A 57,671-nucleotide genomic window follows, 5' to 3' on the forward strand; every position below is an offset into this window, starting at 1 on the left:
CGCCGGAGCGGGGATCTTCTGTAGCCGGAGGTTCTCAGTCTCACCCGAAGATCCCCGCTCCGGCGGCCCGGTCGTTCCTCGGGATGACAAAAGCGTCTACTATTTTTTCAAAATTCTGAACAGCTATTATGATTGGCTGAAACTATAAACCACTCTTACTTCCATTCTTTGGCGCGCTTCTGCGTGCGCAGGGGTTCGAACTGAACGGCAGGGTCTTTCCGCTCGGGGGCGTTGATGAAGTGGGTGAACCGCTTGCGGAGGTGCGGATTCTCCACCACTTCTTTCCATTCGCAGGCGTAATTATCAATCAACGACTGCATTTCGCGCTCCAGGTCGTGAGCAATGCCCAGCACGTCGTCGACTACAACGGCTTTCAGGTACGTCATGCCACCTTCCATTTTGTTAAGCCAGGTAGCCGTGCGGGTGAGCGGGTCGGCGGTTTTGATATAGAACATCAGGAACCGGTCAATGAGCCGGATGCACGTTTCCTTGTCGACATCGCTGGCCAGTAGTTGCGCGTGCTGGGGTTTGGAGCCGCCATTGCCGCACACGTACAGGTTCCAGCCTTTCTCGGTCGCGATGATACCGAAGTCTTTGCTCTGCGCTTCGGCGCATTCGCGAATACAACCCGATACGCCCGACTTGAGCTTGTGCGGTGCCCGGATCCCTTTGTAGCGTTCCTCCACTTCAACGGCGAACGTAACGGAGTCCTGCACCCCAAACCGGCACCAGGTTGAGCCAACGCAGCTTTTAACGGTACGCAACGCTTTTCCGTAGGCGTGACCGCTCTCAAAACCGGCGGCAATGAGTTCCTCCCAGATTTTGGGCAGGTCGTTGAGGTGAGCGCCGAACAGGTCAATGCGCTGCCCACCGGTAATTTTGGTGTAGAGGTCGTATTTTTTGGCAACCTGACCAATCACAATCAATTTATCGGGGGTGATTTCGCCCCCCGGAATGCGCGGCACCACTGAGTAGGTTCCGCCTTTCTGGATGTTGGCCAGATACCGGTCGTTCGAATCCTGGATCATGGCCCGGTCTTTTTCCAGTATGTTCTCGTTCCAGAGACTGGCCAGGATAGATGCTACCGCCGGTTTGCAGACCTCACAGCCGTCGCCTTTGCCAAACTGGTCGAGAACGCTGGTGTAGGTTTTCAGGTCGTTGATTTTGACGAGGTCGAGCAGTTCCTGGCGCGAGTAGTCGAAATGCTCGCAGAGCACGTTTCGGACGTACAAACCCTGCTGCTTCAATACGCCCTGAATCAGGTCTTTCACCAGGGGTGTACAGCCCCCGCAGCCGGTGCAGGCTTTGGTTAACTTCTTGAGCTGGTCGATGGTGGTACAGCCGTTGTTCGTAATCTCGTTGCAGATAGCGGCTTTGGTGATGGCCTCGCAGGAGCAAATCAGCGCGTCGTCGGGCAGGCTCATGACGCCGGCAGCACCGGCCGTTTCTTCGCCACCGCGCAAACCAAGAATCAGGTCTTCGGGATCGGGCGGGAGGATGGTTTTGTTCTTGCAGGTTTGCAGCAGCATGTTGTACTGCTCCGCATCGCCTACCAGAATACCGCCCAGCAATTCCTTGCCGTCGGCGCTTACGTTGATTCGCTTATAAACGCCCTTTGCTTTGTTTTCATAGCAGATGGTCCGGCAGTCGGCACCTTCCGCAAACGGGTTGCCGAAACTGGCTACGTCCACGCCGATTAACTTCAATTTCGTGGACATATCGTACGGATTGAACGACCGTTCTTCGCCAAACAGTCGCGAAACAACTACCGTGGCCATCTCGTAACCCGGTGCGACCAGCCCGTAAATCATCTGGTGAGCCAGCGCGCATTCGCCAATGGCAAAGATGTTCGGGTCGGATGTTTGCAGGAAATCATTGACGACAATGCCCCCGCGTGGGTGCGTGTCCAGACCAGCCCGTTTAGCCAGTTCATCGCGTGGACGAATACCCGCCGAGATAATCAGCATGTCCACGTCCAGCAATGACCCATCGGCAAAGCGCATGCCTTCAATGGTGTCAGCCCCGACGATTTCCTGCGTATTCTTTGCCAGATGAATAGCAAGACCGAGTTTTTCGAGCTGATGTTGCAGAATGCCCGAACCGGCGTCGTCAATCTGGCGGGGCATGAGCCGCGGGGCGAACTCAACCACGTGCGCTTCGTCCAGGCCGAGATCGAGCAGGGCTTTGGCCGCTTCCAGACCCAGCAGGCCACCACCTAACACGGCACCACGGCGGGCGTTGCGGGCGTATGACTGAATGAACTCAAGGTCTTCGATGGTTCGGTAAACAAATACCCCTTCTTTTTCGACGCCGGGAATGGTCGGCACAAACGCGCCGGAGCCAGTAGCCAGTATCAGATAATCGTACGGCACAATGAGCCCATGGTGCGAACAGACTTCTTTACGCTCCCGATCAATACTAACAACCGGATCGGACAGGTGAAGCTGAATTCCGTGTTCGGCGTACCAGGTGTCAGGCGCCAGTGCCAGTTCGTCGGCGGTTTTGCCACCAAAATACGCGCTCAGGTGAACGCGGTCGTAGGCCACACGCGGTTCTTCCCCAAAGACCGTGAGCGTGAATCGATGCTCCCCATTGTCTCGGGCCACCAGTTTTTCACAGAACTTGTAGCCTACCATGCCATTGCCAATGACAACGACTCGTTTGTTTGTGTTGACAACCATAGTTAATAGTGACTATGTTAGTAGTAAAACCCTGTTTTTTTATTGAACTAAACCAAGAAATAACCCCCGTCATTCTTGATTTTTAACGCATCAAATCTAAACTGTCATTTTTAAAATTCCTACAATTTAATTCTCTATAAGTTAATTTTTAAAGCATTTTTTATTGAAAACACTTGCTTTTCAAAAATTAGCCTCTACTTTTGAACCAACGATTACCAATAGTATCAATTCACTAATTATAGTACAATCACAATAATCACTTTATAGTAGCACTAAGTATGCAGCCAAAGCTAACACTCGTGGGGGCGGGTCCAGGCGACGGCGAACTGATCACCTTAAAAGGAATCAGAGCGCTCCAACAAGCTGACGTTGTCCTGTACGATGATCTTGTAAATACCGCCTTGCTGGATTTCGCACCAGTCAATGCAGAAAGGATGTACGTAGGTAAGCGGATTGGAAGAGCATCGCTTTCGCAGGAGCAGATTAATGAGCTGATTGTGCGGCTGGCGCAGGAGCATGGGCACGTTGTCCGGCTCAAGGGCGGAGATTCCTACGTCTTTGGTCGTGGCTATGAAGAGCTTCAGTACGCCCGTGACTACAACATTCCGGGCGAGGTGGTGCCGGGCGTGTCGAGCTGCCTTGCTGTTCCGGCTTCGCAGGGTATTCCGGTGACCTGCCGGGGTGTTAGTGAAAGCTTCTGGGTGATTACCGGTACAACCCGCCACGGCGACCTGTCCGACGACTTATTGCTGGCGGCTCAGTCGAACGCAACGGTGGTGGTGCTGATGGGGATGCATAAGTTAGATAAGATATGCACGATGTATAACCACTTTGGCCGGGGACACTTACCGATGGCGGTTGTACAAAACGGTACACGCGCCGACGAACGGTGCGTGGTTGGCCAGGTCTGGGAAATGCCGCGACTGGTTGCAGCACAAGGCGTGGGGGCGCCTGCTGTAATCATCATCGGTGAAGTGGTCGCTTTACATCCGTCGTTTGTGAGGGAGTATGCGCGCAATTTGGCCGTGGAGAGTTTGTAGTTTGTGGTTTGTGGTTCAGGCCAGCTAACTACAAACGGCACCGGCCGCCCGGCACAAACTTTAAACTAAAGAAAAAGCCGATCCGGTGTGGGGGCACCTTTGGATCGGCTCAACAGGGTTTTGTCTATGTTTTACACAAACGCTTCAAAGAAAATGAAAAAAAGCGACTAACGCAACTCTGCGTCTCCTACCGACCGGGTAGTGCGTTCGCACAGCCGTTCACTGGCTAATCCGGTTCTCCTCTCTTACTGGCCGTCGCCTTTCGTTTACCCAAATTGGGTATCCCTGCACGTCTATTGCCCTTGTGGCAAGCCATCTCCATTGACTCTCACTGTAATGCAATGAAACAACTTCTAACAAAAACGGCGCTGCTGTTGGGCGTAGCGGCGCTGGCCCGGCCGGATAGCAGCGCGCAAGTCTCGCTGGTCGGCCAGTTGCGCACCCGTACCGAACTGCGGCATGGGCTGGGTAACCTACCCGTAAAAAACAGTCCGGCGGCCGCCTTCACCTCGCAGCGAACCCGGCTGACTTTTGGCTACAAATGGCAGCGCGTTACCTTCCAGGCTGCCGTGCAGGACGTTCGGGTGTGGGGTCAGGATGCATCCACCATCAACAGCGCCGACGGTAATCGGCTGATGGTACACGAAGCCTGGGCCGACCTCTTGCTCATCAACCGGGCGGATAGTACGATGAAATTCAAACCCATTGACAAGTTATCGCTGAAAATTGGTCGTCAGGAACTCGTGTACGACGATGTGCGGCTGCTCGGGAATCTGGACTGGCTCCAGCAGGGACGGCGGTTCGATGCGGCTTTGCTCAAGGCGCAGCACCGCGGCTGGGCGGTTGACCTGGGGGTGGGTTTCAATCAGAACACCGACGCGTTTAGCGTAGCCGGAACGTACTACACCCCGGCCAACGTACCTGCGTCGGCCCTCTCGACCCGGAATGTTTCGCTGGCGATACCGGCCGGGTTTTTGCCTACGAATGGCAAAGGTGGTGCGCCGGTGGTGGCCAACGCAGTTGGTACAAACGGCCAGAATCAGCAGTTCAAGTCGTTTCAGATGCTCTATGCGACCCGGAAGTTTGGGTCCACTAAATTCTCGGGGCTATTCTTCAAAGACGATTTCCAGAAATACCGCATTGACTCGCTCGGTAATGCTACGCAGGGCTACGTATATGGCAGGCGTTACGACGTGGCGGGCACTAATTCCCGACTCACCTACGGGGCCATGCTGACCGGACTTTTCGGCCTGGGTACGTCAAAAGCGCAGTGGCAGGCCTTCAGCTACTGGCAGAGCGGCAAAGACCGGGATGGACTGCGGCTTCGGAATGCCTACCACTACGGCGCCAATGTCATGTTTCAGAAAGGGCTGCTGGGCTTCGGGCCGGGTTACGAGGTACTGTCCGGCAACAACGACCCTACGCTCAAAGCCGGGGAAACCAATCGCTTCGATCCGCTCTATGGTACCCCGCACCGGCACTGGGGCTACATGGACTACTTCTACGTCGGCACCGGAGCTCCGGCCGGTGGCCTGCGCGATGCCTTCCTGAAATTCCGCTACGCCAGTTCGCGTCTGTCGACCACGTTCGACGTGCATTACTTCGCGCTGGCCGGTACGACCTACAACCGGATGCCCGATGCGCCGACGGGAGCCGTATTGAACGCGAAGCTGGGCATCGAATACGACTTCGTGGCCACGTATCTGCTCAACAAGTTTACCACGCTGGAACTTGGCTACGCCGTCATGAACGGTACCAACACGCTTGAATATGCCAAACAGGGCACCATGAACCAGAAGGATAAACTTGGTACGTGGGGCTACCTGATGATTAACATCCGCCCCGACTTCTTCGATACCAAACCAACCGCCATCAAATAAACCAACCTGAAAACACGGTACAGTCATGAACTTAACTTCCAATAAACCGCTACAGTCGCTCAATATCTTCAGCACCAGGGGCATTCAGATGCGGACCTTCCACATTACCTGGCTGACGTTCTTTGTCTGCTTTTTTGGCTGGTTTGGCCTAGCCCCGCTGATGCCCGCCATCCGCGCCGACCTCGGCCTGACGAAGCCGCAGGTTGGCAATACCATCATCGCGGCTGTGTCGGCTACCATTTTCGCGCGGCTCGTCATCGGGCGGCTCTGCGATACGTGGGGGCCGCGCAAAACGTACACGGCTCTGCTGGTCATCGGATCACTGCCGGTGATGCTGGTTGGGCTGGCGCATGACTACACCACCTTCCTGCTTTTCCGTCTGGCCATCGGCATCATCGGCGCGTCGTTCGTTATCACCCAGTTCCACACGTCGGTCATGTTCGCGCCCAACATCAAGGGCACGGCCAACGCGGTAGCCGGTGGCTGGGGTAACCTCGGTGGGGGAATCACGCAACTGGTAATGCCGCTTATCATGACGGCGATCATTGGGTTTGGCTACGTGAAAGCCGATGCCTGGCGCCTGGCGATGATTGTTCCGGGTGTGCTGATGCTCATCATGGCGGTTGTGTACTACCGCTACACCAAAGACACGCCAGCTGGTAACTATGATGAAATTGAGCGGTCAGCCAGCAAGGCAGTTCCGGTCAGTTTCTGGAAAGCCTGTGCCGATCTGCGCGTATGGGCGCTGGCGTTAGCCTATGCCTGCTGCTTTGGTATGGAAATTACGTTCGACGGTGTCGCTGCCCTCTATTTCTTCGACAACTTTAAGATGGAGGAAACCGAAGCGGGCTTCTGGGCGATGCTTTTCGGCTTCATGAACATCTTCGCCAGAGCCCTTGGCGGAATCCTCGCCGACCGCGTCGGGCGTCGCTATGGTATGCGTGGCAAAGGATTATTGCTCGCTGGTATGCTGCTGCTCGAAGGCGTTGGCATCATCCTGTTCGCACAGGCCGGTAATCTGCCGCTGGCCATTATCTCAATGCTGACCTTCGCCATGTTTCTGAAGATGGCAAACGGCAGTACCTACGCCATCGTGCCGTTTGTCAACCCCAAAGCAGTCGGGGTTATTTCGGGGGTGGTTGGTGCCGGGGGCAACATTGGCGGCATGCTGATGGGCTTCCTGTTCAAGTCGCAGTCAATCACCTACAGTCAGGCGTTTCTCTACATCGGAAGTGCCGTAGGCGCAGTCGGGCTCTTACTGTTCCTGGTCAACTTCAACAAAGCCATCGTCGTCGAACCCGCCGAAGCTGAATTGCAAACGGTATAAAAAAGGAGGAAAGGAGAAAAGGGAGGAAGGAGGAAAGGAATTTATGCAACTCCAACCAACCCTTTCCTCCCCCTCCCCCCCAAACTTATGATTCATCAAACAACCTGTTGTTATTGTGGCGTTGGCTGCGGTATTGTGGTCAGACAGGAGCCGAATGGGCGGCTAACCGTTGAGGGCGATAAAGAACATCCGTCGAACCGGGGTATGCTTTGCTCGAAGGGCATGAATCTGCACTACACGGTGATGGACCAATCGGACCGGTTGCTGTACCCGCAGATGCGGCTCAACCGGTCGATGCCTCTGCAACGGGTTAGTTGGGACACCGCACTGGAACGAACCGCGGCTGTTTTCCGGACGTTGATTCAAAAATACGGGCCGGATTCGGTGGCGTTTTACGTATCGGGGCAGTGCCTGACGGAAGAGTATTACCTGGTTAATAAGCTCATTAAGGGCTTCATTGGGTCGAACAATATCGACACCAATTCGCGCCTTTGCATGAGTTCGGCGGTAGTTGGGTATAAGCTGTCACTGGGCGAGGATTCGGTGCCGGTTTGTTACGATGATATTGAAGAAGCCGACGTATTTTACGTACAGGGCGCGAACCCCGCCTGGTGTCATCCCATCATCTGGCGACGGATTGAAGCCCACAAAGCCGCCAATCCGCACGTCAAAATCATCTGCGTTGACCCCCGCCGAACGGATACGGCTCGGTCGTCGGACCTGCATCTGCCCATCCGGCCCGGCACCGACATTGTCCTCAACAACGCCATCGGCCGACTGCTGATTGAGAAAGGCTACATCGACGACGAGTTTATCGTTGACCATACCGACGGGTTCACGGCCTACCGCGAGCAGGTCATGCAGCGGACGATTGACGAAGCCGCTGACATCTGTGGTATCAACGCCGACGATATGCACGTAGCTGCCGACTGGATTGGTCGCTCGAAAGGGTTTCTGTCGCTCTGGACAATGGGCCTGAACCAGTCGGTAGTGGGTGTGAATAAAAACCTGTCCTTGATTAACCTGCACCTGATTACGGGCCGAATCGGCAAACCGGGTAATGGACCGTTCTCGCTGACTGGCCAGCCCAACGCCATGGGTGGTCGTGAGGTGGGCGGACTGGCGAACGTACTGCCAGCCCACCGCGACGTAACGAATGCCGCCCACCGCGCCGAAGTGGAAGCGTTCTGGAATAGCCCCGTGAAGATTGCCGACAAACCGGGGCTGACGGCTACGGAGATGTTTGACGCGTTAGCCGACGACCGGTTAAAGGCCATCTGGATTATCAACACCAATCCGCTGGTGAGCCTGCCGGACCTGAACGCGGCCGAAAACGCCCTGAAAAAAGCACGTTACGTCGTGGTACAGGACGTGTCGAGCCGGGCCGATACGGTGGCGTTTGCCGACGTGGTGCTGCCGGCTGCGGCCTGGCTCGAAAAAGAAGGCACCATGACCAATGCCGAGCGCCGGATTACGTACCTGCCCAAAGTTCTGAACGCGCCTGGCGAGGCACTGCCCGATGCAGAAATCATCTGGCGGTTTGCGCAGAAAATGGGCTTTGCCGACGCGTTTTCGTACAACACTGCCGCCGAGGTGTATCTGGAGTACACGCAGATTACGGCTGGAACGAACGTGGACGTAACCGGTGTCAGCTACGAACTGCTGAAAGCCAAACGTAGTGTACAGTGGCCGTACCCAGCGGGGGGCAGGGGGCAAGGGGCAGGGAGCGGGGAAACTGGCACGAAGCGGCTGTTTACCGACCAAACCTTTTATACGACTAATCAGCGGGCACAGCTTCATGCGGTACCTGACGGCAACAACTCAGAGCCGACCGACGAAAACTTTCCGCTTGTATTAACCACTGGTCGCATCCGCGACCAGTGGCACACCATGACCAAAACCGGTCGGGTAGCCAAGTTGAACCAGCACGCACCCCAGCCATTTCTGCAAATTCACCCGAAAGACGCCAGTGACCGGGGTATTCAGGATGGTCAGTTGGTGGAGGTGAAAGGCCGCCGGGGGGAGGTTCGGGTAAAGGCGCAGATTACCGAAGATGTGCGGCCGGGCCTGTGTTTCCTGCCGATGCACTGGGGCAAGTTTCTGAACAGCAACCTCGGCCGGGCCAACAACCTGACGAATGCGCTCATCGACCCCCGTTCCAAAGAACCCGATTTCAAGTTCTCCGCCGTGGAGGTAACACCTTACCGCAAACCCGTCGAGAAAATCATCATTATCGGTACGGGTTCAGCGGGGTTAGGTTTTATCAATGCGTATCGCAGACTCAATGAACTGGACCAGATTCACGTCTTCTCAAAAGAAATGTACCCGTTTTACAATCGGGTACTGTTGCCCGACTACATCAGTGGGGCACAGTCGTGGGAGCAACTCGTTCGGCTGCGTGAAGAACAGTTTGACGAAGCAAACATCACCGTTCACAAAGGCGTGAGCGTTGTTCATATCGATCGTAAAAACAAGATTGTTACCGACAGTAATGGCGTCGAACATGCCTATGACAAGTTGCTGCTCGGCATGGGCAGCAGCGCGTTCATGCCTAAGGGCGTCCCTCGCCTGCCAGGCATTTTCAACATGCGGTCGCGGCTGGATGCCGACTCGCTGTTGCCCTTCCTGAAGCCGTCCGGAGCAAAGGCCGAACGACCCACGGCTGTTGTTGTTGGAGGAGGTTTGCTGGGGTTGGAGTTAGCGGCTTCGCTACGGCAGATGGACATTAACGTAACGGTTGTTCAGCGAAGCAGCCGCCTGATGGAGCGACAACTCGACCCGCTGGCGAGTGAACTGCTGTATCAGGAACTGGTAGAACGAGGTCTAACGATTCACTTCAACGACGAGGTACAAACGTTCCGGGGCAATGAATGCGTCGAAGGCATCCAGTTGAAATCCGGGCGAAGTATTGCCTGTCAGGTGGTTGTAGTGGCCATCGGTACCGTCCCGACGATTGAGCTGGCCCGCGACGCCGGACTCGAATGCAACCGGGGCGTAGTGGTCAACGATTACCTGCAAACGTCGGACCCGTCCATTTTTGCCGCGGGCGAAATTGCCCAGTGGCGGGGACAGATGTGGGGCATCACCCTGGCCGCGGAGCAACAGGCCGAAGTAGCCGCCCGCTTCATCGCCGGGGATGTTACGCAGCCGTATCAGGGCAGCGTTTCCATGAATATCCTCAAAATGGAAGGGCTGCACCTGTGTAGCATTGGCCTGGCCGAAACGCCTGAAAATGATTCTCGCTACGAGGAGATTGTCTTCATCGATAAGGCGAAGCGTTACTACAAGAAGTGCATCGTTCATCAGGACAGGCTGGTGGGTGCTATACTGGTCGGCGACAAGAATGAGTTTCAGGAGTTTCGGGAGTTGATTGCCAACAGCATTGAGCTTTCCGAAAAACGTCTGCAACTGCTGAGAGCCAGCAAAAAAGTTGACCCGGTTGAGGGAAAGCTGGTATGTTCCTGCAACAATGTGGGACAGGGCAATCTGGAGCGGGCCATTCAGTCCGGATGCACCGATTTTCAGCAACTCTGTCAGAAAACCGGTGCGGGTACCGGCTGTGGTTCCTGCCGACCGGAAGTCAGGAGTATTCTTTTGTCAATGATTGAATGGGTGAATGATTGAGTGATTGACTTAATCAACAGCCGCGCCCGATTGTCAAATTCAATCATTCAATCATTCACCAATTCAATCATTCCCATGCGCGATTACTATACCCTCAAAATCAACCTTCCGGCGGGCATCGTGTCGCCCGGCGCGTTGCAGCAGGTGTTGACACTGGCTCGCGAGGCTAAAGTCAGGAACGTACGGTTCGGTGCCCGTCAGCAGTTACTGATGACGGTGCATTACGAGGACATGCGCTTTCTGGAAAAGGACTTGAAAACGCACCGAATCAATTACGAACTGAACACGGACCAGTTTCCAAACATCATCAGTTCGTATTGCGGGGAGGAAGTGTTTCGCACCGGCGACTGGTTGCAGGAAAGCGAATACCATACGGTGCTTGACTATTTCGATTACCAGCCGCGCTTGAAAATAAACCTGTCGGATTCAAACCAGAGCTTTACGCCGTTCTTCACCGGCAACCTCAACTTCATTGCCTCGCCGGAGCCGCACTTCTGGTACCTCTACGTCCGGCCGAAGCAGAGCAATACCGTGTTTCGGTGGCGCGATTTGATTTACACCAACGACATTGGTCGACTGGCGAAAGCCGTGGAAGACGCCATGCTGGAGGATGGACATAACGGTGAAGATGAGTTGTACAATGCTGTTACGCAGGGTCGAACGTACATTTCGCAACCGGCGACCGGCGAGGTTGAACTACCCGAGTTTTCGCTGCCGTATTACGAAGGGTTCAACCGGTACGGACACCGCTCGTGGCTGGGTCTGTACCGACGGGATGAACAGTTTTCGATTCCGTTCCTGCTGGATATCTGCGCCTTATGCCTGGCAACCCGCATCGGTGAAATTTGTGTAACGCCCTGGAAATCGCTTATCATTAAAGGTATTGAAGAAAAAGACCGGCCTAAATGGTCGTATGTACTGGGCAGGCACAACATCAACGTCCGGCATGCGGCCAACGAACTGGCCTGGCAAACCGAAGACGATACCGACGAGGGCACTCACCTTAAGAACTTCGTTATCCGGTTCTTCGAGAAGAATGATACGCGCACCTTTGGCCTTTGCTTCGGCGTGCAGACCCGCCCAAAATCGGAGGTGTTCGGCTCAATTCTCATCCGCAAACGGCCGCTCCTGCAAATTGGGCAGTTGGCCTTGTTCAGCGTGTACGACCTGTATTTCACCGAAAATTTCAATCCGAACAGCCGGACGTACCACCGCTTCGATAAGGGTTTGCTTAAAATTCACCTGCCCGCCCAAATCGACCGTTTATGCCGGAAGTTCAGTGCCCGCCGGTTGCAGGAGAGTCCCGAACCGGCGCGACCGGAAACCGACCAGTCCGACCCTACCGACCTAGCAACGGGCAGCGTGCATCAGTGCCCGCACTGCCTCACCGTCTATGATGAGCAATACGGCGACTTGTTGCAGCACATTCCGGTGGGCGTTCCGTTCAACGACCTGCCCGACAAGTACGCCTGCCCAACCTGCGATGCATCAAAGCAGGACTTTGTAGAGATTCAGTTATCAACCAGCCTGTCTCAATAAAAAGCCGATGATACCCGTAGCTGTAGATACCGTTTTTTTCGCGTTTGAAAGCGATTTTGTTGTGTCGCTCCGCTGCATTCCCATGATCGTCCGCTACAAGCTCGACACCTGCGGCATCAAGTTGAAATTACCCGAATGGGTAAAACTGAATCTGGCCGAAAAAGATGAACTGGCGACCCGACCGTGCTGCACCGCAGCCGACATTGTCGCTTATCGAACGTACCTGAGCCGGTTAGTGCAGGACCGTTGCGGTCACCCGGCCAGTGAACTCGGTGCGGTCGATGCGGTCTGGGATCATTTACGTGACGTTCCCGATGACATACAGCAGAAAGCGCGGGAATGGCACCGCCCTCCCCTCACGCTTCAGCAATGGATTGACCTCGATACGTTGCAGCGATTTGCCCTCGTCAAACTGAGCCGTTCAGGCCACGAAGGGCGTAACTTTCCGCGGGCGCTCGATGAGTTTGGTCTTTCCTGATCAGCCCGCCGACTCATTCACCTGTCGTAACTGCCGAACCAGCACTTCATTGATCCGGACGTAGCTCTCGTGCGTCCAGCCCGCTACGTGGGGCGTCAGAATGACGCGGTCCGACTGGCGGAGGTAGTCGAAAGCAGCCTGCTGAGCAGGAGTCAGTTTAGCCAGTTTCTCGTTTTCCAGTACATCCAGTCCCGCCCCCCGGATCTTGCCCGAATCCAGGCCGCGTACGACGGCTTCCAGCGACACAATTTCCCCCCGGGCGATGTTCAGCAGATAAAACGGCCGGGCTGCCTGCGCAATGAACGTATCGTTGACCAGATAGCGGGTATCGTCGGTAAGAGGAATATGCAGGCTGATTACATCCGCTTCGGTCATGATTTGTTCCAGGCCCACCTCCTCAGCAAATGCATCGCCGTAGCTGGTCAGGTACCTGTCGTAACACAGCACCCGGCACCCAAACCCACTCAGTCGGCGGGCAGTGGCCCGGCCGTTGTTGCCGTATCCAACGATCCCGACGGTGAGACTGCCCAGCTCGTAGCCCCGGTTGCCTTCGCGGTCCCAGATGCCCTGCCGTACTTCCCGATCGGCCCTGGCAATGTTGGCCAGCAGTCCCAGCAGCAGCCCCACGGTATGTTCAGCCACGGCGTCGCGATTCCCTTCGCCCGCATGGAATACATGTATGCCCCGCCGTTCAACGGCCTCCAGATCGATCAGGTCCAGACCTGCCCCGGCGCGGCCGATAAATCGCAGCTGGGGAGCATGGCTGAGCAGTTCCTCATCCACCGTGGTTTTACTGCGGATAATCAGCCCATCAAAGGGAACAATGGTTTCGATCAGTGCAGCCCGCGTGATTTTCGGTTGATAATCATAGGTAAAGCCCGCATCGTCGAGCATGGTAAACAGCGAAGGGTGCATCTCATCGGCGATGAGAATAGTAGAGCGATTCTTAGACATCCGTTGGTTTTCGTAACTTGCAGCAGTTTTAGACGCCGGGCTGCGGACGGTTGATCCCTGAATTCGGTTCAGCGTTGCGTTCTCAGCGTCTTTTCAAATCATTGGCGAAACTAACAAAAGTAGATGGAACAACGCCAACCGGATCACGGCAACGACAGCCCGAACGATCAGTCAGGTAACCCGCAGGCCAAAGGACAGCGTCAACCCGAGAATCGGGCGAACGGACAGCGTCAGCCCAACGGCCGCGACAAAGGCGCACAGCGCGATCGGGAACCGGGTGAACCAAACGGGCAATCCGGACAAAAGGAAGAGCGGCCGGGACAAGCCCCCGAAAAACCGGCGGCTGATCGGCTGGTGATTGGCATTACGCTCGGCGACTACAACGGCATTGGTCCGGAAGTTATTCTGAAAGCCCTGCAATACAACCGCCTGCAGAAACTCTGCACACCGGTGATCTACGGATCGATGCGGGTACTGAACCGGTACCGTAACCTGCTCAACTTCAAGGACTGGAATCTCAACGGGGCTCCGCACATCGGTCAGATCAGTCATAAGCTCACGAACGTCATTACCTGCTGGCCCGATCAGAATCAGGATATTCAGCCGGGGCACGTAACCCCCGAAGCCGGTCAGGCCGCCCTGGCGTGTCTGCGACGGGCCGTTGAGGACATGAAAGCCGGCAAACTGGATGCGCTCGTAACGGCTCCGATCAATAAGTACAACATTCAGTCGGAGGAGTTTAAGTTTCCGGGGCATACCGAGTATCTGGCGGAGGAGTTTGGTGTGGCCGATAACCTTATGTTCATGGTCAGCGAAACGCTGCGGGTGGGCGTTGTGACGGGCCATGTCCCCCTGGGCCGCGTTCGGCAGAACGTAACCCGCGAACGGATTCAGCAGAAACTGGACCTGATGATGCAGTCGCTGAAGCAGGACTTCGGTATTCAGAAACCCCGGATCGCCGTCCTTGGCCTGAACCCGCACGCGGGTGAAGCGGGACTGTTGGGCAACGAAGAACTGGAGATTATTACGCCCCTGCTTGATGAGCTGCGCAACAAAGGACAGTTGGTTCTTGGCCCCTTTGCGGCCGATGGCTTCTTCGGTACACGGGCCTACAAAAGCTTCGATGCGGTGTTGGCTATGTATCACGACCAGGGGCTGATTCCGTTCAAATCCATTGCGTTTGAGGAAGGCGTTAATTTCACGGCCGGTATGCCCGTGGTTCGCACCTCGCCCGACCACGGCACCGCCTACGACATTGCGGGTAAGGACCGGGCCGACGAAACGTCCATGCTTCAGGCTATTTACACAGCCATCGACGTGGCCCGTCGGCGGAAAGAATACGCAGAACTTGAAGCCAACGCGCTGGTGGTTAAACACCCCGCGGAAAATAGATAGATGGTTTCCGGTATTCAGTTTACGGTAGCTGGGGCTAACCTCGAGCGCGCTACCAAACACCGTAAACCACAAACCACAAACCGACTACCAAAAAACTACAAACGAATGCTCAAATCAATGACTGGCTTCGGCAACGCGACCGTAGAGGCCAATGGTCTGTCGGTAACGGCGGAAGTCAAGACGCTGAATTCAAAGTTTCTGGATATCTACTGCCGCATTCCCCGGCAGTTTTCCGATAAAGAAATTGAACTCCGCAGCCTGCTGACCCAGCAACTGGAGCGCGGGAAAGTGGAACTAGCCCTGAACCTGACCCGAACCCAAGCGGTCCGGCCGGGTGTCACCATCAATCGCCCGCTGGTTGCGGCCTACGTCAGTGATTTGAAAGAAACCGCCAACGGGCTGCTCATGAGCGTTTCCGACAGTGACGTACTGCAATTGGCGCTCCAGCAGCCCAACGCGTACCTGACCGAATCGGCTGACCCAACGGCCGACGCCGATGACTGGGCTACGGTGCTGGCGGCCGTGCAGGAGGCCGTTCGGCGGTGCGCCGAGTTTCGGCGGCAGGACGGCGCGGTGCTGGAAAATAAATTCCAGGAATACATCCAGACGATCAGCGACCGGCTCACCGACATTGAAGAGCAGGACGTTCGACGGATTCCGGCCGTTCGCGAACGGATGCGCAACGCCGTACTCGACCTGCTCGGCAACGAGAACTTCGACCAGAACCGCTTTGAGCAGGAACTGGTGTACTACATCGAAAAATTCGATATCTCTGAAGAGAAGGTGAGGCTGCGCAACCACCTGACGTATTTCCTGGAAGTACTCGCGACGGAAGAAGCCAACGGCAAAAAACTCAATTTCATCTCGCAGGAAATCGGCCGCGAAATCAACACCATCGGCTCCAAAGCCAACGACGCGACCATCCAGCGGTACGTTGTTCAGATGAAGGATGAACTGGAGAAGATTAAGGAACAAACGATGAATGTAATCTAGCCTTTCTCCTACCGTCGACGTACCCCGGTAAGCTGAAATCTGTACGCTTTATAGGCCGGCTCGGGCACGTCGGTGGGGCCGGCCGTGTTGACCTGCATCAGCTCGTTCGTCCGCGTTCCGCTGAAAACCACCGGCAACTGGTTATCGGCGTACGCGGACGGAATGGCGGCTACCTTTAACGAATCGGGCATATTGACCACAAACATCCGGGCGGCTTCACCCCCGGTTTCGGTTTGCAGTACGTACTGCACGCAGCCCCGCGAACACACCACCAGTTCTATAACGCCCGGCTCGTCCGTAAACGAAGTAGGCAACGCTGTGTCAGGCCGGCAGGCTGCCCATAGCGGGCTCAGCAGAAGTAATTGATAAGCAAGTCGTTTCATAACGCATCCATTGTTTCCCGGTTTCTTTTTATAACCCCACCCCTATCCGTTTGTTTATTGAATCAGTAGCCTGCCGTTTGGCGGGTGCCGGCACATTCAGTGCCTGACCTCGGCACAAAAAAGCCCTCCCCAAACGGAGAGGGCCAACGTACATAGGTTAGTCACTAAAAGTCCTGTTGTTTACGATTCTCCTACATTTTACATGCTCAGACCGCTTCAGACGAATTCATCCCGCATTCCAACGGCTTTCTATGAACAGCACGACACCCTGACGCTCGCCCGGCTGCTGCTCGGCTGTGAACTGGTGCATGACTCGCCGGAGGGCCTAACGGCGGGCGTCATCGTTGAGACGGAAGGCTACCTGACCGGCGATCCGGCCTGCCACGCGTACCGGCGACCAACCCCGCGAAACGCGGCCATGTTTGGTCCGGCCGGAACGCTCTACGTGTACCAGATTTATAATCACTACAACTGCGTCAACATCGTAACCGGCCCAGAAGGCGTTGGCGAAGCCGTTCTGATCCGGGCGCTCGAACCAACCGAAGGCATCGACCTGATGGGTGTCCGCCGAAACGAAGCATTCAGGACTGGCTTTGCGCGGTACCGGAACAATACCATTGACCCCACCACCCCGGCCGGTTTCCGAAACCTCTGCAACGGGCCGGGCAAACTGGTGATTGCCATGGGGATCAGCCGCCAGGAACACAATTTCGCGTCGCTCACGACCGGTCCTATTTTTGTGCGGGCCGCCGAGCCGCTGCCCGATTCCGATGTTGTAACGACCACCCGCATCGGCATTACGCAGGGCGTTGACCTGCCGTACCGGTTCTACCTGCGCGGCAATCGGTTTGTGAGCAAGTGGTGACGAAAACCTAGCGGATTCGTTTCAGAGCCGACAGCATCTGCTTGAACCGCGCTCCGTCCAGATTACGTTTCAGCAGATTAATGTATGCCGGACTGTTGGGAAAATACTCGACCCGGTAAGGCGTCCAATGACCGTTTCGAAACCGGCAACTGATCTCCACAAAATGATTCTGCCAGAAACACAGATTTATCTTCTTGCTGGGGAGATCCAGCGTACTGATAAACAGGCCGGCCAGGTGAACCATAAACACCTGTTCTTCAATTGTAAGCGACTGTAGTTGATGCGGATGCACGGATTGTACAGATTAGTGTTTATTGTAAAGTCGATTGTATACTGGCTACGATATGTAAATCGGCGTAGCAGTTGCATGGAGGTTAAACATTTTATTAAATGACTCATTTCATAGGTCCTGTCAGCCGGCAATTGGCTCGATGGCCACTGATCGGGTTGGACTTTCGTAGAAGCGGGCTTATCTTTCGAAACCATACGTCGGCTGCCGATTCCGCCGATCCGTATACAGACTTTAGTTAACTGTCAACGCTCATGAAAAACCGCGTTCTGACCAGCCTGCTGACCGTTCTATGCGTCGGCTTGCTGGGGTGCGAACCAACCACGCAGGAACCCTCCGTCCATAAAATTGCCTGCATCGGCAACAGCATCACGCAGGGATTCACCTTACCCGACGATCAGACGTACCCGGCTCAACTACAAAACCTGGTTTCACCACCCAATAAGGTGCTGAATTACGGCGTGGGCGGCAGTACGGTGGTCAAAAAAGGCGACAAACCCGTCTGGCAGGCCGAGAAGTACGGATTTGCCATTGACTGGAAACCGACCATTGTTGTCATCGAGTTGGGGACGAACGATTCCAAGGCGGTGAACTGGCAGTACAAGAACGAGTTCAAAGCCGACTATGCGGCCCTCATTCAGACTTTCCGGCAGTTACGCAGTTCGCCTAAGGTGTACGTCTGCATTCCTCCCCCCATGTTCCGGGAAGAGTTTGAACTGCGCGCCGATGTGGTGCATAACGAGGTGGTGCCATTGGTATACGAAGTAGCCAGAGAAAATAATACCCCCGTTATTGACCTGTATAAGCTGATGGCCAACCGCGATTCGCTGTTCATTGATGGCATCCATCCGAACCGCGAAGGAGCCGCCGTGATCGCTAAGGAAGTTCAGCGGGTGATTGGGGTTCAGTAAACGGTCGCCCAACCACTACGCCCCGGCAACCGATACGCTATGGTTGCCCTACCGCCCGCAGATCTTCTTGTAATCGCAGAACTTACAGGTTTCGAGGTTGTCGGTTTTCTGAAACGGTACGGCCTGGCTGATCATTTTCTGCACCATCGCACGCAGCAGGTTTTCCGATTCGGCGATATACTCGGCGGCCGTCTGGTCGGAACCAAACGTAACGGGATTGCTCCGGAACCCCCCTTTCAGGTCGCGGAACGAGTAAAATCCGGCTTCGACCGGCATCCCGACCGCGGGGTAGATCACCTGCCGGTCGTTGTCGCGGGGCAGCCCACCGTAGAGGCTGATATTCTTCAGGGCGAGGTACTTGTACAGCCAAACCTGCCGCATCTTGTCCGACTGTCCGTCGTTAAGCAGCTTTTCAGCCAGGTTATCCGGTGGGCGGGCGGGCAGGTCTACCCGGCCGGTTTTGTAATCGATGATCCGGATCTGATTGCCATACCGCTCAATGCGGTCGATTTTTCCGGCAATCCGTACGCTGAGGGTTTCGCCCGTATCGAGCGGTACGGCCAGGATGGTATCGAGTGTCTGCTCGCTGCCGATTACCTCCAGTCCGACCAGACTGTTCTGCTGCCGTTGAAAATCGAGCATCAGGCGTTTAGCCAGGTCATAGAGCAGCAGGTTCATCCCCGACTCCACCACGCGCCCTTTCATCGTGTTCGAAAACTCCTCGTCCAGCAGGTGTATGATGAGCGGTTCACTCACGGGTTTACCCTTCAGCCGGTACTCCTTATCCAGCCGCTCCAGCACCTTGTGCAGCCAGTTTCCGAAGTCGATAGCACCCATCTTTTCTTCGATCTCATCTTCCTCGCTGATGCCCACGATCCGGCTGAAATAGAACCGCATCGAACAGCTCACGAACTGGTTGACGTACGACGGATAAATGCCCCGTCGGGGGTCGGTCAGCAACTTCCGGAGGTCGGTCAGGATGCTGTCGGTTTTGGGTACGTTCAACTCCGTTACGTCGGCCACCTGCTCAGAACCGGCCGGTCCGAACCGAACGGTCGGGCGGCTCAGACGTATCAGTCCATTCGCCTTCGGTACCAGCTCGTACTCGATCTGGCGGATAAAACGGCTTGGTTCGCCTTTGCTGTTTCCGTACGCGTCGGGCGAGGTGGTATGCAGCAGCACAATCTCCTCAGCCCGCTGGAGCAGCCGGTAGAAGTGGTACGCCATCACGGCCTCCTGCTCGCGGTAGGTGGGCAGGCCCATTTCCAGGCTAATATCGAACGGAATCAGCGAGTTCAGCCGACGCGACTGCGGCAGAATCCCCTCGTTGACCGACAGAATGATGACCCGCTCAAAATCGAGCGCCCGGGTTTCGAGCATCCCCATAACCTGAAGCCGGCTGTTGCCCTCACTTGTAAAGGGAATGCTTGTCTGGCGAATGAGTTCGTATAAAAACTGCCGAAAGCTACGTACCGTCACCGGCGGACTACCCTCGGCCCCGTTTCGATTCGTTTGCCGAACGGTATCCAGCGTCGTTTCCAGTTGCTTCAGCAGGGAGAAAAACAGGTACAGGTACTCAATTTCGATGGCATCCTGGCTGGTACGGTACACATCGCGGAGGTGTTCGATCAGGTCATACAGCGCCTGAATAGCCCGCAGCGGCTCCTCGCTGGGCCAGCGCGAAAACAGCACCCGAATCAGCGGATCGTCGTTACTCATGGCGCGCATTTCCTTTTCGGTCAGGTAAACGCGCTGCTCCCTGACGATTGTCTTCGACATCCATTGAAACAGCGGCTCCGACACCGCCTGTCCCGTGCCGGTAGAGTCGCCACTGGTCCACACCAGTTCGCGAATCCGTTCGTACTGCTTGATAAACGGATGGTTCAGCACTTTGACGACGTGCCGGTGATGAAACTTAGGAATGCGTCGTTCGTGCCCGTCGCGGTCGCGGAACTCATGCACGGTTCGCTGCATCTCGAACAACGTATCGATGAGCGTAAACAACAGCGAACTCCGCAGCGACAGGCCCATCGTTACGTTCAGATCGGTCACGCTTTCATCCAGCGCGTACAGCACCGGTACCAGCAGCGATTCGTCGGCCAGCACGATGGCAGTTTTTGAAGGAGGAAAGGGAGGAAGGGAGGAAGGGAGGAAAGGAGGTACCAATACGGAATTCCCTTCCTCCTCTCCTGCTTTTCTCCTCTCCTCCTTTTCTCCTCTTCTTCCCTCCCACTCCTTATAAATCTTGCCCGCTACCTTGGCCTGCATACTGGCGTTAGCGACGCCCACGACCCGGATGTTCTTGGGCGTACCGGTCAGGTTGCTTTTCTGCCGTTCACGATCAGCTTTGGTAAAGAGCCAACCGTTATCCCGGTACTTACGCAGGAAATCGCCGGCTTCCTGGTTCGTATTATCCATGTAATACGTATCGACGTCCCAGAACAGCTCGGCTTTCCCGGCATCGGCCAGCACCCGGACTATGTGTTCTTCGGCGCGGCTCAGGGCATTAAACCCGACAAAATAAACTTTCTCGTAGGCAGTATTGTCGCGGATCAGGGCCTCTACGTTCTCAGCCAGCAGCCGGTAGGCCATACCCCGATACGCCAGCCCCTGTTCGCTCAGGCGACTGTGCAGGGCGTGGTAAGCGGTTTGCAGATTTTCGAACAGCCGGAAGTACCGATTGGTACCGGGCGTCTGCGAGAGGGGTTTGGCGCCGGAGGGCAGTTCGAGGTTCCAGCGCTCGATGGCCTTGGCGGCCGTCAGGTATTCGAACAGGTGGCCGGTGTTGATCAGGTACTGGTCGATACGGTCAAAATCGGCCAGCAGCACCGACGCCCACCCGATGAACTGTTCAAACTCAACCTGCGGATCGATAACCCGAAAAACGTCGTACAGTTCGAAAATCAGGCTGACCGAATCGATCAGCTGCACCCCGGCCGCCCGGGTGATGAAGTCATCAACCGCCAGGGTGTGGGGCGCTAAGAACGGGGTTTCCGATTCGTCGGCCAGGTACTCCAGAAAAACCGAAACAGCCCGGCGCGTCGGCAGGATCACCCACACATCGTCCATGCTCGGACCGTGTTTTTCGAAAAGCTGATGAGCCGTCTGTTGAAGAAATGTCACTGGTTCAAATCGAATGTCGCGCTATAAAGATACGACCTTCAAAACGAAAACGGGCGACTGAAAACAGAAGAAATCAGGGTGTTCTGAGCCACAACTCATTACGTCCGGCCTTATTCATAGATCCGCTCGAACGTCCACTCGCCGGCCGCTTCCTGGTGGAGTTCCCAGTACCAGGGCGCAATCAGCGAAGGCGATACATGGGTACCCTCCACAATGGAGCCATTGATAGTTACTGTGGCTACGTGAATGCCCTGCGGCTCCAGCGTATCGTGGAGACATTTGGCCACCGTCCGAACTCCGGCTTTACCAACCGAAAGGGCTACCAGATCGGCTGCGGGATTCAGGGCGGAGCCGCCACCGGTTATCAGTATGGTGCCCCCCCCCTCGGCCAGCATCTGGGGTGTCACAGCCTGAGCCGCCACAATCAGACCACCGAAGTTGGTCCGCTGGTCGGTCATGAACACCTCCGGGTCAACCTCAAGAACGCTGGCCTGCCGGTAGATGGACGGGTTGTAAACCATCACCGACGCCGGTCCCTGCTCCCGTTCGATATCGTCCAGCGTCTGCCGGAACTGATCAAACTGGCTCACATCCGTAGCGTAGCCGCTGACTGAAATCCGGGCGTCGCTTAGTTCCTGAACCAGTTGGTTGAGCGAAGCAGCCTGTCGGGCTACCAGCGACACCCGGTAGCCCTGCTGACCGAACACGTAGGCGATGGCGAGGCTAAGTCCCGACCCGGCCCCGATGAGTAACAGATGGTTGTTCATAGCCGGAAAGCTACAAAGGAATCACTTAACTACAACGGTCGCGACCACGGGCTGGTGGTCCGACGGATACCGCTGCTCGTTTGCATCGGTCAGCACGGCGTATTTCAGCACGTCGATGGTTTTGCTAACAAAAATATAATCGATCCGGTCCTTCATGGGCGCTTCAAACTTAAATCCGTTGAACGTCCCGACGGGGCCGTAGGGCGGCATGGCCGTCACGCGGTACGAGTCATTGAGCAGTGTCTGTATGGTCTGTACCTGTTCCGTGTCGGGGGTAGAATTCAGGTCACCCACGCAGATGACCGGCTCGTTTTTGGCAATTTCCTTGATTTTCTGCACCATCAGCTTGCCCGATTGCCGCCGGGCTTCGACGCCCTGGTGGTCGAAGTGAACGCTGAAAAAGTAAAAATTTTTCCCGGTAGTCCGGTCTTTAAACTTCGCCCAGGAGCAGATGCGGTTGCAGCAGGTAGCGTCCCAGCCTTTTCCGGGTTTATCGGGAGTTTCGCTTAGCCAGAAATCGCCGGAATCAAGTACGTTGAAACGGTCTTTTTTGTAGAAGATCGCCGAATGTTCACCTGCTTCTTTACCATCGTCGCGGCCTTTGCCGAGGAACGCAAACTCGTTCATTTCGGCCAGGTCGTTCAGCTGCCCCCGCAGGGCTTCCTGCACACCGAACAGATCGAACCCGTGGTAACGTACCAGGCTTTTGACCATGTCTTTCCGGTTGGGCCAGGCATTGATGCCGTCTTTCGGGTTATTGAACCGGATGTTGTACGAGGCCACACAGATGGGCGTCGTTTTCTGCGCAAAAGACTCCAGTGTCATGAATAGGGCAAGCAGGAATGAAAGAACGGGGAGTTTCATAAGGTTTTTTTGATGGAAATGGTAAGCGAATAACCCACGGCGGCTGCAAAGCCCGGCCGTGGGTTACGTTGACTAAAGATGACTGTGCGCAGAATTTACCAGCCAGGGTTCTGACCAAGCTTGGGGTTAACCTGCCGGTCAGCTTCCGGAATCGGGTAGAGATAGTTCTTCTCCGTCCAGACGCGCGGAATGTTGGTGAGCCAGGTCAGTTCGCCGGACGTATCGTTCGACAACCGTTGCGGGTTTGCCACGCCGTTGACCGTTGGCGCTACGTTGATGTAGGTTACCCCCGGCAGCGACGGCGTTACAGGCTTGTCCTTGTAAAAGTACACGTCGTTTTTGCCGTCTTCGTTCAAATCCATGGGCTTATCGATCGACGGTACATAGAAACCGTTCCAGGTCTGCGTCATCAGCTCGCCCCGGTGCCAGCGAACCAGGTCGTAGAACCGGAACCCTTCCAGCACCAGTTCAATCCCCCGTTCCCGACGTACTTCCAGCAGCGCCGGATCAGCAATACCGGGGAAGTAGTTAGCCTGCAGGTACGGATCGACCGTTGTTGGTTTGGCCGTCAGACCACCGGTGATACCCGCCCGCTTCCGGAGCGCACCCACCGTTTTCGACCAGTCCTCGTCGGTCAGGGTACCCAGTTCGGCCTTCGCTTCGGTGTAGTTCAGCAGGATTTCGGCGTAGCGCATGACAGCAATGGAGTTGTCGTTGCGCGTACCACCGTCGAAGTACGTATCGTCCAGCGTCCACTTGATCGGCTGGTAGCCGGTGTAGGTGTAAGAGAACACGGGGGGGGCCGGTTCCAGCGCACCACCATTGACACGTTGGTAGTTTCCCATCCGGATGGTCTGCTGAAGCCGCCGGTCGCGGTTCTTCACCTCCTCCGCAAAGGTCTTGGTCTGGTAGCCCGGCGTTGCCGTAAACGGCGTACCGTCGACGGTCAGGTAGGTGTTGACGAACGTGCGGATCAGGCTAACCCGGGCGCCATACGTAGCGCTGGTCCACCACCAGTTCGCATCGTTGTACACCCCCAGGGCCGGGTCCGCCACCGCCGACAGCATAACTTCTGTGCTGACCGGCGTTTTACTGGTAAATAACTGCCGGTACGAGGTCGTTGGCCCACCCGCTTCGTTCAGGTTGAAGCCGCCGGTCTTCATAACCGTTTCGGCTGCGCTGACGGCTTCGGTCAGCCACTGATTAGCCGTGCCACCCAACTGATAGCTGGTGTTGTATTTCCGGAACGTACCTTCAAACAGGCACACCCGCGATTTGAACCCATTGGCGACCGCCTTCGTAATCAGGGTCCGCGAGTTATCGCTCGTGGTGCGGATGTTCTGGCAGGCGTAGTTTAAGTCGGCCAGCACGGAGTCCATGACCACCGCGCGGGGATCACGGCTACTGTACAGCGCATCGTCATCGACGGGTAGCGTGCGATTAATCCAGGGTACGTCACCAAACCGTTTCACCTTGTCGAAATAAAACCACGCCCGGAAGAAACGAGCCAGAGCGCCGTAGTGCCGCCGAACCTCGACCGGAACAGCCGGGTCAGTATTGTTCTCCAGGAAATAGTTGATGTTCCGCAGCGGACGCCAGTCCCAGCCGGAGCTTTGCCGGGGGCCATACGCTCCGTCGCGCAGGAAGTCAGGCACCTGCGTCCGGGCCGCATAGTCGGCCATTTCATCCGACCGGATGATGCTGTTGCCGTCGGGAATGATGGTGTAGAACGAGTTGGCGTACAACTCCAGTCCTTTTTCGCTGCCGAACACAGCGGTTTTTGTAGCGGTGGCTTGCGGAACCTGATCCAGTTCGTTACACCCCGCCAGCGTCAATGCGCCCAGCAGGAAAAGCCATCCTTTATATGCATTCATGAGTTACTTCTGTTTTGGAATACGCTATTGGAGAGGAAGCTGACAGAGTCCGCTCCCCTCGACTGACTGGTTAAAATGTAGCCGACAGGCCCATCGTAAAGCTTTTCAAAATCGGGTAATTGTAGCCATTACCACTGTTCCCATCGGTTACGATCTGATCCGATTTACCGATATTCTCGATGTCAATGTCGCGGGTACGGCGATACAGCGGAGACCACGTCCAGATGTTTTCGCCCGACACGAACATGCGGGCGGTACTCATACCCACCCGGCGAACCCACAATGACGGCAGGTTATAGCCAAGCTGGATGTTCTTCAACCGGATATAAGCGGCATTCTGCAGGTAGCGGGTTTGTGCCTGCGCCAGTTCGCCGGAACCGTTCTGGGCGGTGTACCCACGGTAGCGGGGCAGGTACGCGTTCGGGTTCTCCTCCGACCAGATGTTGCCCAGATGCCAGGTCGGAATTTTGTTGTACGGCCGGTTGTATTGCCCCCAGAAGTTAGCCGCTTCCTGGCCCGGCCACCAATCCTGCTTGCCGACGCCCTGGAAGATCGTCGAGAAGAAGAAGTTGTTCCAGTCGGCTCCCAGAATGGCGCTGTACGTATAACGCGGTGTTGAATTTCCAATGATGATCCGGTCACCGGGGTTGCTCACCGTATTGTCGCCGTTGTTGATCACGCCATCGCCGTTCACGTCGCGGAACTTGATGTCGCCCGGCAACAATTGACCACTGGTCGACGCTTTAATCAGTGTCTGCTTCGGCGAGTTTTTGATTTCCTCCGCCGATGTGAAGAAGCCATCTGTTACGTAGCCCCAGATCTCCCCCACTTTCTGCCCGGCGTAGTAATCCGACAGGCGCTGGTTGGGGTTGTTGTATTTCGTGATCTCGGCCGTGTAGTCACTCAGCGTCAGCCGAACGTTGTAGTTGAACGGCTTAGCCGCTACGTTGAACCGATCCTGCCAAGCCACAGTTGCCTCCCAGCCGGTCGTCCGCAGATCGGCGTAGTTTCCTTTCGGCACGTCGGTACCAAATACGGCGGGCAGGGTCATACCGACGGTGAACATATCCGTCGTCTGGCGCACGTAGGCATCGCCCGCAATGGTCAGCCGGTTAGCCAGCATGGCCAGGTCAAAACCGATGTTTCGGGTTGTTGAGGTTTCCCAGGTCAGCCCGTCGGGCAGTACGTTTGGCTGGCCCGTCTGCTGCGGCCGAACGCCATTCAGAATCCGGCCCGACTGCGAGATGTTGAACTGCTCCTGGAAGACGTACGACGCAATACTACCGTTCCCCAGCGAGCCGTACGACGCCCGGAACTTCAGGTCAGTGATCAGCCGGTCGGATACTTTCCAGAACGGCTCACCCGATAGGCGCCAGCCGGCCGACACCGACGGGAAGAACGCGAACCGCTGATTGGCCGGGAATTTCGATGAGCCATCGTAACGGCCGTTGAATTCCAGCAGGTAACGATCCTTGAAGGCGTAGTTCAGCCGGTAGAACGTACCCAGAATGGCCCATGTATCCTTGCCACCCCCGGTCGCAATTGACTGCCCCAAAGCCAGGTTTATGTTTTGCGCGTTTTCGTAGATCAGCCCGTTGCGCTGCACCTGCAGCCGGTCGAAATTCGACTGTTCATAGTTCAGACCGGCCAGCACTTTCAGGTAATGGTTCTGGCTGAACCGCGGCTCATACTCACCGTAGAGGTTGGTAGCGATGTACTGTGTCTCGCGGTAAATATTCTGGATATCATTTGTGTTGGCTCCAACGTACTCAATCACCCCCGGTTTGCGGCTATACGGTACCGGCACGCGGGTTCTGACCTCGTTGTCGTCCGTCGACTGGAACGTAAAGTCACTCTTGATCCGGAGCTTGTCGTTGAAGAACTGCGTAGCCAGGCTCGTTGTGTTTCGAAACACCCGCTTGTTCATATCGATACCGTTTTTGCCGTACCAGAAATCGCCCACGGTGTAGGCGGCCGAGTAGGTCAGCGTACCATCGGGATTGAACATCGGGGCCATCGTATGGCCTTCGTCGGCAATATTCCGCCAGATGCTGCCCCCTTCACCCACGTTCAGCGGGTTGTGGTACTTCATCGAAGAGAAGTCGGCGTTGTTAGTGATTTTCAGCCACGGAAACACCTGAATCGAACCCTTAGCCCGCAGGTTCAGCAACCGGTAATCGTCCGAGTTGTACTTGAATAAACCGTCCTGGCCGAAGTAGCGACCCGTTACGTAAAAGTCAGACTTACCGCTGCTTCCTGAAAACGACAGGTTGTGTTCGGTGGCGGTCAGGCTCTTTTTGTACAGCTCCCTATACCAGTCCATGTTTTCATAATAGACGTATTCGCCGGCTGAGTTGACTTCGGTTTTCGGCAGACTCGGGTCCTTGGACCGGCGCTCGAACTCCGCCAGATAAGCTGGCGAAAACTTCACCGTTTTGTTCACGTTCTGGGGCGTCTGCGAGTAGTCATTCCAGGCCGTCCAGCCCTCGTTGAACATCTTGGCGAACAGGTAGCCATCGGACACAAAATCAGGTACCTCCGTCGGACGTTTGATCGAGTGATTCAGCGAATACGTGAGGCTGGTTTTGTCTTTGATCGGATTCTTGGTGGTGATCAGCACTACCCCGAAAGCCGCCCGGGCACCGTAGATGGCCGCCGAAGCTGCGTCTTTCAGGACCGTGATGCTGGCGATGTCGTTGGGGTTCAACCGGCTGGGATCGCCCTCTACGTTGTCGATCAGCACCAGCGCATTGCCACCCTGCCCGATTGACGTAGTACCCCGGATGTTGTAGGCCGGCGACTGAATGGGCTTACCATCGCCCGGCACGATGTTAAGGTTCGGAATCACCCCCTGCAATCCCTGCGTCAGGTTGGGGAGCGAGCGGTTCTGTAATACTTCGCTGCTCACCTGATCGACAGCACCGGTCAGATTTTCTTTCTTCTGCGTACCGTACCCCACTACGATTACCTCCTCCAGCGATTTGTTATCGGCCTGGAGCACAACGTCGAACTGAGTCCGGTTGCCCACTTTGACTTCCTGCGGCAAATACCCCACAAAGCTGAATACCAGTATGGTTTCTTCGTTCGGCACCGTCAGTTCAAACTGGCCTCTGGCGTTGGTGTTGGCACCCCGCTGAGCACCCTTGACGACGATGCTTACGCCCGGCAGCGGCTCCTTGTTGTCGGAGGCCAGCACCGTTCCGCGGACGGTGATGTCTTTGGGCACGTTTGTACGAAGGGTCGATGCCGGCGGCAGGCCATTGGCACTCGCTCCATCGGTCAACGGGAAGAGTATGGCGCCGGGTAACAAACTCAGTCGCAAAGCCAGTCGCCAGTCGGGTAGCTTTGTACGTACTGTTTTTTTCATAACTAATCAGGTGTATTAAAGTAAAAATTGGGCAATACGATGCTAGTGTCACCGGTTTTCGGGACATGACCAGTCTGCGAAGAAGTGAATGGAAATGAAGAGCGGGGCTATACCCGGTTTACTTTAGAAGGGCGGGGAAGACATTCAGCTTTTTCATAACGGTTGCTTTAAAAGAGGACCTAAAAACAGCCGCAAAGGTACCTAGATTGGCTTTCGGCGTGTTTTCGCCACGGTTAACAAATTGTTATCGCTACGTTACCGACTATGCATTGAGATACCGATAGTCCGACTTATCAAAGTAACAACCAAAAGTCACCCAGCTTTCAGTGCGTATATGCGTACTGGTATACTGCCCACCTGATTCCCAGTGGACAAAACCCTTGCTGTTGAGTTTGTAGTCAGGAAAACCGAGCTGCCTTCCCATTTCAAACCTTACTACATTCTGGTAGCATTGGGCAGCTAACTCAACATCTTGTACAGATAGAGCAAAATGGCTAATCTGGCCAAATTGCATATAAAATTTTATTTGTTGATTGATCACTAGTGCAGCCCGCGTTGTCCTTTTCTTCAGGCTTGGTAATACACGAAAACAATCGTTTTGCTGGACACAAAGTTTTGTAAGATAAGGGGCTTCTGTTACAGTGGCGACTTGATAACATATAATGGATTATACAACACGACGTATGCTACTGATTTCTGAGTACAATAAACGCTAAGCTCAGCAAAAGATCAGTATCGGGTTTACTTCCTTTTGGCTGCTTCTACAGTACCTTTGCTCAACAGGTAGTACTATATATGAACATTTTACCTCGGTTTTCAGGACTATGTGGCTTTGCCACGTGTTATTTCGTTTCCTTCTTAACCAGCTGGGGCCAGTCATATGTACAAGATAGTCTCTTAAATCAGTTTGAAAGTCAAACAGCTTACTACTATCTTAAACCAATAGGTGGATTACATTGGTCTTACATGACCAGACAAGGAGATGTGGGATACTACGCGAAGACTCGAATTTCAATTTTCGTACCAGTATAGAGGATTATTATTTAGGCTATTCTCAACTGGAAAGTATTATAACTGGCCTAGTAATACTAAAAGAGATGAAGTTTGTATTCGTGGCAAACAAATCAACTTTCTTGTAATTAATTCTTGGTTTGTAACATAATCCTAGTTATAAAATGGGTCTAGGAGAAGTACAATATTTAAAATTTTATAAACTTTGTACATTTCTCAGACCCGTTTTATAACTAAACTTATGTTGTTCGATTATTTTTAGACTAACCATATTCGTAGTTAAGCGGGGGGAAATGGTTTTGTTCAATTTAGATCTAGTTTCAAAATTATATTATTGGTACTCTACCATTATATAACGTTTACCTCGGTCCGCTTCGATCTGCTTCAAAAGAACATCATTAACTCGGGCTAGTTTTAGTTTCTGAGGGTTATTCTTTTCTTTGAAATCGTAGTACTGCTCCAAGACAAAGGCTGCGTCATTTGCCCAAGTTAGCCAACATTTCCAGCCTCCTCGTATATCTCTATTTTGAATAACAACATAGCCCATTTCTTTTCTTAACGATGTTTGTTTTCCAGCCATAAAGTAGGTTGAATCCATATAATCGCAGCGAGTTATGTAGCTTTTACCATCTGCCGTGTAATAGGTATAGTGGTATTCATAGCAAGAGAATAATCCAACTGTGATAGTTAGCTCACAGAGAAAAGCTTTTAATAAATTAATATTTTTCCTTGAAAATCTAAAGTGAATGGGCATTCAGGTCTTATAAGTAAGAATTAGAAACTGTTGTATAAGTGGCAATATGTTAATCTAAGCTTTCAAGCTACTTGTAGCCAGGTACATCAGGTCTAAAACTGGTACGCTACTTGTAGCCAGGTACATCAGGTCTAAAACTGGTACGCCACTTACGGCCATAGGTCTGATCCAAGTATTTGAAAACCGTTTGATTATACGCCACTAAACAGTCATAATTATGAATGATTAGGTCTCCAAAATCATAAAATGTTACGCGATACTTCTTACTAAATCGTTTATCGCTGGTGTAACGGACAGGTGGATCACCGCTTTGTAGAAATAACTTAATCCGGTTTGCCCGTATATCGATGAGCGCTGAATCTTGACTTAACGCTGTGCAGGTGGTTCTTACTGGCCAATTACGATTCGTTATATCGTGATCGGTAAGGGTTATGGTTGTGTCTGTGTCAGAGTACCCTATAGCCTTAAAAGAGAGGTTGTAGGAACCCGCAGTTAATTTGCTAAGAGTAAAATTGCCCAAGCTATCCCCATCCGTTCCACGCGTATTACTATTTCGCTTATAGGTTATTTGACAATAGGGAATAGGATTACCTGTTAGAGCGGATACTACCCGGCCTGAAATGATATAGGTTTGCTGGGAATCACTTTGAGCCGTTGTTATTAAAGGCATTAGTAACGTCAAAAGTAGGGGCAATTTATGGTTCATTTACTGTTGTATAATCTGGTATATGTTAACTAATCGCTAATGTAACTCATCAGTCCTATCCTACAAGCTAGATACGTGCGGAAAGACGCCCAATTTGCCCCTCCCTTTCATCCAGTTGAATTACCGCTGGGCAAAATTCCGGCCGGCGACCTGGTAATACTGCTTAGTTTTGAGCAAACGCTTGTCCCGTATGCGGTTTGCTTTACTGCCTGTTTTCCTTCTTTTCTCAACGTTTGCCCAGGCTCAGCCAAATCCTGGTTCGTTTACCCCTTTGGTGTCCGACACGCTTCAGACACCAAGCGCGACTACCCTCAGTCCGGCACCCGGTGTTTCGACACCCGGTGTTTCGACGACCATTACTGCTCCGGCTCAGCCTTCGGCCGGTGGAACGGCTACCATTTTCGCGCCGTTGTCGGTACGTAAGGTTATAACGGCTACCGAGATTAAAACCAACCTGAAAGTAGACGGCTCCCTCAGCGAAGCGGAATGGCTGTTGGCTCAACCAACTCGCCACTTCTTTCAGGTCGAGCCGTTTCAGGGGCAGCCACTTGGGTCCGACACCGACGTACGGGTGTTGTACAACCGGCAGTTTCTATACGTTGCGGCTTTCAACCGGGACTCGACGGGCCGGAAAGCCCTGCGCTCTCCAAATTTCAGACGAGATTTTGCACCGATTGCCCACGACTTTTTCGGCGTTGCGATCGACGGGTTCAACGACCGACGGAACGCCATGTCGTTCGTGACCAACGCCTACGGTACCCAACGGGATCTGCTTACCTTCGACGACCAGCTCTATGACCAGGACTGGGACGGTCTCTGGCGCGTGCGGACTACACGGACGGATTCGGGCTGGGTTGCCGAAATTGCCATTCCCTGGCAGACCCTCCGGTACAGCCGCTCCGACAGCGTCGGCCAGTCGTGGGGCATCAACTTTTTCCGCAACCGTCGGTCTGCCAACGAGTTGTCGGCCTGGTCGCCCTATCCACGGGCTTTTACGTCGTACCGGATGGAATACGCCGGTCTGCTGACGGGCATCAAGCCCCCACCCCCGTCGCCCAACATCCGCATCCAGCCGTATCTGCTGGTGTCGGACGATTCGTACCGGGGAACCGAAATCGGTAACAGCCGCGAAGCCCGGCTCAAAGTGGGGGGCGACCTGAAATGGGCCATTAACCCTAACACGGTGCTGGACCTGACCCTTAACACCGACTTCGCCCAGGCCGATGTAGACCGGCAGGTGAATAATTTAACTCGCTTTTCCGTGTTTTTCCCGGAACGTCGGCAGTTCTTTCTGGAAAACGCCAGCCTGTTCAGTCCGGGCCTGACGTCGATTGGTGGGCTGGAAGGCGGTTCGATGGTTATCCGGCCGTTTTTCAGCCGGTCCATTGGTCTTGCCCAGCTTCCGGACGGTACCAGTCAGCCCGTACCGATTGATGCCGGAGCCCGGCTGGTGTACCGGTCGCTGAAGCGCAACTACGGCGGTATGTTTATTCGGCAGCGGGGTACGTCGTTCAGTCCCGCCACCGATTTTGTAGTCGGCCGCTACTCCGAAAACGTCGGCCGGCAGAACCGGATCGGCACCTTGTTTACGCTGAAGAACGCGCACCGTTATGACAGCACGGGCGGCTACCAGAACGGACTCGTTGCCCTCGACGGATTTTTCCGGCTGACCCCCTCACTGGCTTACAACGTCATGGCTATCGGTTCGCTTTCGTCAGGTGGCCGCGACCGGGGCCTGGCGGGATATAGTCAGTTTTTCTACCGATCCAACCAACTTGTCTCGTGGCTGACACAAACCATCGTTACCAAAGGCTTCAACCCGGAGATGGGCTTTGTGTCCCGCTCCGACGTTATTTCGACCGCAACCGGTTTTTTCCTGGTCGAACGCGGGAGCTGGCTGCCCAAACGCGTTCGTAGTTTCGAGCCGGGGGTATTTGCCGAAATGTATCACAAAGCCTCGACCGGCTATCTGCAGGAGGTGCAGTTCAACACGAACCCCATCTGGCTGACTCTGCAAAGTGGCGGCATGTTCGGGTTGTTTGTCAATCCAACGTTTCAGCGCCTGGACGACGGCGACTTCCGGCCCCTCGGCCTCAACATCGCTACCGGCAACTACCGGTACGTGCGCTACAACGTACTGATGGGCAGCGATGCCTCCCGGAAAGTATCGTACCAGCTCAATGCCGAGACCGGCCGCTACTACGATGGCCGGCTCAACTACCTCCGCGGTTCACTGACGGTTGCGCCCGTGCCACACGTAGCGCTGGGCTTCATTGCCGAAGTGAACCAGTTTAAAAATGTGGGGCAGGACCGGTTTTCGGAGGCAGTACGGCTCTACAGCGTCGAGAGCCGACTGGCCGTCAACCCGCGGCTGCAGCTCATCAGTTTTTACCAGCGCAACACCTTCACCGACCGTAACGTCTGGAACGTCCGGCTGTCGTGGGAGTTTCAACCCCTGTCGTTTCTCTACATCGTGTATAACCACGGCAGCTACGCCGGTTCAATACGTGAGCGTGACCGCCAGCAGGAACAGCACATCATCGGCAAACTGTCGTACCTGAAGCAGTTCTAGCCGTACCGATTTTGGGTTAAGAAAGTGCTACCAGAAAGCCACTCTCCGGTTGAAGAGTGGCTTTTTTATTGACAAGCAAAAAGGCGTTCCATACGGCAATCACTTGCTGCCTCCAGGGCAGAAGTTCAGCAGGTCCGATTCGGAGGATTTGGGCTGGACGTATATCTTTACGCCCCGTATTTTCCTGTTTTAGATCACATGGGTAAGCCTACCTACACGAACCAGATCACCGTCGCGAATAAATCGACGGTTGATAAGATCATACCGACCTGGTGCGATACCGCTCCGGAAGACATCGTTGCCCGGATGCAGGAGAAAGCCCGCTGGCTTGAAGCGCCCCTAGCCATCTGCCGGATTCCGCTACGAACCAACGTAACGGCCGTGTTCCGGCTTGTCGACAACGACGAGAACCCGGATGTGTGGGCGTATGAACTGGCGGGTATCGAAGAGCTGGTGTTTCACCCCGTCCGGTAAACCGTCAGTGCATCCGGTCGCCCCGGACCTCCAGTTGCTGCATGATGGCCGCTTCAATGTCCAGAATTTCCTTCCAGCGATGCCGGACGCGGTCGGCCGGTACGTAGGTTTCGGCCAGTTCGATGAAATTGCGGTAATGCCCGGCCTCAGAAATCATCAGCTCACGGTAAAATTTACGGAGACCTTCGTCGGCGATGTGTTCGGATAAAAGCTTGAAGCGTTCGCAGCTCCGGGCTTCGATCAGGGCGTTGAGCAGCAGCTTGTCCATCAGGTTCTGGTCGAAGTCGCTGGATGGACGGATGTGCCGCTGCAATTCGTTTACGTATAAATCTTTCCGCTGGCGCCCCAGTGGAATAGACCGCTTGCGAAGTTCTTTCAGCACGCGCTGGAAATGCCCCCACTCCTCGGCTACCACCGGCGTCAGAACTTCGACCAGTTCCTGCTTATCGGGATACTGCACAATGAGCGAAATGCAGGACGAAGCCGCTTTTTGCTCGCAGTAGGCATGGTCGATCAGAATCTCGCCGATGTTCATCTCGGCAATATTGACCCAGCGCGGGTCGGTCGGGAGTTCAAGACCCAAAGTCGTTAGGGACATGATTTGGTCGGTAAGTCGGAACGTGGCTACAAAAATAAGCACGTACCGGCTTACTCTCCCTATTCATAGCCTACCGAACCCGGAACTTAAAAATCCGGTATGGTTCCGTTCGCTCCGGCCGCGGAATGTGCAGTTGAGAGGTTGTTACGTAAATCGAACTGTCGGGACCGTAAGCAAAACTGTCGGGCCACTTCAGCTGCGGGTCCTGCACTACGCGCTGAAGCCGATCGGTTACGTCACCACTCCCCGGCGTCAGGCGCTGCACGGCGTTCCGCTGGATGTAGGTCAGGTACAGGTTGCCCTGCGGGTCGAACAGCATGCCATCCACGGGGTCTGTTTCACCAACGGTTTCGACGCGTTGCGCCAGTTGGTTATCGGTCAGCGATGCGTCCTGCAAAGCCGCCGTGGGGACCCGATACAGACTGCGGGCCGTCAGGGCGTGGAAATAGATGTAGTCGCGTTGGGGGGTCAGGGCCAGGCCGTCGGAGTCTACCTGTGGAAGCTTACCGCTGGGGTTTCGCCAGACACGTCCTTCGGCCTGAATAACGAGGTTTTCGGACTTGGTCAGCGGACTACGGCCGAGTACGCGCCGGGCGCTGCCGTTTGCCAGATTTACCACGATGATGGCCCCCTGGTTTGAGTCGGTGATGTAGGCATAATTGCGCTGCGTATCAACCCGCACGTCGTTCAGGTAGCTCGATGGGTACACAACCATCTCGTTCGATAGATCCACCCGCTGGATGATAGCGCCGGTATTTGGATTAAACTTGAGCAGCTTGGGGCCACCGCGCACTACACCCCGCATGGACGGCGAGGCCGCGTCCAGCACCCAAAGATTGTTCTGATCGTCGATGTAGACGCTCTGGACGCAGATGAAATGGTCCTGGGGCGCCAGGGTCATGTCCCAGCGGTTCCAGTCGGCATTCGGAAACGGCGTTGCCTGCTCACCGCTGACAACCGCTACTGAATACGGAATGGTGTCGGTTTCCATGCGGGGAAAATTGGCAAAGACGCGCCCTTCGCGGGATACGGCCACGCCGGTCCACTGCACCCGCGACGTAGCAACGGGCGTCAGCGTTACGCCGGGAATGGGTGAATCATCTTCCGAATCGTCGGTACAACTGAACACGACGGCCGAACTGACCAGTAGGGTCAGCAGGGGTTTAAATAATGGCTTCATCTGTAGATCGTTGAGTATGGTCTGTTCACCAATACTATATTTATATAATAGACTAAATGTTTCGTCTGAGTCATATATTGATCCCGGACGAGCAAAAAAATGAGAAAATGGAGCGATGTATAGAAAAAACAGGAAAGCTTTCGATTATTACTAAAATTAAGTTTGATAACTAAAATTTAGTTATACCTTTGATTATGGAAGAATTAAATCACTCCGAAGAAGCTATCATGCGTATTCTGTGGGACATCTCTGAGGGTGTTGTCCATGACGTAATTGCTCGGCTTCCAGCTCCCAAACCACCTTACACCACTGTCTCGTCAACGATTCGTTTGTTGGAGAAGAAGGGTTACGTAAAACATAAAGCCTATGGAAAAACTCATGTATACTTTCCCGCCATTGAGCGCGATGTATACGCCCGAAAAACCTTTTCGGAAATCGTTCAACACTATTTTGATGGTTCGCCCAAAAATGTAGTTTCTTTCCTTGTTCAGGAAAAAGCGCTCAACCCAGAGGAAATCGAAGAACTACACAAATTGATAGAATCATACCGTAAAGCTTAGCCCTGCCCATGCTTTCCTTCGCCTACTTCGTCGAGACCAGTATCAGTATGGTAATCTTTATAGGCTGCTATCGGTTTTTCCTGTCCCGATTAACATTTTTTACCTGGAATCGGATCTATCTTGTAGGCACGCTCCTGTTCAGTCTGATCGCTCCTTTGCTCATCGTACCCACTCCAATCTGGTCAGTCTCTCCTACCCTGCCATCCGTACCGCGCTTGATAACGCAGGCGGTCGTCGTCTACCAGCCCGTTCAGGGCAGCCCCTTACTTAACTGGACGACTCTTTGTGGGGTGATTTGTGCTATTTACTGGCTATTTGTTACCTATCGACTCAGCCAATTGGCCGTAGATATTTTTTTATTACGCCAGGTAATTCGCCGTTCTGTAACTGAATCATTTGGTTCTGATCGCATCGTCTGGGTGCAGGAAGATTTCCCAACCGCTTCGTTCTTCGGGTTCATATTTCTAAACCAACATCAACGTCGAACCGACTCTTTGGCCACCATTATTCAACACGAACAGGTGCATTGCAGGCAATGGCACAGCGCCGATTGGCTCTTGGTACGTTTGGTTAGTGCCTTCTTCTGGTTTCACCCCTGCATGGGCTGGTGGCGGCAAGCCGTAGCTACCAACCATGAATACATTGCTGATGCACAGGCCGCCCAGACAAGCGACAAAACTACATACGCCCACTTGCTCCTGCAGCTCACCGCACAAGTCAGTAAAGTCTCAACGCTTCATTATTTTTCATCTTTTAATCAACTCAAATCCCGAATCATCATGTTACATCAAACTCGTTCGAAAGCCATTCAGAAAATGCGCTTTTTAGCTGTAATTCCCTTGACCATGGGTGTTTTGTTTCTTACTTCGTGTGAGCGAAACGACTTCAAAGCTGTAGAGCCCGCTTTATTGTCGGCACAAGCCATACTGCATACCGACCTGATCGGTCAGTGGGTTACCACAAATAATGTTACCATTAATAATAACGATGGAAAAACACCGCGCATCTTTCCGGAACGCCCGGGAAATGTGCAGACTGTACTCTCTCGATTAAGCCTGTACGCAGATGGGCACTTCGAGATGAGCGACAATCGAACATCTGTTAAACGTACAGGTAGCTGGAGCAGCGATCCGGTGGGTGTATCTGTAAAACTGGAGTGCGCCGACAAACCCAGTGAGCCCATTTACATCGATGTCACTTCGCTGGAGAATCGGACTATGGAAGCTTGGCAATATTACCCTGCCGACAAGCAACTATCAGGTGGCACAGTTTATTATAATTTTCAAAAAGAGTAATTTTTTTCAGTAAATTAACTAATTTTTAGTTATAAAACTATTTTTTAGTAGAAAGCGTTGAGAACTTTTAGGAAGCCACAGTGATGTGGCTTCTTTTTGCCGTTTCTAACTTCATAAGTAGCTCCTTACACTTTCCTGAGCCTATACATTTAACCACAGGCAACCTACTCGGCTTCTGCCGTGTTCTACACTAAAACCCTCCGGAAATATGTCAACTACCCGTTTTGCTACGTTTATTCTCGTGCTGATCAGCCTGCTGGCGATCGGTTGTCAGCAACGCCCGGCCGGCAACTCAACGGCCGAAAAGGATACCCGCCCCGCCAAACTGCCGACGCTACAGCCCGGTGAGGCCGTCGCTACGTTTGCGGCCGGGTGCTTCTGGTGTACCGAAGCTCAGTTTGAATCGCTCCGGGGTGTGCGGGAAGTGGTTTCAGGGTATGCCGGTGGCGACCTGGAAAACCCTACCTACGAGCAGGTGGGAACCGACCAGACCGGCCACGCCGAATCAATACAGGTGTATTATGACCCGAACGTAATTCCTTACGACACGCTGGTTAAAGCTTTTTTCGTTGGCCACGACGGCACTTCGCTTAACCGGCAGGGACCGGACGTTGGTACGCAGTACCGCTCCATCGCGTTCTACCGGACCCCCGCAGAGAAAGCCGCTATCGAAGCGGCCATCCGGCGTGAGAACGAGTCGGGCCGATACAGCCGGCCCATCGTAACGCAGGTTATACCCTTTAAGACCTTTTATCCGGCGGAGGTGTATCACCAGGGTTACTACTACGATCACCCCGGCGAACTATACGTACAGACGGTGTCGAAGCCCAAAGTGGAGAAATTTCGGGAACGGATGAAAAACTGGCTGAAACCGGGCGTTACCAGTTAATCAGTTTTCGGAAGTCGGTTTTTGGGGTGCAGTTTTCGGGAGCGGAAAAAGTGAGGCATCTGGCCAACTCAATCACCGTAAACTGCACACCGAAACCCGCAAACCTCTTCTGCAATTCGGCCTGTCCTACGACATTTTGTCAAGTCCCGTAACCGTTCGGCTTAATCGAATCTTGCGGATTTCGCAGAACCTCGTAACATTGTTCTGTCTTTCACCAACTGACAGACACCATGACAGAACCCGATCAATCCATTGGGCGTAAAATTCTGAGTTTCTTCATCAAAGATGAAGACCCCAACGCGGCACCGGCTACCGGATCGCCGGCCGGGCCCGCCACAAACGCGGCCCCCCGACCAGCGCCTGGTACGCAGGCTCCCCCCGGCCCAGCCACCTCCGCCGGCCCTTCGAAGGCCACGGGGACGGCGACCGTACCGCCCGGCACCATCGACACCAAGTTTGCCGAGCATTTTGCCAACGTCCTGGCGAAGAACAATCCACCCGGGCCCGATTATTTTGAGTTCCGCGAAACGCTGCGTGGGCTGAACGCCATTGGTCTGCCCGAAGACAAGCAGTTCCAGGCAGCGTGGGCCAGTTTCAAGGCGCTGGGCGGCCCAACGGACGTATCGACGCTGACCAACACCGCCAACCAGTATCTGGCGGCACTGAACAAAGACCGGGAAGGCTTTTCAAAAAGTGTGGAAGCGGCTCTGAGCGAACGCGTAGGCGGTTTGCAGAATGAAGAGAAGCGGCTGCAAACCGAGAACGAGGCCCTGGCAAAGCAGATTCTGGAGATTCAGCAGCGCATCAACGCCAACACCGACCGGCTTCGCGCCATCAGTGGCGAGATTGATGAGCAGAGTGCGAAGATCAATCAGAACCAGCAGAACTACGAAGCGACCTTCGCCCATTTCACAGATCAGATCAAAAACGACATCGCCAGAATGGCGCAGTACCTCAAATAATTAGCGAATGAGTGAAGTAGCGAATGTGCGAATTGTGCCGGACAAAGCATTCACTAATTCACTCATTCATTACTTCACTCATTCAATCATTCGTTCACAACATGGCAACCCCTGACTTTTCACAGATTGGCGGCAAAACGGACGTAGAGAAACGGTCGTTCTGGAGCCGCCCCGAAGGTATTCTGGGTATGATAGTACTGGCCGGGATTGCCGGCCTGGGACTGGTCTACTTTAACCGGGTCCTTGAGTTCCTGATCCGGATGACCTCGAACGTATTGACCCTGGCGTTACTGTTTGGCGCCATAGGTGCGCTGATTTTTCTGTTTACCAGTCGCGACGTACGGACGGCGGTTTTCTTCCTGTTCAAGTCGCTTATGCGGAGCATCACGGGCACGGTGATTCAACTGAACCCCATTGCCATCATGAAGATCTACGTCGATGATCTGAAAGAGAAGCGGCAGAAGATGCAGGGACAGATCGATACGCTTGCCGGGCAGCTCGTTAAACTGAACAAGAAGATTAACGAGAACAACGAAGCCATCAAGCAGAAGTTCGCCGAAGCCAACAAAGCCAGCACCATGACCGATAAACCCGGCATGCGGGAAGCGGCCCAACTGGCTACCATCGAAGGCGCAGGCCTGCAGGAAATGAACGAAAAACTTTTTCCGCTGCAGCGCAACATCAAGATGGTGCTGGCTTTCATGGAGAAGGTGAACCAGAGCGCCGACTACATCATCAAGGAAACCGAGATCAAGGTTCGGCTGAAGGAAACGGAGTATAAGATCGTTAAAGAAAGCTCAAATGCTCTCAAAACGGCCATCAGTATCTTCAAGGGCGACCCCGACAAGAAGTTTTACTTCGATCAATCGATGGAATACATCCAGGAAGATATGAGCCAGAAACTCGGCGAGATGAAGCGGGCCATGGACCTGTCGATGGACTTCATCAACTCGGTCGATATTCAGAACGGCATCATGTCCGACAAGGGCCAGGCACTTCTGGAAGCGTATAACAAAGGCGAATTCAAACTGATTCAGCTCGATTCGCCCACGCAGCCCGTCGTTACCGGCCCTAATCCTGCCAAGGACGCCGGGTATAAAAACCTTTTAGAATAAACCGGTTCGTAGTTTGACGCTATGCGCTCCAGATTATTATAAACTACGAACCACAAACAACTAACTTTTAACTCCTATGCAACGCTTAACCGTAGCCGGTCGGCTGCTTGTCACGGCAATTATTCTGGCCGCCCTTTTCTTTGCATTTCGCTATTTCGGAGGCAATGAGGCCCTTCGGAAACTGGCTCCAAACCAAACGGAGCAGTCAGAAACCATGCCCCGCGCTGATGAGTCGGACGCCCCGGAGTCGGCGCCCAATGAATCTGAAGCGTCGGACAACGGCTCGTCGTCCTCGTCTGGTTCGTCCGAAGCCGCATCGAGTAGCGACCGCCGTTCGTTTTCCTACACGCCCCCGGCCCCCCAGAACGGCAAGCTGAAAGGCGTGGTGGAACTGGGAGCCAGTGGCTTCAATTCATTCATCATTCGGGTGGACCCGGAGAAGCGCTGGAAGCTTGAAAAAGCCGAATTCGGCAACAGCCTGGTCCTGGAAAACATGGCCACGGACGATGATGTGCGGGCGGGCCTGAAAAGTTATATCGGCAAGATGCTCGACTACGGAGTGAGTGGCCGCGACATTCACTTCGTCGTCAGCTCGGGCGCGGCAAAAGCCGACGTAACCCAGAAGATTACCAAAGCCCTGAAATCACTCAACTACGTCGTCAACACCGTAACGCCGGAGCAGGAAGGATCGCTGGCGTTGCGGTCGGTGCTGCCTGCCGATTACGCCGACAATTCGTTTGTGGTGGACATCGGCTCGGGAAACACGAAGATTTCGTGGAAGGAAGGCGGCTCAACGAAAGCGGTAGAAACCTACGGCTCCAAATACTTTCAGAACGGCACCAGCGACGAAACGGTGTATAACGAGGTGAAAGCCATTGCAAAGCAGGTTCCTCAGAATCACCGCAAAACGGGCTTCATCATCGGTGGCGTACCCTACGAACTGGCCAAAGAAGTTCGCGATGGCAAGGAACGGTACACGGTCCTGAACACGCCCGCAAACTACAAAGTGGAAAATGCCAAGTCGAAGGCCGGCCTGAACATTTACAAAGCTATCGTCGACGGTACCAACTGCGACCAGTTTGTTTTTGACTTCGATGCCAACTTCACCATCGGCTACCTGCTGACGTTGAAATAATAAAAAGGAGGAAAGGAGGAAGGGGAGGAAAGGAGAAGAGGGCACCGGATAACATTCCCTTTCTCCTTTCCTCCCCTTCCTCCTTTTTTCCTCCCCCTTCTCTTAATCAAGCGTTATCAACCGGCTGGGTTGGGCGGCTGGTTTAGCACCAACCGTAATGGTCTGGGTCGTTACGTTGACGCCGTTCGAAATTTCAACCTGATACGTACCGGCCGGCAAATCGTTCAGGTTCAGGCGGAGACGCAGCTGTTTGTCCTGTTTACCCATGTGCTGGAAGAACAGCACTTTGTTATTCACATCTTTCAACTGTACGTTGACAACACCGCCGACTTCTTTATCCAGCGAAATCTGAAGTTTGCCTTCAATGGTCGGATAGATACCGGTTTTGTAGGTGGCGGCTTTGGTCCCACGACGGATCGGGTTTGTTTCGGCCTGCGTAGCAGACAAGGAAAGTACACTTAAGCCAAAAGCAACAAGCAGAGGTTTGATGAGCGTTTTCATGGTTGGTATATTTGGGTTTACTGTTCAGAATAGTGCCGGGTTAGCCCCGTTTGATGAATCAAAGGTATGGGCAATAACCAGTACTTTGCATAACATAGTACTTGAGCGGTCAAACAACCTGATAAGCGGATAGATGCTACCGTTTACGGGTACAATTCGCCGGCTTCACCTGCATTGCCCGGCACAATTGGCCTCCTCACAACGGAAGCGGCCCGGCACAAACATGGTCTGTTGGTGTCGGGCCGCTTACTATGTATAGCCAAAGCCCGGTACCGACTGACGGTACCGGGCGATTAATCATCCTTTAGTTGCCTTCGGTGATGGATTGGGGCTGGGGCTTATCGGCCACTACCCCGGCCGCTTTCTGAGTAGCGGACTGGCCGTGATTAACCCGCTGGATTTTATAATTCCGTAAGGCGACATCCTCAAGCGGTGTATGCGGTACGGTCACACCCCCCGTTGGCAACTGGCCCGGAACAGGCTGTTTATAGTTGGCAACCGGGCCTGAACCCGTAGTCGGAGCGACAACCGGAACACTCACCTGCGCTGACCATTTTCGGGCCGTGGCGGCTTTGTTGGCGTGTTTGTAGTTATGAACTGAGTATGTACCGTCGCTGCGCAGTTTACGATCATCCTGGGCGGAAACCATCGAAGCGCTGAGGCCAATAAGAGCTATTATAAAAAGGGTCGTTTTCATTATATCCGATTTTAAAACGTGAACATCCTCACCCGCGGAGCAAAGGCCCCAAAGTCCCTTGACAAGGAAACTTGTTACGTGACCTGCAGCGCCTTACGATACCGACCTTCTGGTCAGGTATCCGCGTCTGCCGGGCGATTTTGATACAACAAAGTTCGGAAGATGCCCGCCCCTAACCTCGGCAATTGGTCATGGCAAATACTGATAAATGCCAGTCCGGACTCCGTAAAAAGTCAGGGTAGTGGGTTACCAGCCGATTAGCTCAAAACAATCAGCTGAAAGCATGACGGATTACCTTGAATAGACTTACCTCCTTTTCTACCTTCGTCAGCATGAACGACGTACAATGTCGTTCAGCTTACTGGCTCACACCTATGAGTAGGTGAGCGCTTTCACACAGGTTTTCTAAAATTTCCATAACGATGAAACGTATTCTGGTAGCAACGGATATATCAACTAATTCAAGGGCGGCTATTCGGTTTGCCTGGCAGCTGGTTCTGCAGGAACCAGTATCATTAACCTTTCTGAACGTGGATAACGTCATGCGACCGCTGGGTGAAGTTCAGCCGCGGCTGGAGCAGTTTGTCGAGGAGGTTCGCCGGCAGCTTGCGGTAACAGCCGACGATTATTGCTGCGTCGTTGTCAACTCCTTTTCGGTGACCGATGCGATCATGGACTACGCCAGAAAACACCGGTTTGATTCTATCTGCATCGGGGCGCGGGGCGCCGGAACCATCGGGAAACTGATCGGTACAACGACGGCTACCCTGATCAACCAGTCTACTATACCGGTGATTGCGGTACCAGCGAGCTACCAGGCGTCTGCCATAAAGCATCTGCTTTACGCGTCCGACTTGACGAAGCTGGCGGCTGAATTAAAACAGGTTGTTGCAGTTGCCCAACCGCTGGGCGCTACGGTTGACGTCGTGCACGTAGTGGGGCCTACCGGACCCGAATTTGATACGGATCGTCTTCAGACAACGGTACGTCAGTTCAGTGATCCAACCACCAGCGTGTATATCGAGGCAGCAATCATCGAACACAACCTGGCGGCCAACCTGGAGCAGATCATCCAACGGGTGCAGCCCTCGCTGCTGATTATGTTTACCACGCAGCGCTCGGGCTTTGTGGAACGACTGCTTTCCCCGAGCCAATCCGCCGAATACGCCTTCATTGGCAGTGTGCCCCTGATGGTATTTCCCAAACCCTGAGTATACGCGCTGTAACGTAGCCGTCAGCGCCCGGTTGTGTTCACTGGGCAGCAGCGGCTACCAACCGTCAATTGTAGTTTTTATTAAAACAACATACCTTATGGACAGTGTACGAAATTCATATTCTGCTGACAACATGGAACAGCCGCGTAATACCCGTTCGCCCTTACGCCTTACCCTGCTGATCGTTAGCTTACTGGGCCTGATTTTGACCAGTATATTTTTGAGCCGACGTAGTGTTCACCAAATTCAGGAAGCATCGGCCTCCATTTATAAGGATCGCCTGGTTCCAACAGCGATCATTGCCAGGCTAACCTCGCAGGTTTACCAGAAACGTATATTGCTTGAGCCTTATGTGCTGGGGCAGACCAAGCCGCAGGCAAGCAACGTAGCGTCCTCGCTCGATCGGCTGAATCGGCAAATCGATTCGCTGTTAACGGAATTTGGCCAGACAAAACTGACGCCCAAAGAAGCGGACCAGTTCAATCGGCTCAAACAACGGCTGGCCGTTTATAATCAGCTGGAGGGTGAGATTACGAACAACCTGACTGATCTGCCGAAGGCGAATCAGATTTTCTTTGTCGGAACCGGGCGTACTGCCTTTGGTGAGGTATCGCAGACCCTGGCCGATCTGTCAACGTTGCAGGTAACGGTAGGCGAGGAACTGGTAAGCCAGTCGAGAGGTCAGTCCAACTACATTTATGTACTGACGGCCATACAGATTGGCCTTGTGCTGACGGTCGGCCTGAGTCTTTTCTGGCATCGTTTGTAGCTCAGTGGTACTGGGTTTACCTGCAGCAGCGACGTATCGTTCGGGCTACTGCTTCAACCGGGCCAGCTTCTCGGCGTTCAGAATAGTGATGTCGCTGTTGTTGATATCAATCAGGCCTTCGTTGCGAAAGTCGCTTAGCGTCCGGATCACGGATTCCATGGAAGCCCCTACCAACTGGGACCAGTTTTCCCGCGACAAGCTGATGGCTGCCCCCCCGGCGGCTGGGTTGGCTTCAATGAATTTACGCTGGTAGATAAGCAGGGCCTCAGCGACCCGTTTGCGAACAGACTGGTAAGCCAGGTCCAGCAGGCGCTGCCGGTGAGCCGACATCTCACCGGCCAGCAAATGCACGAATTGATTCGCTACGTCCTGATTGGTATGCAGCAAGGTTGTGAAGTCTGCTTTGGGGATGGGGCAAATCTCGGCGTCTTCCAGCACCAGAGCCGATTCGATGTGCGCGATCGCGTCCAGTAAGCCTAAGTACCCCACGAAATCGCCGGGGCCATGAATGGACGTAATGTACTCGTTGCCTTTGGCGTCGGTCTTAAACAGCTTCACCTTACCGCTTAGAATGTAGAACAGCGACGTGGGCAACCCTCCTTCGGTGTAGAGAAACTGCTTTTTTTTGAATCGGCTGCTGGGATAGTAGTCGCTCAGCTTCGTACCGCCCTGTTCGGTCTTTGTAATGGTCCGCATAAGCTGCACCAGGTGTCCGGGCAAGGTTTTGGCAGCAGGGCGCACCTGCTCGCTTTTTTTGAGCCGTAGCTCGACCGCGTTCAGCAGCGCAATATCGTCGAAGGGCTTGGTCAGGTAATCATCGGCCCCCAGGTTCATGCCGTACCGAAAATCGGCAGCTTCGGCTTTGGCCGTCAAAAAAATAAACGGCGTATGAGCCGTTTGGGGATCTTTGCTCAGAATGTGCAGGACGCCGTAGCCGTCTAAGTCGGGCATCATAATGTCGCACAGAATCAGGTCCGGACGGATGCTACGGGCCAGCTCAACGCCTTCTTTACCATTGCTGGCCTCCACAACATTATAGGGTGCCAGCTGTAAGATCTCGACGATGTTTTCCCGCATCTGGGGCGTATCCTCAATGACCAGGATGGTTTTCATACGGTAGCTGGCAGGGTGGCCAGGGGCAGATTGACGGTGAAGACGGTGCCTACATCGAGCTGACTGGTAAAGGTAATGGTACCACCCAGCAGATCGACGTAGCGTTTGACTACATAAAGGCCCAGGCCCGTGCCCTGAAAGTGAATGGCGTTGCGGGCCCTGAAAAAGTTGACAAACAGCTTATCCTTATCCTGGTCGGGAACACCAATGCCCTCATCACTCACGTCTATTGTAAGCTGGCCATTTCTAACGGCGGTGGTCAGGCCGATCGCCTTGCCTTCGGTTGAGTACTTACTGGCATTGCCCAGTAAATTGATCAGGATGTTCTTTACCATCCCTCCATCCAGCACTATGGACGTATCGCCCTCGGTGTGTGTATACAGGATGGCCTGCCCGGGTTTCATAACCGGCTCCATCTCCTCGATAACCTCCTGGCAAAACGTCGGCAAGACCAACGCAACCGGCCGATTAGGCACTGTCCGCTGCTCGATCTGGCTTAAGGCCAGAAATTCGTTCAGCAAGGCCGTCAGGTCAGCAACGGCGGACTTGATGCGATCCACGTGCCGTTCCCGTTTGGGTCCGTCCTGCTCACCGTTGTAGCGCCCGATGAGCGAAGCCGACATCAGGATGGTGCCGATAGGCGTTCGAAACTCGTGAGACGCCAGGGTTACAAAATTGGTTTTCAACTCGCTCAGCTTACGCTCCTGAGCGAGCAGTTCCGCCCGTTCATTTGCGTTTTGCTGGCTTTGCAGGGTCAGTTCTTCACACTGCTGCAGGACCTGCCGCAGCCGATCGAGCTCTACGGCCTGATCGGCAAGCTGCTGGCGGAGAAGGCGATTCTCCTCGTTCAGGCGGCCGACGGCATCGGGCGTGTTTCCAGCAAATTCCGGCGTCATCTCATTCATAGCAATAGTCAGTAAAGGCATCAGCTTCGTTCATTACCTGGCCGACAGCGGTAAGCTTGTGCCCGACAAAGTTCGCGCAGGGCAACTCCTCAGGGTATGATCTAAACCGGGGCAAATTATGATAATTTGCACCAAAGCGCACGGGCCTGGATTTACATAATAAGGGCAATCAGCCGTTTGTGTATCACTTCAACGGGCGCTTTCGTCAAAATGGCCTCCATCAATTCACTTCGTCGCCGAAGTTCTTCGTCCAGTAATGGTAGGTACGTAACGTCCATGACCAGCACCAGCACACCGTCGCCGGCTTTGAGGCATACCTGGTCGTGCTGCGAAACAACCCCGTTCAGGATGAACACGTCGTTGTCATGCTGAGGAAGCCCGGATTCAACAACCTGGGCCATCCGACGAATCAATGTGGTGTCAACCCCTTCGGGTATCAGCGCCGACAAGGGCAGGCTCATACAGTCTTCCCGGGTCACCCGCGCAATGGCCTGTAGTACGGGATTGATCATCAGATACTGGAAGTCAGCAATCGGACCGTGCCTTTGGTCTGTATCGGTAGTGTTAGCTGCCTGGTAACGTACCGCTTCAAACAGACCAATGCCAGTCGTAGCCCGGTTAATCCGATCTTGTATCGGCTCCGACAGCAGCCATGACACAGCAAACAGGTCATCGTCTGCTTTCCATTCAGGCGTTCGTAGGAACGGAGTCATAACACGGTACGAGTTACAGGTGGTGCTTGCTTTATGCGTTCAGGGAGTAAGTTGTATGACGAATGTCCGTTGCCCTATCGTACGCTTTGCCAACCCCTAAAACTATACATTCGCAGTCATTTAATCGCTGGCAATTCGGTAAATACCAGCACGTTAGCTGTCATATCTTATTTATCAGGAGTTCTGATTCGTTCATTACTGGATGAGACTGGAATGAGTCAGACCAAGTAAAATCAGAAAGAAGGCGTTCATGCCCCAGCCCGTTAGTTTAGTCATCCGCATGGCTGACCTGTAGTCTGCCCGACCCGGATCACGGAGCACCCGGGGAAACCATCTCAGGAAAAAAACTACAGCGGGCAGCAGCAGCAGCAACATCAGGTAGAAAGGCCATTTCCCGTCGAAAAACAGGTAAAAGCCGGCAATCGAAAACAAAAAGAAAACAAGGGTACACACCAACGTACCGCGCACACCCATCAGCCGGCTGATGGTCATGTCACCCCGACTGGCGTCTTCTTCGTGTTGGTAAACCTGGGTAACGGGGTACAAAGCCAGAATATTAAACGTCGCCAGAGCTCCGCCAAACAATACGCTGGGTTGTAGCAGGACCGACAGGGGCAGGTCGTTGATGGCTACGTACATCATACAATAGGTAAAACCACCCTGTAACAGGCTGATCACCAGCCAGCTTAAGACCGGGTATTTCTTGATCCGGATTCGATCATAGCTATACGCCTTCATAACCGTGCCGTAGATGAGTACAAACAGCACAAACGGCCCATTGACGAACACCCCCAACAGTATGGCCAGGGCATCGAGAGTCAGGGAAACCCAGAACAAATTCTTGTCGACGGGCGGGGGCGCTTCAATGCCTGTCACACTACCCTCATCCTTGTCGAAGTAGCTGTTGTAGGCGTTGGCCGCCGGATACACGAACAGATGGACAATTAACAGTACGGCCCCCACGCGCCAGACCTCAATCGTAGGCGATTGACTCACGGCAAACCAAAAAATGGGCATTAAATAGATTGAGAAGGGTACGCGCAGGTGCAGCCAGATCGAGCGGACGTCCATGGGAAAGTGGAGAGTATGCGCTCAATTTACACAACTTTCGGAATCGGCACGCTTCGTATCAGGATTCGGTCAACTGACTGGCTACGTAATTACAAACAGGGCCAGCCGAAACAGATCCCTTTTGTGCGTCGCCATCGGCAGGGAAACACGTTTGCCAGCTGACTAATGAACGGCTTGACCTGCTTTTGGCCGTGCCCGATCCTGACACCAGCCAATTGCGCAACCATCGCTGAATGCTTTCAGGCTATGACGGCTAAACCAGGGTTTCGTTCAGCTGGCAATTAGTAATTTGTTAGAAAGCCAAAACATGACTAATTCTATATATTCAACGGAACATTCAATTAGTATCTTTGCTTTTGTATTCAATCCGTTCTTGTACGTCAATGAAACAAATTATCTATCTGGTTGACGATGACGAAGATGACTGCTATCTGGCTCAGCGGGCACTCCACCCACAGGCCAATTGCGACTTCTCCGTCTTTGGCGATGGTCATGCCCTGATTAACTTCCTGACTACCCACCCGGCCACCCCGCTGCCAACGCTCATTCTGCTGGATCTGAACATGCCTTTGCTCAATGGGTTCGAAACGCTGCGGATGCTCAAAGCCAATGCTGAATGGGCAAAAATTCCGGTCGTGGTGCTGACCACCTCCGACCATCCCGACGACCGGGCCCGGTGCTACGCCCTCGGTGCCGATGCGTTTCTGACCAAACCAGCCGACTACCGATCGCTCAATGAGGTGCTGGCGTCAGTCAGCAGCTGCTGGCGCAGCGTCCTGGAGCAATCCCACAACGTCTGACGTTCCCGTTTCTGAACTGCTTGTGTCATCGCGGGCGGCTGGTGGTACTGACTAGTGCCCCGGCCGCCCGCTTTATGAATCGACGTGGCTTTGCAGACGCTGAATGAGCAAGGCCAGCAGCCGGCGCGTCAGTTCGGCTTCGTTGGCCTTAAAAGTTGACCACTCTGCCGGCGTAAACTGTCCCAGCACCATACCGACCAGGGTCAGCCGCAGCTTGGTATCTTCGCGTATGGCCCGTTCAATGTGCGCCAGTTTTTCCGGTCGGCTGAACCGGTCGAAAGGCGTTTTTCGTTTGGGCAGGTGATGCAGCCAGTACGTCATCAGACTCGCATCCAGCAGTTTAAGAACAGGCCGCAGGGTCTGGTTCTGGAATTGTTCGGCTACGCTGACGGCGGTTGGCTGGGTATCGACGACGGGCCGCTCCGGCATCTGACGCTCTTCGTTATTCATGGGCTTTCTCGTATAGAAACATAACCCGAAACTACGACGCATCGGTTTGATCTGTCCGCACATTCTCCTGGTCTGTTTGCGTTTTGTACGTTACCCCATACCGGTCGGCGTTCTCTAATCGTCATTTAATTACGTCCCCTGCCTTTTTCTTTATTTTTGGCAATGGCTATTCCCACCATTCGCCAACAATTTACGTTCTGGCCCCAACTGGTAATTGGTTGTTTATCGGTATCTTTACTGACCTGCCGCCCTACTGACGCTGTTCGCCCCGCTGATGAGTCTGCGTATTTTCCGCTCACGGAGGGGCACTACGTAGTTTACGACGTCAGTGAACAGCAGTTTAGCCTGACCAGCGCCCCTGTGCAGCGGACGTATCAGGTGAAAGAACGGATTGAGCAACGCTATACCGATGCGACCGGTCAGCCCGCGTTCCGGCTGCTGCGCTTCCGGCGGAGCGCAACCCAGGAACCCTGGCAACCCGACTCGGTCTGGTCGGCCCGTCTGGTCAATAATGAAGCCATTCGTACCGAAAACGGACTGGATTTTGTTAAACTCGTGTTTCCGCTGAGCGACCGGCTGCGCTGGGATGGTAACCGGCATAATGCGGCCGGGTCCGACGAGTACGAATTGCGCAATAGCCGCCAGCCTTACCGCGTTCACACAATGACCTTTGGTGAAACGGTGACGGTGGTGGCACAGAACGATTCAACGCTCGTGTCGCAGGATAAGCGAGTGGAGGTATATGCACGACAGGTGGGGCTGATTTACCGGGAACGGATTCAGTTGCGCTATTGCTCGTCGTCGCCCGGCTGTATCGGCCGTAATCAGATAGACTATGGGATTCGACAATTTTACCGCATTCGAACGTATGGTACGGAATAAAACCGGCTGGTTCTTTTTCTTTCTGCTGCTGACGAACCTGTCGGGCTACGGTCAGCCAACCACGGCGCGTAAATACCTCGTGCTGTTCCGCGACAAGACAGGCACCCCCTACTCCACGGCCCGGCCCGAGCAGTTCCTGTCGCCGAGGGCCATTCAGCGCCGGCAGCGGCAGAACATCGCCGTGCAGGAACGCGACCTGCCCGTAACTCCGGCCTACGTCGAGCAGATCCGGCAAACCGGCGCTACGGTCTGGTTTACCTCCCGCTGGCTGAATGCGGTACTGATCGAAGCCACAGAACCAACGATTGCCGCCATTCAGCGGCTGCCCTTCGTGAAAGGGCTCGAATTTGATCGCCCTTTAAACAACGCCCGGATAGCGGCCGGCCGCAGCCGAACCGTTGCGGTACGTAGCAAACGCACCACCAAACTGGGCGAACTCGACACCCTGAACTACGGGAGTTCCCGGGCGCAGATCGCCCAGATTGGGGTTGATGTCATGCACCAGCGCGGCTACCACGGCGAAGGTATGCTGATTGCGGTGCTGGACGGTGGCTTCCTGAACGCCAACCGCGTTTCGTTCCTGCGGCCCCTGTTCGAGGAAAACCGCGTTGTGGCAACCTACGATTTTGTGGATCGCGAAGCAAGCGTGTACGAAGACGATTACCACGGTATGTCGGTGCTGTCGGCCATTGCCGCCACGGCCGACAACCGGCTCTACGGCACCGCTTATAAAGCCTCTTTCATCCTGCTGCGGACGGAGGATGTGTTCAGCGAAAGCCGCGTCGAGGAAGCCAACTGGCTATTCGGGGCCGAGTACGCCGACAGCGCCGGCGTTGACGTCATTAACTCGTCGCTCGGATATACGCAGTTCGATGACCCCGAAACCAACTACAGCTACGAGGACCTGAACGGCCGGACGGCGCTCAGTACGCGGGCGGCTCAATGGGCCTCCGAAGCGGGCATCGTGGTGGTCGTATCGGCCGGTAACGAAGGCAGCGATGCCTGGCGGTACATCTCGGCCCCGGCCGATGCCGCCGGTGCTCTGGCGATCGCGGCCGTTAACCCCACCGGGCAACGGGCCGGCTTCAGTTCCTTCGGTCCGTCGGCCGACGGCCGGATCAAACCTGACCTGGCGGCTCAGGGCCTCGGAACGGTGATCGGCAGTCCGGGCGGGCAGGTCGTCACGGGTAATGGCACGTCGTATGCAGCTCCACTGGTGGCCGGGTTAGCGGCCGGTTTCTGGCAGGCCCACCCCCGCCTGACAGCCGCGCAGGTAACCGAAAGCCTGCGCCGGTCGGGTAACCAATCCCTCAATCCTGATGACCAGCTAGGCTACGGCATTCCCAATTTTGCGCGGGCGTCGATGCTGAGCGATACGTCCTTTGCGTTTCTGCTTTACCCGAATCCCTTCAGCGATGCCGAGCGACTGACCGTTCAACTGTCCGGTATCGACTTTAATTCGGCCGTTGAGGCAACCCTGGCCGACGCCAGTGGACGGGTCGTCTGGAGCAACCGCTACCTTCCCAACGGACCATCCGGTTTTGTGCTGCCCCGATTGAGTCTATCGGCTGGCATGTATTTCATCACGCTCGTGGCTGGTGAGCAGAAACGTACGCTGAAGGTCATAAAACTGTGAGTATGGCAACCATCCGGCTCGAACGCGGGGACATCACGAAACTGGCCGTCGACGCCATTGTCAACGCAGCCAATACCAGTCTGCTGGGTGGCGGGGGCGTCGATGGGGCCATTCACCGGGCGGCTGGCCCCGAACTACTGACCGAATGCCGCACCCTGAACGGCTGCGCCACCGGCGATGCGAAACTGACCCGGGGGTATCGCCTTCCGGCCCGCTACGTGATTCATGCCGTGGGCCCCATCTGGCGGGGTGGCACAGCGGGCGAACCGGAGTTGCTGGCCAGTTGCTACCGGCGTTCGCTGGAGATTGCAACGGCCTACGAACTGACCAGCCTGGCCTTTCCCAACATCAGCACCGGCGTTTACGGTTACCCCAAAGACCTGGCGGCCGACGTAGCGACACAAACGGCCCGGCAGTTTCTGGAACAGCCCACATCGCTGACCGACATTCTCTTCGTTTGCTTCGACGACGAAAATTTCCAGCTCTACACCGAGCGAATCTGAGTTTGGCAGCTTCTCAGACTAAGCGTTTACGGTTCTGACTTCTTCGCTGACGACTGTTTCAGCACCTGATCAATGGCTTTGCTTCCCTGTTGGTAAACTGGATAATGATAGGTATGCAGCTTATTAAGCAAGTGCATTAATTGCAGTTGTTCAGCTTCGGTCAGGTCACCCACAACCACCGAAGCTACCTGTTTCATTAATACCCGGGTTTTTGCCAGCAGTTGATGCCCCTGCGACGTCACAGTCAGTAATTTACTGCGCTTGTCGATTGTGTGCTCTGCCTGCTCAACCAGTCCTGTGCTGACCAGTCGACGGATGATTTCCATACCGGTTGTTTTACCGTGAATGTTCCGCTCAATCAACTCAATTTTCGTCAAACCCGGGTTCGATGCCAAGGTAGCCAGGTAGGCGAAATCATCGAAGGTAGTCAGGGGCGTATCGGCCAGTACCTGCCGAACATACATCAGGGCGTAGCGCTGAAGAAAAAAAACGAATCGGCTGATGATGCTTTCCGGCGGTTCTCTATGCAACGTCTGAGTCGCGTCCCGAGGCAGATTTACCTGCCGATTGACTAGCCAGCCGGTGAAAGCAGCCAGCGATAAATCTCCGTTTTGTTCTGGTTCGTTTTCAAACGATTCAACTTCGTTCAGTAACTCCCAGATGAGGGTATATTTCATTAGTGGTTTGTAGTAACTTTTTAGAACTATGAAACACGAACTAAACGCTGTTCCAACGGGAATAGTTGACTACTGTTTGGTCGCCTATATAATTGACAAATCGGATCTTCTAGGGTTTTTTCAGGCCCATTTAGTCCAAGATTGTCTCAAAACGAATAAAACATCAGTGTATAATTTATCCAAATTTAAACAAAAACATTCTATTAGAAAAAATTTATAGTAATTATAAAACAATATTGTACTTGTTGGTGTTAGTATTGGCAAAACACCGTCACTATGCTTTTCAGAGTATTACCTACCGCAATTCTCACTATTGCATTATGCACTGCCTTTGGACAAGGCAATCAGTCTCCCACCGGCGTTATCGTAGGGACTGTACGAGACAAAAACACGCAGGAACCACTGGTTGGAGTGACCATCCAGCCTGAAGGTTCGACTACTGTGGGTACACTCACGGATATAGAAGGGCGTTTCAGATTGACCCTTCCCGTGGGCAGCGTTAACCTTAAGGCCTCTTTTGTGGGCTACCAGCCACTGGTAAAGTACAACATCATCGTTACGTCGGGGAACGCCAGCGAACAAGTTTTCGAACTGGCGGAAGAAAACAAAAATCTATCCGAAGTGGTCGTTCGGGCCAATCGGGCTGTAGCAGCCGTAACAACCATCGAAACCCCCAACTCGATCCAGCGGCTCTCTACCGACGAGATCAAAACCAATCCGGGCGGCAACTTCGACGTATCCCGGGTGATTCAGACGCTGCCGGGCGTGGGTGGCTCCGTGGGCGGCCTGCGCAACGACATTGTTATTCGGGGCGGAGCACCCAACGAAAACGTCTTCTTCCTGGATGGCATTGAGATTCCGGTTATTAATCATTTTCAAACCCAGGGCGGCACCGGTGGTCCACAGGGCATTCTGAACGTATCGTTTCTGGAAGACGTCACGCTTTCGTCGAGCAGCTTCGATGCCCGCTACGACAACGCTCTGGCGTCGGTATTTCAGTTTAAACAACGCGAAGGCAATCCCGATCGGCTGCAGAGCAACATTCGGCTCAGCGCTACAGAACTGGCCGGGACGCTTGAAGGGCCACTCGCCCCCAAAACTACCTTTCTGGCATCGGTTCGCCGGTCTTACCTACAATTTTTCTTTCAACTCATCGACCTGCCTATCCGGCCCGACTACTGGGATTTTCAGTATAAGATCACCCACAAGCTAACCCCTAAAACGACGCTGACAACCCTCGGTATTGGGGCCATTGACCGGTTTCGCTTTGCTGTGCCCCGCGAAATAACTCCTGAAAAAGAATACACCATCCGGCAAAACCCGCTGATTCGGCAATGGAACTATACGGTGGGCGTTTCCCTTCGGCAGCTCATCGAGCGCGGGTACATCAACCTGGCCCTGAGCCGGAACACGTTTGATAACTCACTGGACCGGTTTGAGGATGCCCGGGAAGACGACCCAACGGCCCAGACCCTGCGGCTGCGTTCCAACGAAACCGAAACCAAGCTGCGGGCCGACATCAGCCAGCGGATTAATGGGTGGCAGCTATCGGCCGGGGGCGTTGTCCAGTACGTTCAGTTTGCCAACAACATTGCCGCCCGCATTCGGAACGAGGTGCGCAATACGGATGGATCGATCCTGTCGCCTGCCGTTCAGATCATTTCGCTTTCCGACATCGGCTTTACCCGGTTTGGCGGGTTTATTCAGGCCAACCGAAGCTTTATAGGCAGTCGGTTGGGCGTATCGGCCGGGCTGCGTACGGATATGAATACCTTTACCAGCAACGGGTTGGATCCACTACGGACGCTTTCACCGCGACTGGCGCTGTCGTACGCCCTCACCGACCGGTGGAACATCAACGCGTCGGTTGGGCGGTATACCAAGATTCCAATCTACACAGTGCTGGGCTTTCGGAATGAAGCGGGCGAGTTGGTCAACAAAACCAATGAGTACATCAAATCAAACCACTACGTAGCGGGCTTAGAATATGTACCCAGTCCGACGACACGCTTTACTGTTGAAGGTTTCTATAAACGCTATTCCGACTACCCCGTTTCCATCCGCGATGGCATTTCGCTGGCCAATCAGGGAACGGATTTTACCGCCCTGGGCAACGAAGCCGTTTCCAGTACCGGGCGAGGTCGCACCTACGGCGTGGAGTTATTCTTTCAGCAGAAGCTGGTAAAAAACATTTTTGCCGTGGCTTCCCTCACGTTTGTCCGAAGCCTGTTTTCAGGCCAGGACGGCGAACTGATTCCCTCCGCCTGGGACAACCGGCTCCTGTTTTCTGGTTTACTGGGCCGTAAATTTCCCCGGGGCTGGGAGATGGGGTTAAAATACCGCTTTGCTGGTGGAGCCCCATTCACGCCTTTCGATCTGGAGCAGTCGCAACGAAATTACCTCGCCCTCGGCAACGGTGTCCTGGCCGACGATCAGCTCAACACGGGTCGCCTGAAGGCGTTGAACCAGTTTGACTTCCGGCTGGACAAAAAATGGAATTTCCGACGCACCACCATTGATGTGTTCCTGGATGTTCAGAACGCCTTTGTGCTCCCCACGCCCGCCTATCCGGAGTTCGTGCTGGCCCGCAAACCTGGCAACGGTGGCTTCCAGACAACCGATGGGGCCACAATTCGCCCCGACGGTAGCAACGGCATCCCGACCGTATTGACCAACAACGACCCGTTTGTCACACCGACGCTGGGCTTCATTGTCGAGTTCTAGTACCACCATTCAGTCTCTCAATGCCCAGCCATGGACACGATTTATCTCGACATCATCGACCTGATGCAGACACAAGGTGTAGATCCGGCCATCATCACTCCCGAAACCCATTTTAGCCGCGACATCGGCTACGATTCACTGGATATGACCGAACTGCTCATTCTACTTGAGCGCCGGTTTAATCTGGCCATACCGGATAGAGAATATGATCAGTTACGCACCGTGGGCGACGTTGCTCACTACCTCGCGAAGCGTCTTGAATCCTCCGCGGCTCACCAGCCATTGACCTATCTTCTTTTGTAATGCCTGTAGTCCACCATTTATTCAATTAGTCATGAAAATACGATCACTGTTATTACTGGAAGTTCTGCTCACCGCCTTACTGGCTTCCCTTTCATTCGTACACCATCCATCCGGCGACATTGTCGATGTTGCAATCAGTTCTTCCGACCACACTACCCTGGTAGCGGCTGTCAAATCGGCCGGCCTCGTACAGACGCTCAAAGGTAAAGGCCCATTCACCGTGTTCGCGCCAACCAATGCCGCTTTTGAGAGACTACCCGCTGGTACGGTTGAAACGTTTCTTAAACCAGAGAGCAAGCCCCAGTTGACCAGGCTACTGACCTACCACGTCGTTCCGGGCAAACTGGATGCTACATCAATTCTGAAAGCCATTCGAAAAGGGAACGGCCAGACTACTCTGACAACGGTCAGCGGGGGCAAGCTAACGGCGGGCCTGTCGGGCAATCAGGTTCTATTAACCGATGAATCGGGAAACCTGGCAACGGTAACAACAACAGATTTAAAAGCCTCTAATGGTATTATCCATGTCATCGACCGCGTTGTCCTCCCCAACTAATCAGCCGTCATCCTCTCCCGTGTTAACCGGTACGGGAGAGGTATCGTCCTGTGTCTGGTCTTCATCGATGGTCCCCTGCGGCCACTGCTTACCGGAGAACTGTTCTGCTCAGCAAAATCGTGGTTTGGTGCATCGGCTGGCAAGCATATTCGAAGACATGGGCATTCCTGCGTCAAAATTAACGGACGACGCCGACCTGACCAGTCAACTGGAACTGGATGAACTCGATTTGGTTAACCTCCAGCTTCAGATTGAGCTTGTATTCAGCCTGTACCTGACCAACCAGCAATGGAGCACCATTCGAACCGTGGGTCAGCTCAGACAGACCCTGACGCACCGAACTCGCAAGGGAATGAAAATAAAGGCTTTGTAACCATCACGGCTATGCCCTCCTTCCAGTCTGTAGCAACTCATACCCATGTATCGACCAACGATACGTTTGAAACAGTGTTAAACCAATCCATCAACTGCTTTACCGGTGTTCGGCAGAATGCGTTAGGCGTCCTGTATCGGTACGCCCGGTATCCACATCGCATTCATCAGCGATACTCA

50 protein-coding genes (1 of these 50 running past the window's edge) are annotated in these 57,671 nt (G+C 54.1%); 29 read left to right on the plus strand and 21 right to left on the minus strand.

Annotation, left to right across the window (positions count from 1 at the left end):
• Positions 1–155: 155 nt before the first annotated feature.
• Positions 156–2,681: a nitrite reductase large subunit NirB gene (nirB, locus tag DYU11_RS30885; RefSeq protein WP_119671616.1), complete on the minus strand. Its 2,526-nt coding sequence runs from the start codon at positions 2,679–2,681 to the stop codon at positions 156–158.
• 278 nt (positions 2,682–2,959) lie between these two features.
• Between nirB and cobA the strand changes: the two genes are divergently transcribed.
• The 6 genes from cobA (at position 2,960) to DYU11_RS30915 (ending at position 12,569) form a co-directional block, all read left to right on the plus strand.
• Entirely contained in the window at positions 2,960–3,721 is a 762-nt protein-coding gene (gene cobA / locus DYU11_RS30890) for a uroporphyrinogen-III C-methyltransferase (RefSeq protein WP_119671617.1), read from the plus strand.
• A gap of 341 nt (positions 3,722–4,062) precedes the next feature.
• Entirely contained in the window at positions 4,063–5,601 is a 1,539-nt protein-coding gene (locus DYU11_RS30895; RefSeq protein ID WP_119671618.1) for an alginate export family protein, read from the plus strand.
• A gap of 25 nt (positions 5,602–5,626) precedes the next feature.
• Positions 5,627–6,928, plus strand: coding sequence for an MFS transporter (locus tag DYU11_RS30900; protein WP_119671619.1), 1,302 nt, complete (start codon positions 5,627–5,629; stop codon positions 6,926–6,928).
• An 87-nt stretch (positions 6,929–7,015) separates the two neighbouring features.
• Positions 7,016–10,552 (plus strand): nitrate reductase, encoded by a 3,537-nt coding sequence (locus DYU11_RS30905; protein WP_119671620.1) that lies wholly within the window; start codon positions 7,016–7,018, stop codon positions 10,550–10,552.
• Between the two features lie 75 nt (positions 10,553–10,627).
• The gene (locus DYU11_RS30910) at positions 10,628–12,091 is read left to right on the plus strand and encodes a rubredoxin (RefSeq protein ID WP_119671704.1); all 1,464 of its coding nucleotides are present in this window, start codon (positions 10,628–10,630) and stop codon (positions 12,089–12,091) included.
• A gap of 7 nt (positions 12,092–12,098) precedes the next feature.
• On the plus strand, positions 12,099–12,569 hold the full coding sequence (locus DYU11_RS30915; RefSeq protein WP_119671621.1) for a nitrate reductase associated protein: 471 nt from the start codon (positions 12,099–12,101) through the stop codon (positions 12,567–12,569).
• Here the strand turns inward: DYU11_RS30915 and DYU11_RS30920 are convergent, their stop codons facing one another.
• A complete protein-coding gene (locus tag DYU11_RS30920; RefSeq protein WP_119671622.1) occupies positions 12,570–13,523 on the minus strand; it encodes a 2-hydroxyacid dehydrogenase in 954 nt (317 codons plus the stop codon). It abuts the gene before it with no gap.
• Between the two features lie 123 nt (positions 13,524–13,646).
• Between DYU11_RS30920 and pdxA the strand changes: the two genes are divergently transcribed.
• Positions 13,647–14,918, plus strand: coding sequence for a 4-hydroxythreonine-4-phosphate dehydrogenase PdxA (pdxA, locus tag DYU11_RS30925; protein ID WP_119671623.1), 1,272 nt, complete (start codon positions 13,647–13,649; stop codon positions 14,916–14,918).
• 105 nt (positions 14,919–15,023) lie between these two features.
• Positions 15,024–15,911 (plus strand): YicC/YloC family endoribonuclease, encoded by an 888-nt coding sequence (locus DYU11_RS30930; protein WP_119671705.1) that lies wholly within the window; start codon positions 15,024–15,026, stop codon positions 15,909–15,911.
• 8 nt (positions 15,912–15,919) lie between these two features.
• Here the strand turns inward: DYU11_RS30930 and DYU11_RS30935 are convergent, their stop codons facing one another.
• Positions 15,920–16,294, minus strand: a complete 375-nt coding sequence (locus DYU11_RS30935; protein WP_119671624.1) for a hypothetical protein — start codon at positions 16,292–16,294, stop codon at positions 15,920–15,922.
• Positions 16,295–16,496: 202 nt separating this feature from the next.
• On the opposite strand from DYU11_RS30935, the gene DYU11_RS30940 reads away from it, so the two are divergent.
• Complete coding sequence (locus DYU11_RS30940; protein ID WP_119671625.1) at positions 16,497–17,159, plus strand: DNA-3-methyladenine glycosylase; 663 nt, start codon at positions 16,497–16,499, stop codon at positions 17,157–17,159.
• Between the two features lie 7 nt (positions 17,160–17,166).
• On the opposite strand, the gene DYU11_RS30945 is transcribed toward DYU11_RS30940, so the two are convergent.
• Entirely contained in the window at positions 17,167–17,451 is a 285-nt protein-coding gene (locus tag DYU11_RS30945) for a hypothetical protein (RefSeq protein ID WP_147368086.1), read from the minus strand.
• Positions 17,452–17,702: 251 nt separating this feature from the next.
• Between DYU11_RS30945 and DYU11_RS30950 the strand changes: the two genes are divergently transcribed.
• Positions 17,703–18,359: a GDSL-type esterase/lipase family protein gene (locus DYU11_RS30950; protein WP_119671627.1), complete on the plus strand. Its 657-nt coding sequence runs from the start codon at positions 17,703–17,705 to the stop codon at positions 18,357–18,359.
• Positions 18,360–18,407: 48 nt separating this feature from the next.
• Here DYU11_RS30950 and DYU11_RS30955 read toward each other — a convergent pair whose 3' ends face one another.
• The 7 genes from DYU11_RS30955 to DYU11_RS34045 form a co-directional block, all read right to left on the minus strand.
• Positions 18,408–21,482 (minus strand): PD-(D/E)XK nuclease family protein, encoded by a 3,075-nt coding sequence (locus DYU11_RS30955; RefSeq protein ID WP_119671628.1) that lies wholly within the window; start codon positions 21,480–21,482, stop codon positions 18,408–18,410.
• Positions 21,483–21,592: 110 nt separating this feature from the next.
• On the minus strand, positions 21,593–22,249 hold the full coding sequence (locus DYU11_RS30960) for an SDR family NAD(P)-dependent oxidoreductase (protein WP_119671629.1): 657 nt from the start codon (positions 22,247–22,249) through the stop codon (positions 21,593–21,595).
• A 21-nt stretch (positions 22,250–22,270) separates the two neighbouring features.
• Positions 22,271–23,113, minus strand: coding sequence for an endonuclease/exonuclease/phosphatase family protein (locus DYU11_RS30965; RefSeq protein WP_119671630.1), 843 nt, complete (start codon positions 23,111–23,113; stop codon positions 22,271–22,273).
• A 95-nt stretch (positions 23,114–23,208) separates the two neighbouring features.
• The gene (locus DYU11_RS30970; protein WP_119671631.1) at positions 23,209–24,987 is read right to left on the minus strand and encodes a RagB/SusD family nutrient uptake outer membrane protein; all 1,779 of its coding nucleotides are present in this window, start codon (positions 24,985–24,987) and stop codon (positions 23,209–23,211) included.
• Positions 24,988–25,057: 70 nt separating this feature from the next.
• Positions 25,058–28,354, minus strand: a complete 3,297-nt coding sequence (locus tag DYU11_RS30975) for a SusC/RagA family TonB-linked outer membrane protein (RefSeq protein WP_119671632.1) — start codon at positions 28,352–28,354, stop codon at positions 25,058–25,060.
• 1,342 nt (positions 28,355–29,696) lie between these two features.
• Positions 29,697–30,119, minus strand: coding sequence for a hypothetical protein (locus DYU11_RS33105; protein ID WP_147368087.1), 423 nt, complete (start codon positions 30,117–30,119; stop codon positions 29,697–29,699).
• 106 nt (positions 30,120–30,225) lie between these two features.
• Positions 30,226–30,825, minus strand: a complete 600-nt coding sequence (locus DYU11_RS34045; protein WP_119671635.1) for an FEKKY domain-containing protein — start codon at positions 30,823–30,825, stop codon at positions 30,226–30,228.
• A 190-nt stretch (positions 30,826–31,015) separates the two neighbouring features.
• Here DYU11_RS34045 and DYU11_RS30995 point away from each other — a divergent pair, with 190 nt between their 5' ends.
• On the plus strand, positions 31,016–33,397 hold the full coding sequence (locus DYU11_RS30995) for a carbohydrate binding family 9 domain-containing protein (protein ID WP_119671636.1): 2,382 nt from the start codon (positions 31,016–31,018) through the stop codon (positions 33,395–33,397).
• Between the two features lie 198 nt (positions 33,398–33,595).
• Positions 33,596–33,871: a hypothetical protein gene (locus tag DYU11_RS31000; protein WP_119671637.1), complete on the plus strand. Its 276-nt coding sequence runs from the start codon at positions 33,596–33,598 to the stop codon at positions 33,869–33,871.
• 4 nt (positions 33,872–33,875) lie between these two features.
• Here DYU11_RS31000 and DYU11_RS31005 read toward each other — a convergent pair whose 3' ends face one another.
• Together DYU11_RS31005 and DYU11_RS31010 are read right to left on the minus strand one after the other, a co-directional pair.
• Positions 33,876–34,469, minus strand: a complete 594-nt coding sequence (locus DYU11_RS31005; RefSeq protein ID WP_119671706.1) for a MiaE family protein — start codon at positions 34,467–34,469, stop codon at positions 33,876–33,878.
• Positions 34,470–34,539: 70 nt separating this feature from the next.
• Positions 34,540–35,649: an L-dopachrome tautomerase-related protein gene (locus tag DYU11_RS31010; protein ID WP_119671638.1), complete on the minus strand. Its 1,110-nt coding sequence runs from the start codon at positions 35,647–35,649 to the stop codon at positions 34,540–34,542.
• A 194-nt stretch (positions 35,650–35,843) separates the two neighbouring features.
• Between DYU11_RS31010 and DYU11_RS31015 the strand changes: the two genes are divergently transcribed.
• The 6 genes from DYU11_RS31015 to DYU11_RS31040 all read left to right on the plus strand — a co-directional run bounded on the left by DYU11_RS31015 (position 35,844) and on the right by DYU11_RS31040 (position 41,605).
• A complete protein-coding gene (locus DYU11_RS31015) occupies positions 35,844–36,209 on the plus strand; it encodes a BlaI/MecI/CopY family transcriptional regulator (protein WP_119671639.1) in 366 nt (121 codons plus the stop codon).
• Between the two features lie 8 nt (positions 36,210–36,217).
• Positions 36,218–37,504, plus strand: coding sequence for a M56 family metallopeptidase (locus DYU11_RS31020; RefSeq protein WP_119671640.1), 1,287 nt, complete (start codon positions 36,218–36,220; stop codon positions 37,502–37,504).
• 208 nt (positions 37,505–37,712) lie between these two features.
• Positions 37,713–38,393: a peptide-methionine (S)-S-oxide reductase MsrA gene (msrA, locus tag DYU11_RS31025; RefSeq protein WP_119671641.1), complete on the plus strand. Its 681-nt coding sequence runs from the start codon at positions 37,713–37,715 to the stop codon at positions 38,391–38,393.
• A 230-nt stretch (positions 38,394–38,623) separates the two neighbouring features.
• Entirely contained in the window at positions 38,624–39,355 is a 732-nt protein-coding gene (locus DYU11_RS31030) for a hypothetical protein (RefSeq protein ID WP_119671642.1), read from the plus strand.
• Between the two features lie 101 nt (positions 39,356–39,456).
• On the plus strand, positions 39,457–40,470 hold the full coding sequence (locus tag DYU11_RS31035; protein ID WP_119671643.1) for a hypothetical protein: 1,014 nt from the start codon (positions 39,457–39,459) through the stop codon (positions 40,468–40,470).
• A gap of 76 nt (positions 40,471–40,546) precedes the next feature.
• On the plus strand, positions 40,547–41,605 hold the full coding sequence (locus tag DYU11_RS31040) for an acetate and sugar kinases/Hsc70/actin family protein (protein ID WP_119671644.1): 1,059 nt from the start codon (positions 40,547–40,549) through the stop codon (positions 41,603–41,605).
• 102 nt (positions 41,606–41,707) lie between these two features.
• Here DYU11_RS31040 and DYU11_RS31045 read toward each other — a convergent pair whose 3' ends face one another.
• Positions 41,708–42,106: a T9SS type A sorting domain-containing protein gene (locus tag DYU11_RS31045; RefSeq protein WP_119671645.1), complete on the minus strand. Its 399-nt coding sequence runs from the start codon at positions 42,104–42,106 to the stop codon at positions 41,708–41,710.
• Positions 42,107–42,410: 304 nt separating this feature from the next.
• Entirely contained in the window at positions 42,411–42,803 is a 393-nt protein-coding gene (locus DYU11_RS31050; protein WP_119671646.1) for a hypothetical protein, read from the minus strand.
• A 422-nt stretch (positions 42,804–43,225) separates the two neighbouring features.
• Between DYU11_RS31050 and DYU11_RS31055 the strand changes: the two genes are divergently transcribed.
• Positions 43,226–44,014 (plus strand): universal stress protein, encoded by a 789-nt coding sequence (locus DYU11_RS31055; protein WP_119671647.1) that lies wholly within the window; start codon positions 43,226–43,228, stop codon positions 44,012–44,014.
• Positions 44,015–44,150: 136 nt separating this feature from the next.
• Positions 44,151–44,786, plus strand: a complete 636-nt coding sequence (locus tag DYU11_RS31060) for an MCP four helix bundle domain-containing protein (RefSeq protein ID WP_119671707.1) — start codon at positions 44,151–44,153, stop codon at positions 44,784–44,786.
• A 45-nt stretch (positions 44,787–44,831) separates the two neighbouring features.
• Here DYU11_RS31060 and DYU11_RS31065 read toward each other — a convergent pair whose 3' ends face one another.
• From DYU11_RS31065 to DYU11_RS31080, 4 genes are all read right to left on the minus strand, one after another.
• Positions 44,832–45,899 carry a response regulator gene (locus tag DYU11_RS31065; protein ID WP_119671648.1) on the minus strand — a complete coding sequence of 356 codons (1,068 nt, stop codon included), beginning with the start codon at positions 45,897–45,899 and terminating at the stop codon, positions 44,832–44,834.
• Positions 45,896–46,804: a sensor histidine kinase gene (locus DYU11_RS31070; protein ID WP_229366136.1), complete on the minus strand. Its 909-nt coding sequence runs from the start codon at positions 46,802–46,804 to the stop codon at positions 45,896–45,898. The genes DYU11_RS31065 and DYU11_RS31070 overlap by 4 nt, the downstream gene beginning before the upstream one ends.
• 152 nt (positions 46,805–46,956) lie before the next feature.
• Complete coding sequence (locus DYU11_RS31075; protein WP_119671650.1) at positions 46,957–47,517, minus strand: nitrogen regulation protein NR(II); 561 nt, start codon at positions 47,515–47,517, stop codon at positions 46,957–46,959.
• Positions 47,518–47,712: 195 nt separating this feature from the next.
• Positions 47,713–48,588: a UbiA family prenyltransferase gene (locus tag DYU11_RS31080; protein WP_119671651.1), complete on the minus strand. Its 876-nt coding sequence runs from the start codon at positions 48,586–48,588 to the stop codon at positions 47,713–47,715.
• A 383-nt stretch (positions 48,589–48,971) separates the two neighbouring features.
• Between DYU11_RS31080 and DYU11_RS31085 the strand changes: the two genes are divergently transcribed.
• Entirely contained in the window at positions 48,972–49,388 is a 417-nt protein-coding gene (locus tag DYU11_RS31085; RefSeq protein ID WP_119671652.1) for a response regulator, read from the plus strand.
• Positions 49,389–49,460: 72 nt separating this feature from the next.
• Here the strand turns inward: DYU11_RS31085 and DYU11_RS31090 are convergent, their stop codons facing one another.
• Entirely contained in the window at positions 49,461–49,838 is a 378-nt protein-coding gene (locus tag DYU11_RS31090; protein ID WP_119671653.1) for a glyoxalase, read from the minus strand.
• 162 nt (positions 49,839–50,000) lie between these two features.
• On the opposite strand from DYU11_RS31090, the gene DYU11_RS31095 reads away from it, so the two are divergent.
• The 3 genes from DYU11_RS31095 to DYU11_RS31105 are packed head-to-tail and all read left to right on the plus strand — an operon-like array spanning position 50,001 to position 52,859.
• Entirely contained in the window at positions 50,001–50,720 is a 720-nt protein-coding gene (locus tag DYU11_RS31095) for a hypothetical protein (protein ID WP_119671654.1), read from the plus strand.
• Positions 50,707–52,356, plus strand: coding sequence for a S8 family peptidase (locus tag DYU11_RS31100; protein ID WP_229366137.1), 1,650 nt, complete (start codon positions 50,707–50,709; stop codon positions 52,354–52,356). The genes DYU11_RS31095 and DYU11_RS31100 overlap by 14 nt, the downstream gene beginning before the upstream one ends.
• A gap of 2 nt (positions 52,357–52,358) precedes the next feature.
• Positions 52,359–52,859: an O-acetyl-ADP-ribose deacetylase gene (locus tag DYU11_RS31105; protein ID WP_119671656.1), complete on the plus strand. Its 501-nt coding sequence runs from the start codon at positions 52,359–52,361 to the stop codon at positions 52,857–52,859.
• A gap of 26 nt (positions 52,860–52,885) precedes the next feature.
• On the opposite strand, the gene DYU11_RS31110 is transcribed toward DYU11_RS31105, so the two are convergent.
• On the minus strand, positions 52,886–53,536 hold the full coding sequence (locus tag DYU11_RS31110) for a MarR family winged helix-turn-helix transcriptional regulator (protein ID WP_119671657.1): 651 nt from the start codon (positions 53,534–53,536) through the stop codon (positions 52,886–52,888).
• A 276-nt stretch (positions 53,537–53,812) separates the two neighbouring features.
• Between DYU11_RS31110 and DYU11_RS31115 the strand changes: the two genes are divergently transcribed.
• From DYU11_RS31115 to DYU11_RS31135, 5 genes are all read left to right on the plus strand, one after another.
• Complete coding sequence (locus tag DYU11_RS31115) at positions 53,813–56,260, plus strand: TonB-dependent receptor (protein WP_119671658.1); 2,448 nt, start codon at positions 53,813–53,815, stop codon at positions 56,258–56,260.
• A 30-nt stretch (positions 56,261–56,290) separates the two neighbouring features.
• Positions 56,291–56,563, plus strand: coding sequence for a phosphopantetheine-binding protein (locus tag DYU11_RS31120; protein WP_119671659.1), 273 nt, complete (start codon positions 56,291–56,293; stop codon positions 56,561–56,563).
• Between the two features lie 31 nt (positions 56,564–56,594).
• Entirely contained in the window at positions 56,595–57,119 is a 525-nt protein-coding gene (locus DYU11_RS31125) for a fasciclin domain-containing protein (RefSeq protein WP_119671660.1), read from the plus strand.
• 157 nt (positions 57,120–57,276) lie between these two features.
• On the plus strand, positions 57,277–57,492 hold the full coding sequence (locus DYU11_RS31130) for an acyl carrier protein (protein ID WP_147368088.1): 216 nt from the start codon (positions 57,277–57,279) through the stop codon (positions 57,490–57,492).
• A gap of 11 nt (positions 57,493–57,503) precedes the next feature.
• A protein-coding gene (locus DYU11_RS31135) for a hypothetical protein (RefSeq protein ID WP_119671662.1) crosses the window boundary here: on the plus strand, positions 57,504–57,671 show its 5' portion. Its footprint extends 609 nt past the window's final position; only the first 168 of its 777 coding nucleotides appear in the window; its start codon is at positions 57,504–57,506; the stop codon falls past the right edge of the window.

Origin of the sequence: Fibrisoma montanum, assembly GCF_003583365.1 — a bacterium.
In the GTDB taxonomy this organism is placed as follows: Bacteria; Bacteroidota; Bacteroidia; order Cytophagales; family Spirosomataceae; genus Fibrisoma; species Fibrisoma montanum.

Coding starts and splice junctions, on each gene's coding strand:
- nirB (WP_119671616.1), bottom strand. CDS start 2,681: ATGGTTGTCAACACAAACAAACGAGTCGTTGTCATTGGCAATGGCATG.
- cobA (WP_119671617.1), top strand. CDS start 2,960: ATGCAGCCAAAGCTAACACTCGTGGGGGCGGGTCCAGGCGACGGCGAA.
- DYU11_RS30895 (WP_119671618.1), top strand. CDS start 4,063: ATGAAACAACTTCTAACAAAAACGGCGCTGCTGTTGGGCGTAGCGGCG.
- DYU11_RS30900 (WP_119671619.1), top strand. CDS start 5,627: ATGAACTTAACTTCCAATAAACCGCTACAGTCGCTCAATATCTTCAGC.
- DYU11_RS30905 (WP_119671620.1), top strand. CDS start 7,016: ATGATTCATCAAACAACCTGTTGTTATTGTGGCGTTGGCTGCGGTATT.
- DYU11_RS30910 (WP_119671704.1), top strand. CDS start 10,628: ATGCGCGATTACTATACCCTCAAAATCAACCTTCCGGCGGGCATCGTG.
- DYU11_RS30915 (WP_119671621.1), top strand. CDS start 12,099: ATGATACCCGTAGCTGTAGATACCGTTTTTTTCGCGTTTGAAAGCGAT.
- DYU11_RS30920 (WP_119671622.1), bottom strand. CDS start 13,523: ATGTCTAAGAATCGCTCTACTATTCTCATCGCCGATGAGATGCACCCT.
- pdxA (WP_119671623.1), top strand. CDS start 13,647: ATGGAACAACGCCAACCGGATCACGGCAACGACAGCCCGAACGATCAG.
- DYU11_RS30930 (WP_119671705.1), top strand. CDS start 15,024: ATGCTCAAATCAATGACTGGCTTCGGCAACGCGACCGTAGAGGCCAAT.
- DYU11_RS30935 (WP_119671624.1), bottom strand. CDS start 16,294: ATGAAACGACTTGCTTATCAATTACTTCTGCTGAGCCCGCTATGGGCA.
- DYU11_RS30940 (WP_119671625.1), top strand. CDS start 16,497: ATGCTCAGACCGCTTCAGACGAATTCATCCCGCATTCCAACGGCTTTC.
- DYU11_RS30950 (WP_119671627.1), top strand. CDS start 17,703: ATGAAAAACCGCGTTCTGACCAGCCTGCTGACCGTTCTATGCGTCGGC.
- DYU11_RS30960 (WP_119671629.1), bottom strand. CDS start 22,249: ATGAACAACCATCTGTTACTCATCGGGGCCGGGTCGGGACTTAGCCTC.
- DYU11_RS30965 (WP_119671630.1), bottom strand. CDS start 23,113: ATGAAACTCCCCGTTCTTTCATTCCTGCTTGCCCTATTCATGACACTG.
- DYU11_RS30970 (WP_119671631.1), bottom strand. CDS start 24,987: ATGAATGCATATAAAGGATGGCTTTTCCTGCTGGGCGCATTGACGCTG.
- DYU11_RS30975 (WP_119671632.1), bottom strand. CDS start 28,354: ATGAAAAAAACAGTACGTACAAAGCTACCCGACTGGCGACTGGCTTTG.
- DYU11_RS33105 (WP_147368087.1), bottom strand. CDS start 30,119: ATGCCCATTCACTTTAGATTTTCAAGGAAAAATATTAATTTATTAAAA.
- DYU11_RS34045 (WP_119671635.1), bottom strand. CDS start 30,825: ATGAACCATAAATTGCCCCTACTTTTGACGTTACTAATGCCTTTAATA.
- DYU11_RS30995 (WP_119671636.1), top strand. CDS start 31,016: ATGCGGTTTGCTTTACTGCCTGTTTTCCTTCTTTTCTCAACGTTTGCC.
- DYU11_RS31000 (WP_119671637.1), top strand. CDS start 33,596: ATGGGTAAGCCTACCTACACGAACCAGATCACCGTCGCGAATAAATCG.
- DYU11_RS31005 (WP_119671706.1), bottom strand. CDS start 34,469: ATGTCCCTAACGACTTTGGGTCTTGAACTCCCGACCGACCCGCGCTGG.
- DYU11_RS31010 (WP_119671638.1), bottom strand. CDS start 35,649: ATGAAGCCATTATTTAAACCCCTGCTGACCCTACTGGTCAGTTCGGCC.
- DYU11_RS31015 (WP_119671639.1), top strand. CDS start 35,844: ATGGAAGAATTAAATCACTCCGAAGAAGCTATCATGCGTATTCTGTGG.
- DYU11_RS31020 (WP_119671640.1), top strand. CDS start 36,218: ATGCTTTCCTTCGCCTACTTCGTCGAGACCAGTATCAGTATGGTAATC.
- msrA (WP_119671641.1), top strand. CDS start 37,713: ATGTCAACTACCCGTTTTGCTACGTTTATTCTCGTGCTGATCAGCCTG.
- DYU11_RS31030 (WP_119671642.1), top strand. CDS start 38,624: ATGACAGAACCCGATCAATCCATTGGGCGTAAAATTCTGAGTTTCTTC.
- DYU11_RS31035 (WP_119671643.1), top strand. CDS start 39,457: ATGGCAACCCCTGACTTTTCACAGATTGGCGGCAAAACGGACGTAGAG.
- DYU11_RS31040 (WP_119671644.1), top strand. CDS start 40,547: ATGCAACGCTTAACCGTAGCCGGTCGGCTGCTTGTCACGGCAATTATT.
- DYU11_RS31045 (WP_119671645.1), bottom strand. CDS start 42,106: ATGAAAACGCTCATCAAACCTCTGCTTGTTGCTTTTGGCTTAAGTGTA.
- DYU11_RS31050 (WP_119671646.1), bottom strand. CDS start 42,803: ATGAAAACGACCCTTTTTATAATAGCTCTTATTGGCCTCAGCGCTTCG.
- DYU11_RS31055 (WP_119671647.1), top strand. CDS start 43,226: ATGAAACGTATTCTGGTAGCAACGGATATATCAACTAATTCAAGGGCG.
- DYU11_RS31060 (WP_119671707.1), top strand. CDS start 44,151: ATGGAACAGCCGCGTAATACCCGTTCGCCCTTACGCCTTACCCTGCTG.
- DYU11_RS31065 (WP_119671648.1), bottom strand. CDS start 45,899: ATGAAAACCATCCTGGTCATTGAGGATACGCCCCAGATGCGGGAAAAC.
- DYU11_RS31070 (WP_229366136.1), bottom strand. CDS start 46,804: ATGAATGAGATGACGCCGGAATTTGCTGGAAACACGCCCGATGCCGTC.
- DYU11_RS31075 (WP_119671650.1), bottom strand. CDS start 47,517: ATGACTCCGTTCCTACGAACGCCTGAATGGAAAGCAGACGATGACCTG.
- DYU11_RS31080 (WP_119671651.1), bottom strand. CDS start 48,588: ATGGACGTCCGCTCGATCTGGCTGCACCTGCGCGTACCCTTCTCAATC.
- DYU11_RS31085 (WP_119671652.1), top strand. CDS start 48,972: ATGAAACAAATTATCTATCTGGTTGACGATGACGAAGATGACTGCTAT.
- DYU11_RS31090 (WP_119671653.1), bottom strand. CDS start 49,838: ATGAATAACGAAGAGCGTCAGATGCCGGAGCGGCCCGTCGTCGATACC.
- DYU11_RS31095 (WP_119671654.1), top strand. CDS start 50,001: ATGGCTATTCCCACCATTCGCCAACAATTTACGTTCTGGCCCCAACTG.
- DYU11_RS31100 (WP_229366137.1), top strand. CDS start 50,707: ATGGTACGGAATAAAACCGGCTGGTTCTTTTTCTTTCTGCTGCTGACG.
- DYU11_RS31105 (WP_119671656.1), top strand. CDS start 52,359: ATGGCAACCATCCGGCTCGAACGCGGGGACATCACGAAACTGGCCGTC.
- DYU11_RS31110 (WP_119671657.1), bottom strand. CDS start 53,536: ATGAAATATACCCTCATCTGGGAGTTACTGAACGAAGTTGAATCGTTT.
- DYU11_RS31115 (WP_119671658.1), top strand. CDS start 53,813: ATGCTTTTCAGAGTATTACCTACCGCAATTCTCACTATTGCATTATGC.
- DYU11_RS31120 (WP_119671659.1), top strand. CDS start 56,291: ATGGACACGATTTATCTCGACATCATCGACCTGATGCAGACACAAGGT.
- DYU11_RS31125 (WP_119671660.1), top strand. CDS start 56,595: ATGAAAATACGATCACTGTTATTACTGGAAGTTCTGCTCACCGCCTTA.
- DYU11_RS31130 (WP_147368088.1), top strand. CDS start 57,277: ATGGGCATTCCTGCGTCAAAATTAACGGACGACGCCGACCTGACCAGT.